This window comes from Mesorhizobium sp. LjRoot246, from assembly GCF_964254115.1.
GTDB lineage: Bacteria > Pseudomonadota > Alphaproteobacteria > Rhizobiales > Rhizobiaceae > Mesorhizobium.
This window is the reverse complement of the sequence record NZ_CAXUSN020000001.1, coordinates 679,924-735,852: the sequence shown is the minus strand read 5'-3', so window position 1 is coordinate 735,852 and position 55,929 is coordinate 679,924. Positions and strand designations below refer to the sequence as shown.

Genomic DNA, 55,929 nt, shown 5'->3' with positions numbered 1-55,929 from the left:
CTACGCTCATGACGCCCGCTGCGACCAGCACGGCGAACAGTGCCCAGCAGCAGCCGAAGCAATACAACCCGTGGCGCAGCCCCATCTTGAGCGCGCCAACACGCCCGTCGCGCCAGTGCTGCGCAACGAAAGCAAGTGGCGAACGGCAATGCCTGAGGCAAATGTGCTTGAAGGTCGTGAATTGGTAGAGCCCGGCGACGCCAAGCGTGGCACCGAGCGCGAGCGGCGCCCATTTCGAACGCCGAGGCGGATCGAGGTTCGTTGCAAAGTCGCTACCGAGCTGGACCAGGACATATACGACAAGGCCCGCCGCCGCCCAGATGAGCAGATAGCCCGCGACGAAGATCCATGTCGGGACGGCCACGTGTTGTTCGCGCCTCGTCTGCGCCGCCGCGAACATAAAGATCATGGGCGCAGCAGCAGGCAGCATCATAGCCGCCATCATCACAGTCCATGCAGTGAGAAAGGTGGCGACGCCGGCGGGTGACCAGCCGTCGGCCGCAATTCCGGCCATCGCCATGCCAGCCATGCCTTCCATACCCTCCAACCCGCCGCGCACGGCAATGCCCATGGGCATATCCATGCTGACGGTCTGATAGAGGGTGAGAGCCCACGCCGCTGCTGTCAGCACGACGAGCGATGCGAGAAGGCCGAGCGGCACGCCACGCAAATTCCGGAGCCGCCACGTTTTCCTGGGGAACGCGGCAGGCATCGGCACGCCCTAGTTCGGGCCGGTCCAGTCGAATGGAATGTGCTTGCTCGAACGGGCAGTGCCCGTCCAATCTAATCCGAAGCCCTTGGTGCTCACCTCGACAGAACGCCCCCAGGTGGCAACCTGGCCCGGGCCGACCTCCGAGCCCGGCGGATTGATTGTCTGCACCCGCTTGCCGGGCGGTGTTGTGGGACCGGAAAGCGCTTCCGCGCGGCCGACGACGAGGCCAGGTATCTCGACTCGCCATGTGGCCAGGTCGCCCGCCACCTCGAAAGTGATTGGCACGAACTCCATGCCACGCATCTCGCCGATATTGGCGGCAAAGCCCGCCGGCCAGCCGCCGGCGTGGCCCCCGAAGATCGCCTGCAGGGCTTCGCGCTGCGACTCGTTCGCCTTCTCGTCGAGGTACATGCCCATCACGGCCTTTGCCTCGCCGGCCCATAGATTGCCTTCGAACTCGCCGAGCGCCACCAGCGTCAGGCTGTCGAGCTTCACGTCGCCATACTGACCCTCGCGCACATGCCAGGCGAGTACGCCCTGGCAGTGATTGCCGGTCGGCCGCTGGGCGAACTCGCAAGGGCAAGGGATGTCGCAGCTGCAGATGTCGAACCAGTCGCCCGCGAGCCGCCATTGAGGCACTGCATTCATGGCTTTTCCTCCCCGAAATCTGGGGCCATTTATACGCCGAAGACTGGGCGCACTCCAGTAGTTCGTGCGTCGCTCGCTGATTTCCCCGCTGAATCCCATTGCCGTCATTCCGCATGCGCGCTGGCTTGGCCGCTCCTGGGGCAAGCACGGCCTCTATGACGGCAGAGTGCTGGCTGGACCGCAAAAAGCCGATGCGGAGCTCTCGACTTCCAGAGGCCCATCAAAGGCCTTCGTCTCATAACATATTGATATTAAGTGATAATTTTTGCGCGCCACCATCAAACCACAGCCATCCGAAAACTGCCTATTCCGCGGGCGTCCATGAGAGCCTCCAGCATGTTCAAGCTTCCGTCAGCCTGGAGGACAGGAATTCTATGAAGCGCTGGGTCTTGGCTGGAATAAAGCGAGTTTCGGTGACGGCATAAATGCTGACCGACGACCCTTGCCATTCGGGCAGGATGCGTCGGAGCCGGCCAGAGGCCAAGTCTTCGGCGACGATCCTCGGCCCTGTGCGCCAGTCGCTCGATCCGTAAAGCCTCATAACGCGCTTGTGTAGAGATGCCGTGCCTGGCTCCAATCGGATCAGAGGATCGTGTACTGTGATGAGAGGTCGGACCGAGGATCAACGGACATGGACGAAGAGGGCTTGGCCGAGATCTCAGCTCGATATGTTCGCTTCGCCGATACGGAAGCTCGCGGCCGCTCGCCGCTCTACGAGGCGTTGGCTCGTGCGGTCGCCGAGGACCGGGAGACGCTCGATTTCCTGTCGACCCTCCCGGACCTAAAGCGGCAACCGAACCTTCTGCTTGCCGCGGTGCGTCACCTGTTCGGCACGCCGACAGGGTGGACCGAATTTCGCCAGGCGCTCCTAGCGAATCTCCACGCTGTCCGTTCTCTCATGCTGGAGCGCTCGACCCAGACCAATGAGCCGGGAAGGTGCGCCACGCTGCTCCCCGTCCTGGCGCGTTTGCCGCAGCCGCTGGCCCTCGTCGAGGTCGGGACTTCCGCAGGGCTCTGCCTCATGCCCGACCTCTATGGCTATGACTACGGACGCAAGGCGATCCGCGCACCCGCGATGGCCTTGGAGCCACCTGTCTTCCGATGCTTGGCCAACGAGACGGCGCCATTGCCGGCGGCCTTGCCGCAAGTCGTTTGGCGAGCGGGATTGGACCTGAACCCGATCGATGCTTCGGACGATACGCAAGTCGCATGGCTTGAGACACTGGTCTGGCCGGAACAGACAGCGCGCCTCGCCAATCTGCGGGCGGCGCTAAAGATCGCTGCCACAGTCAGGCCTCGGGTGGTGAAGGGCGACCTGCGCGGGAGCGACCTCGTGCAGCTCTGCAGCGAGGCGCCAAAGGACGCTACGCTCGTCATCTTCCACACAGCCGTCCTCGACTATGTCTCCGACCCTGGTGACAGAGAAGCTTTCGCCGAGCAGGCGATGCATCTTTCTCCTTATTGGGTATCGAACGAGTTCCCACGCGTGTTCCCGTCCATCGCCGCCGGAACAAGCTGGCCTCCCGGCCGTTTTCTCCTATCTGTGAACGGCTCCCCTGTAGCCTGGACCGACCCGCATGGCGCCTCGCTCGAATGGATCGCGGACGAGGGCGGTTGACCGAGACCGGCTGCTCCAAGCGGCCGGCCGCGGCGAAAATCATGTGTGCAATCGTCGTGGAGTTGGCGAGCGCTGGACATTCTCGGATAGCCACGCCCGGTGGCGATGTCGGAGTGCGCCAGCGAAGACGCAGTTCTCAGTCTCATCCACGCTGGGCGCCAAATCTTCGCGTTTCTACGCCACACGCACCTCGGCGCTGTCGATAGGCGCTCTGTTCAGGCTGGTCCCAAGCCAGACAGCTCCCAACGTGTTGTCGCCGACATTCAGACCGTCTTCCTCGTCGCCAGTCGGCGGTCGAGCCAAACAAGAGCCTCTCCGGCGATGACGAAACCCGTCGCGATCAGGCTGGCGTCGGTCAGCGTGCGCGGCAGGCCGACTTCGGTGACGTCGATGAAGGGATAAGGGTAATGCCCCTCGATCGAGCCCCGCGCCAAGGCGTAAAGGAAATAGCCGAGCGGGTAGAGCGCCCAGAGCAAGGGGTCGCGCCACTTGAGAGCCCCTTTGCGGACAAAGGTGAGCCAGAAGATGGTGGTCAAGAGCGGCGTGATCTGATGGAGCAGGAAGCTGGCGAGCGCCGAGCCGGCGGTCAGCTCCCGCAACCCGCGCAGCAGAAGCGCATAGACGATCCCGACGAGGAGGATGCTAAGAAGCGTCCCACCGAGGAGCCAAGGCGACTTGAAGGATGGCGCCCCTAGGGCGACGCCAGTAAACACGGCCGCGACCAAGAGATTTGTCGTGATCGTGAAGTAGCCGAGCATCGTCCAGAGTGCTAGCGGCCATGACGCCGGCCCGCTGGCGAGGGCGTTGAAGTGGATAGCGATTCCCGCCCACCCAACCAAGGCAATCAGCCCGGCGAGCGCCCTTGCCCAGCCGCCTTCGCTTCGCTGTCCGATCTCGTCCATGGCCGCACCTAGTCGGGGCGTATGCGCCATCGCCTCGTTCTTCTGCGCCTTGCAGCAGTTGATTGTAGACTGGCCCCAGAATATTGAAAAGTCGCGTCAGGGCATGGCGGAGAGGCGAGCGGAGAGCTGGGTGGTTGACTACCTTCTTCTTGCCGGATCGGGCTTCGTTGCCTGGATCGTGTCGACGCTCGGCGGTGGAGGCGGAGCGATGCTGCTTGTGCCGCTCGTCGGGTTCATTGCCGGAGCGCAGGCGGTGGCCCCTGTCACAACGCTTGCTACGATCGTCGCAGGCGCCGGCCGGGCGTTCGTATTCTGGGAAAATATCGACTGGTCGGTGGCCAAGTGGGGTCTCCCGGGTGCTGTCCTCGGCGGGTTCCTCGGGGCGGCTCTGTTCTCGCGCGCGCCCGCGGAATGGCTCCAGATCGTCGTCGGCCTCTTCCTCGTTTCGACAGTCGTTCAATATCGCTTCGGCCGAAAGGAGAAGACGTTTGAGGTTGCGAAATGGTGGTTCTTTCCCGCCGAACTCGTCACAGGATTTCTCGACGGGCTGATCGGAGCCGTGGGACCCGTGATGAACTCGCTCTATCTGAATGCAGGTGTCACGAAGGAGCGCATGGTCGGCACCAAAACGGCGGTCTCGCTGCCGGCGCATCTCGTAAAGATCGGGACCTATACCACGCTGGGCGCCATGGGCGGACAGCTCTGGCTGTTCGGGCTCGCTGCGGGAGTTGGCGCGCTGACGTCCAACTGGCTGGCGAAACGGCTGCTGAAGGATATGCCGGAGCTGCGGTTTCGAGCCATTATCGTGGGCTTCATGGCGCTCAGCGGGATCACGATGATCTGGCAGCAGCGCGAGACGATTGCAGCCTTGTTCTGAAGGCCGTCGCGGTATGTTGCAGAGAAAATCTTCGCAGCGCCGTCGCTCAGGTGCATGGCGATGGCGTCACAGCACGCATACGATGACCCTGCTATCTGTCAGTATTATATCGACTATTACTTCCTACGGCTATGTCGATAGCCAGGCCGCGAAGCCTTCGTAGCGATACTTTTCTTCCGCGCTCGGTCGTGATAGCATTCAGCTCTCTACCCTTACTTACTTACGATCAAAAGATCTTCGTTCTGAGGGTGCGCCAGCCGCGGGGCGGGCGACCGCTTATGCTTTGGGGGGCAGCGGAATGGCCGGAGAGTTTCAGGTTGCGGGCAAGAATGCGGCGGCGCCGTTCGCGCTGAAGGTACATCGCGGCGACGGCATGGCGCTACTGGCGATGAACTGGCGCAACGGACAGCCCCCGCGAGACTTTGTCGGCTTCGCCATCGAGTACCGCGTGCCGGACGGGACGCGGTTCTTTGCAGTGCCTAACCGGATCGCCTTTCCGGGACCGGACGGTGCGGTCAATCCCAACAAACTGTCATCGCGGCTGTCGCCGATCCAGAAGTTTCGCTGGGTGCATTTCCCGTTCAATGCCGAGATCCCCGGCGACTACACCTACATGGTGACGCCGGTGTTCATGGACGAGGACGGGCAGTTGAGCTATGGCGAGCCGCAGACTGCGGATATCGAGCTCCGGCGCGAGACCTATCCGGGCGCGCTCAACGTGGCGTTCACGCGGGGCTTCGTATCGTCACAGGCCTTCGTCGACCGCTGGGAGCGGTTTGGGCCGATCTCGACTCTCTTACCAGAAGATGCCGATGACGGGCTGACGTTTACTCCGACCCACCCGAAGACGGAACAGGCGTTAAGTTGGATGGGGTTCGAGGATCGGCATGCTATCTACGAGACGCTGGATGAGGCGATCGGCGATGCGAGCGCCAAGGTCTGCGTGGTGGCCTATGACCTCAGCGAGAAGGGGTTCGTCGACCGGCTGCGGCAGCTGGGACCGCGACTCAAGATCATTATCGACGACGAAGGCAAGCACGGTGCGGCGCATTCGGGCGAGACGCAGTCGGCGGACATTCTCATCGCCTCGGCTGGCGCCGCCAACGTCAAGCGCCAGAGCATGGGCAAGCTGCAGCACAACAAGATGATCGTGGTCGATGGCAACCAGGTGAAGAAGGCGATCGGCGGCTCGACCAATTTCAGCTGGCGCGGCTTTTACGTGCAGTCGAACAACGCGATGATCTTCACCGGCGCCGCGCCGGTGCAGGTGTTTCGCGAGGCATTCGAGGATTTCTGGACCGAAACCGGATTCGCCACCAGCCGATCGGCAAGCTGGCGCGACCTGGGGATCGCCGGTGTGGACGTCAAGGCGACGTTTTCGCCGCATGCAGCAGCCAACGCGCAACTCGACAAGATCGCCGACGATATCGACGCGACGAAATCGAGCCTGCTGTTCTCGCTGGCGTTCCTGTGGCAGACGCCGGGGGCAATCCGCGATGCGGTGGCACGGGTGCGGGACAACGACGCGCGCTTCGTCTACGGCATCTCGGACAAGAAGGTCGGCGGGCTTGATGTGCAGAAGCCGGACGGTAATCCACCGGCGGTGTTTCCCACCGCGCTGCTGAAGGGCAAAACCCCGGCGCCGTTCAAGGCCGAGCCCGTGGGCGGTAGCGGCAACCGCATGCACCACAAATTCGTGGTGATCGACTTCGACAAGCCCAGCGCACGTGTCTATCTTGGCTCCTACAACTTCTCCAAGGCGGCCGACGTTACGAATGGCGAGAACCTGATCCTCGCCCGGGACCGACGGATTGCCGTGTCCTACATGGTGGAGGCGCTGCGGACGTTCGACCACTACCACTTCCGCATAGCACTGCAGGAAGCCAAGATCGCCGGCACCAAGCTGCAGTTGAAGCTGCCGCCGGCGGCCGGGCAGGATGCGTGGTGGCTCAGGGACTATACCGACGTGCGGCGGATCAAGGACCGCGAGATGTTCTCGTAAGCGAGAAACGGCAGTCCCTAGCGGCGATCCGCACCGCTTCGTCCTCGCGCCTCAGCTTCCCTGGTTTGGTCCTTCTTTATTTCATGCGTCGATGCCCTTCGATCACCCTTGCCCACAATGGCGATCGATACCCAGTTCGCATCGCCTGAAAGGTCGGCTCACTCAAATCCAAAAGGTTGCGCATCGCTTGGGTAGTGGGATTGCTGCCTGATCCAGACCGAGTAGATGTAGCGAGCGCGTCTGTCCGCACCCGCGCGACAGGCGGAAGTCAGTGGAGCTAGATTTGACTATGCCCCCTAACAACATCAAGCGTGCGCTGATCACCGGGGCGGGTGCGGCCGACGGCATCGGCTTTGCCATTGCCCGGCAGCTCGGCCGTGCCGGCCATACCGTCTTCCTCACGGGTGCCAGCGCGCGTGTGCTCGATCGCGCCGTTGAACTTCGTGGCGAAGGCATCGATGCCTCTGCCGCTATCGCCGATCTCACCATCGCCGCTGACGTCGAGCGGCTGCGGGCTGATGTCGGTGCGGTCGATATATTGGTCAACAATGCCGGCATGGGCTCACTGGCATCGCCATCGGCCGACAAGGCATTTCTCGCCATGACCGAGGCCGACTGGGATCAAGGGATCGACGTCAGCCTGAAGACCGCGTTTCTGGTCACCCGTGCGTTCCTGCCGGCGATGGTCGAAGCGGGCTATGGGCGCATCGTCAATGTGGCGTCGGTCACCGGGCCGTTGGTGTCTTTCGAGGGCACATCAGCCTATTCCGCCGCCAAGGCCGGCATGGTCGGCCTGACGCGTACTCTGGCGCTGGAAGTGGCGAAAAGCGGCATCACTGTCAACGCCGTGGCGCCCGGCTGGATCGAAACGGGCTCGTCGAGCGAGATGGAGCGGATGGCGGCCCTGCATACGCCGCCGGCACGGGCCGGGCGGCCGGACGAGGTGGCCGCCACAGTGGTGTTCCTGGCCTCGGAAGGCGCCAGCTATGTAAACGGCGCCCTGCTGGTGGTCGATGGCGGCAACAGCCTTCAAGAGCGCAAGGGCTAAGGGCTCCGAGGCGCATCGCCGGAACGATCGATGGTTCACAATCGGAACAGCGGGTCCGGCTCGCACTACATCGTGCGCCAGCGCGGCTTCTATCGTCACCGTCGACTGCTCGATCTCGCTTGACCTTCCAGCTACCGGAACCCTTAGGGTTGCGCGAGGTCCTCCAGCGGGGCTTTCATCTAGAGCAAGGAGCGGAGAAATGCATCGACGCGGATTTCTGGCGGCAGGCCTGGCGACGGTTCTGGCGAGCCCGCGCGCGCTGGCGCAGACGAAGATGGATGACATGTCGATGCCCGGCATGGGCGGCGGCCATGCCGGGCACGACATGGCCGCCATGGCGCAAGACGCGGTCATCCTGCCCGAAGGCCAGGCGTTGCGCGACCTGCCGGTGCTTGCCAACGAAGCCGACAGACCGGGGCTGTTCAAGGCGAGGCTGACGGCTGAACGGGCCATTGCGAGGTTCGCCGAGGGGCGCGACACGCCGATCCTCGCCTATAACGGCATGAGCCCGGGACCGCTGATCGAGGCCTTCGAAGGCGACCGCGTCGAGATCACGTTTGCCAACCGCATCGATAGCGAGGCGAGCACCATCCACTGGCACGGCATGCCGGTGCCCGCCGACCAGGACGGCAATCCCATGGATCCGGTTGCGGCGGGCACCGAGCGCGTTTACGCCTTCGAGTTGCCGGAAGGCTCCGCAGGCTCCTATTGGTATCACCCGCACCCGCACGGCAAGACGGCAGAGCAGGTCTATCGAGGTCTTGCCGGCGCCTTCGTCGTCAAGGCCAAGACCGATCCCATCCCGGCCGAATATGGCGACACGGTGCTGGTGTTCACCGACCTCAGACTTGCCGCAGATGGCTCGATACCGAGCAACAGCATGAGCGATCTGATGAACGGCCGTGTTGGCGACCACGTGCTGGTCAACGGCCAGAAGAATCCAAGGCTCTCGCTGGCAAAAGGGGCCAGGCGACGCCTGCGCCTCTACAATGCCACCAATGCGCGTTTCCTGAAGCTTGCCTTCGACGGCGCCACGATGACCATCATCGGGACGGATGGCGGGCTGCTCGCGGCGCCGGTGGCGGCGGACGAGATCCTGCTCAGCCCGGGCGAGCGCATCGAGCTGGTCGCATTCTTCGACAGGCCCGGCCCCATCACCCTGTATACGCTCGGCTACGACCGTGGCTGGATGGGTCCCGACCGCCCGGCCGATGCGGGGCTGACGCTGCTGACGGTCGATGTCTCGGAGAGCGAAGCCGAGGCGGAGCCGCAGCTGCCGGCGCGGCTGCGGCCGATCACACAACTCGCCGCCCCTGTCCTCAGCCGGCGGCTCGTCTTGACGGAAACCATGGCGATGAACCCCACCGGCATGGAGATGGGCTTCCTGATCAACGGCAAGGCCTTCGACATGGGACGCGTCGACTTCGTCGCCAGGGCGGGCGAGATCGAGCTGTGGGAGATCGTCAACCAGGCTGACATGGACCATCCCTTCCATGTCCACGGCACTCAATTCCAGGTCATCGAGCACGAGCGCGACGGCGCGGTGTCCAAGCCGCCCTATCTCGCATGGAAGGATACGGTGAACGTCGCTCGCGGCGAGACGGTGCGGCTCCTGCTGCGCCAGGATAGGCCAGGGCAGCGCATGTATCACTGCCACATCCTCGAGCATGAGCAGCTCGGCATGATGGGCGTGCTCGATGTCATGTCATGAAGGCCGGCATCGGGGTGGCGATGCTGGTGCTGGCCGGTTCGCTGAGCCTCTCATCACCGCAGGCCGTCGCCTCCGGTGATGAGATCGTGGCCGCACGCCAGGCCTCGATGAAGGCGATGGCGGCGGCGGCGAAAACCATCGCCGAGATGTTCGGCGGCAAGCGCGCCTACGATGCCACCGGCTTCAAGGCGGCGGCCGAGGTGCTCAGCGCCCGTACCGGCCCCGCCCTGATCGCCGAATTCCCGGCGGGCACGCTGGGCGCGCCATCGGGCGCCAAAGCGGAAATCGACCAGGCGCGGCCGGAATTCGAGGCGCTCGCCAGCCATATTGGCGGGCTTGCCGACACATTGGCAGCCAAGGCCGAAACCGCGCCTGCCCAGATCACGGGCGATATGCGCATGGGCGCGATGACGTCAATGGGCGGAGGCAGTCTGCTCGGCCACCGGCTAAAGGCAACGCAAGCGGATCCGGCCAAATTGCCGGCGGAGCATCTTCTGCATCTTATTCTCCAGGATTGCTCAAGCTGCCACTCCAAGTTTCGGCAAAAGGTGAAGTGAGAACCGGCGAACGCACCGCCATTTGGCAGCGTCGCCGGCCAATTCAGAGATCGGGGATCATCACCATTCCCCGAGCCATGGCCATGTCGATCAGGACCGCTTCCAGCTCCGCGTCCGGCAGTTTCGTGTCCGTGCGGACCCGCACGGTCTCGATGCAGTCCGCCGTCGAAAGAAACGCAGCACCGGTATTTTCGGAGAAAACCCGGCCGGCCGCGTTTCGAACCAGTCTGTCGTGTTCATCCACGTCGAACCGAGCCTTTCCTGTCAATTAGCCGGCGCTTGTTTCTTCTGAATATCCGCGGACCCGGCGACACTGCTGTCGCCCGCCGTCCGAGGTGGCAGCAGACTGGCTCCCGCCGAATAGGCCGGAAGAAATGCCTCGCCGACGAGGCGCACTGTCTTCTTTTTCGACATTTCTCTCGGCTGACCGTCGCCCGTGTCTGGCGCGGTGTCGCCGGGCAGCCCTGTCGCGGCTGGGGCGGAGGGTCTCGGCACGGGAATCGGGACGGTCACATCGGCCATGTTGTAGGGGGTGACCGTGCGGGCGCGCGCTTCGTTGACCCGATCATAATATCGTTGAAAATTGCAAGGTCTGAACGACGGAGCGCTCTGGTAGACATCGGCGGTTTTCAGGTCGGAGTATCTTGCGCCGGTATCGACCGCCACCAAATCCGCTGCTTCAAGACCTGCGCGGCTGGGCGCATAGACGCCCATGGCTTCGTCCTCACAGATGTAACGACAGATATCCAAGGTGGATTGGACATCCCTTTCAGCGCTGAATTGAGATTTTGGCGTCGGAAATCGGTAACCGTCGCTCAGCCGCACGCAGAACAAGATTGTACCGGGCAAGGATTTCCCGTCACGCTGTTGTGTGGGAGGGTTTCGCCCTTGCGCGCTTTTTCTTGCATTGATCTCCGGCGCTTGGGGCTTGCGGCAATCCCGATCCCGTATACGCTTCTGCGGTGAGTTCTCGGCCTTCTGAACCGCTTGAAGCTTGCGTTTTGCTTCGGCTATTCGACTGGTGACATCCGCGCAAGCGTTGAAGAAGCCGCCACCGTCGTCATGTACGCTGCATTTGCGCTGGCGTTGCACGTTGACGAGCGCGGCAAGCTGCCGGTTCAATGCCGCGATTTCCGGGCTTCGGCCCGACCCTGATGACTGTGCCTGGAAGGAGTTGCAGACGTCGGCGCGGGTCTCGACCTGCCCAGCGACCAGAACGGCGAGCGCGAAAAAGACCAAGCTAGCCGACAGGCAAGTGCGTCTGCCGGATACACGCTTCCAGCCAACGAAACGTACACTATCATTTTCACATGGTCTGACTGATTCGTGAGTTAGATCTTCATAATGGGAAATTTTATTACCAGATATGTCTGACATATTTCGCGATTTCGATTTTGAATTTCACTTGCCGTGATCTACTCAAATAGATCGATACGAAATTGTCCGCCGCCAAGCGATTCCGCCGTCGCTTGCTACACCACGCAGAGAGATCCCGTTAAGATGAAAACACGCCAGATTTCGCCAAGATCATGCCAAATTTGATTGCATCACAAGACGCCCTCAACCCGCTCGTCGTTGTGGTCGCCTACAACGGTTTGTGCACATTTGAGTTCGCGATCGCGATCGAGATGTTTGGCCTGGAGAGACCGGAAATGGGCAAGGATTGGTATCGTTTCGCCATTGCGGGCATCGAGTCCGGCGCCCTCAGGGGGACCGGCGGCGTCAGATTTTTGGCTGACGGCGATGCCAGCCTGATCGAGGAAGCCGGCACTGTTATCGTGCCGGGCTGGCGAGGCATCAATGAACCTGTTCCTGCTCATCTGAGCCAGGCCCTACGCAATGCCCGTGACAAGGGTGCGCGTATACTTTCGATTTGTTCCGGCGTGATGGTGTTGGCCGCGGCGGGGCTTCTCAACGGCCGGCGCGCAACCACTCACTGGCGTTATACGGACCTTTTGGCAGCCCGATATCCTGAAATAACGGTCTTGCCGGATGTGCTTTACGTGGATGATGGGAATGTCCTTACGTCCGCTGGGGGCGCAGCGGGGATAGACCTGTGCTTGCACCTTATCCGTCGTGATTTTGGTTCAAGGGCTGCCAACACGGTCGCAAGGCGCCTTGTGGTTCCACCGCATCGGGACGGCGGTCAGGCACAATATGTGGAACGAGCCGTTCCTGTTGTCTATGAAGGTGCGCGACTGGGTCCTCTGCTTGATCGGATGCGCGCGGACATCAGTTCTGATTTCTCGCTGGCGGCCCTGGCAAAGCTGGCCGGCATGAGCCAGCGTACTTTTTTGCGGCGGTTCGAAGCTGCGACCGGAACGACGCCCGCGAAATGGCTGCTGGCGGAGCGTTTGACGAAAGTTCAGGATTTTCTCGAAAGTACAATCTTGCCGGTGGAAGAAATAGCCCGACTGTCAGGCTTTGCGTCCGCCACGACGATGCGGCACCACTTCCACAAGAGATTCTCGGTCACCCCGACCGCCTACAGGAGAGTATTCGGCAACTTCAATCATAACGGGATGAACGGCCAGGCTGCCGGAGGCTCCCAGGGTCGCTCGTCCGCTCTTCGTACGATTGGAGGCGAGCCAGGCCAGAATTGATGGATGCGAACGCGCAGTCCCGGTCATAACGACGCTGCCGTCGCCGATCTGTGGCTCCTGTCTTGCGATCAATCGGGCACGGCAGGCCCTGGCCCATTCAAGACGCCTTGGCGAGGAAATTGCGATAGTCGGACTTGGCTTGCAGCAGGCGCAGCACATTGTCGCGCGATCCGCGTACATGGGCGCGCGCCAGCATGCCGGCTCTGGCGGCATCGCCGGCGCAGATGGCGTCGACGAGTTCGGCATGCTCGTCACGGGCGATCTTCCATTCGTCCAGCCACAAGAGCTCGGTCCAGACATAGTGCTGGCATTTGTCTAGGATGCCGCACAGCATGTTGTGCAGCATGACATTGCCGCTGATTTCGGCGATGACGCGATGCAGGTCGATGCCGACCTCGAGCTCCTGGAATTTTTCCCTGTTGGTGCGCTCCGGAATGGCAGCGAGCCGCTCGCATTCGGCCAGCATGGCGCGCAGGCGCGCCTTGTCCGCTTCCGTCGCCGCGACTGCCGCCAGCTCGGTCGCGTGGCCGTCGAGAAGCTCGCGGATATCGAAGGCCTCGCGGAACATGTTGATGTCGAACTCGGTGACGGCATAGCCCTGGCGCGGCCGGCCGGTGACCAGGCCGTCGCGCTCGAGGCGGTTGAAGGCCTCGCGCACCGGGGTGCGGCTGACATTGAGCTTCACGGCGATGTCGTTTTCGGTGACGCGCGATCCCGGCGGAATCTGGCCGGTCACGATCATCGCCTTCAGCGAAGAGTAGACCGAGTCGCGCAGCGTATTTTTGGTTTCCTTGGCCAAGATTCCCTTCCAGTTCTCCGGTCTGTCCGCCGGAACATTCATAGCTGTAGCCGCGGTCAGCGTATTTTGCCACGCCCCCGGCGAGGCTGTCCCCACCACCTTGTCCGGATCGAAGCACGTAAATTTCGATCGCACCAAACGGTGTTGACATCATCGATCCCCTATTATTCGTTCGGCAGTGGCGTCGTCAGCCCGAAGACCGGTGTCGTGCTGCAGAACCGCGGCTCGAGCTTTCGCCTCGATCCGGCACATCCGAACGCGATCGCGCCCGGCAAGCGGCCGATGCACACGATCATGCCGGGCATGGCGACGAAGAACGGCCGCGTGGTGATGCCGTTCGGTGTCATGGGCGGCGGCTACCAGCCGTTTGGCCATGTCCACCTGCTCACCAACATGATCGACTTCGGCATGGACCCGCAGCAGGCGCTGGATGCGCCACGGGTGTTCTACAATGACGACACCGTGGAGGCCGAGCGCAGCGTTCCCGCCGAGGCGATCGAGGGCCTGCGCCGGCGCGGCCACCGCATCGCCGAGCCGCATCACCCGCTTGGCGGCGGACAGGTGGTGCTGATCGACTGGGAGAAAGGGACGCTGACCGGCGCCTCCGATCCGCGCAAGGATGGTTTGGCGCTTGGCTACTGAGGCGATCCGTTGTCCAATGGTGTATTCATATCGAAGCAAGCCCGTCAGAGGGGCTCCCCGCCAATAGTCGCTCGAAATCCAGTCGGTGATCATGACCATTATTGCAAATCCCAAAGAGCTTTCGCACCGTCTCGCCGCCGGCGCCCATGATGCGCTTGCCATCTTGGCCCCCGACAGGGCGACACTGACCCATGGCGGATTGCGCGGCCTGATCGCCGCCACGGCTGCCGCTCTGCATGCGCGCGGCATCGGCCGCGGCGACAGGGTGGCGATCGTACTGCCGAACGGACCGGAGATGGCGACCGCCTTCGTCGCCGTGGCGGCCACTGCCTCGACAGCGCCGCTCAATCCGGCCTACCGGGCCGACGAACTCGATTTCTACCTGTCCGACATCGGCGCCAAGGCGATCCTCGTCGCGGAGGGGGAGACCGGCCCCGCGGTGACGGTGGCCGAACGCCTTGGCATCGGCGTGCTGCGGCTTGTCGTGCAGCCTGACACACCGGCCGGCAGTTTTACGATCGAGGGCGCGGCGATCGGACCGCAGGCCGCGCCCGACATGGCGCAGGACGGCGACATCGCGCTCTTGTTGCACACTTCCGGCACGACGTCGCGGCCAAAACTGGTGCCGCTCAGCCATGCCAACATCGCGGCCTCGGCCGCCCATATCGGCGCGACGCTCGGCCTGACCGCCGATGACCGCTGCCTCAACATCATGCCGCTGTTCCACATTCACGGCCTGATCGCGGCCGTGCTGTCGTCGCTGGCAGCCGGCGGCAGCATTTTCTGCACGCCGGGCTTCAACGCACTGCGCTTTTTCCAGTGGCTGAGCGAGGCGCAGCCAAGCTGGTACACGGCGGTGCCGACCATGCATCAGGCGATCCTGCCCAGGGCGGCGCGCAACACCGAGGCGCTGGCGGCAACGCGCCTGCGCTTCATCCGTTCGTCCTCGGCCTCGCTGCCGGCGCAGGTGATGGCCGAGCTGGAGGCGACCTTCGGCTGTCCGGTGATCGAATCCTACGGTATGACCGAGGCCGCGCACCAGATGGCCTCGAACCGGCTGCCGCCGGGCCAGCGCAAGCCGGGCAGCGTCGGTGCCTCGGCCGGTCCGGAAGTGGCTGTCATGGCGCCTGACGGGCAGCTGCTGGAACCCGGCGAGACCGGCGAGATCGTCATTCGCGGACCCAATGTGACCGCCGGCTACGAGAACAACCCGGACGCCAATGCCACTGCTTTCGCGCATGGCTGGTTCCACACCGGCGACCAGGGCGTGCTCGACGAGGACTTCTATCTCAGGGTCACCGGGCGGCTCAAGGAGATCATCAACCGCGGCGGCGAAAAGATCTCGCCGCTCGAGGTCGACGATGTGCTGATGGACCATCCGGCGGTGGCGCAGGTCGTCACCTTCGCCATGCGGCATGACAAGCTTGGCGAGGAGGTCGCGGCGGCGGTCGTGCTGCGCGAAGGTATCAGCGCCACCGAGGGCGACATTCGCACCTATGCCGCGACGCGGCTTGCCGACTTCAAGGTACCGCGCAAGGTACTAATCCTGGACGAGATTCCCAAAGGCGCGACCGGCAAATTGCAGCGCATCGGCCTTGCCGCCAAACTCGGGCTTTGACGATGAAGATCACCATCTTCGGCGCCGGGGCGATCGGCGGCTATCTCGCGGCCAAGCTCGCCATCGCCGGCCGCACCGGTCTCTCGATCGTCGCGCGCGGCGCCCATCTGGACGCGATCAAGGCAAATGGCCTGCGCCTGATCGAGGATGGCCAGGAGATTTCGGTCCCCGTCAAGGCCGCGGCCAAGGCTGACGAGCTTGGCGCCCAGGATTATGTCGTGCTGGCGCTGAAGGCCCATTCGCTCACGCCGGCGCTTGACCAGATCGCGCCGCTGCTTGGAGACCACACATCAGTCGTCACCATGCAGAATGGCGTGCCCTGGTGGTATTTCCACGGCGTCGGCGGACCGCTTGAAGGCACCAGGCTGAATGCCGTCGATCCGGGCGGCGCCATCTGGCAGCGGATCGGGCCGCAGCGCGTCATCGGCTCGGTCGTCTATCCCGCGGTCGAAGTCGACGCGCCGGGCCTCATCCGCCATGTCGAGGGCAAACGTTTCTCGCTCGGCGAACCCTCGGGCGAGCGCAGCGCACGGGTCACGCTTCTGGCCGAGGAGATGGTCAAGGCCGGCTTGCAGGTGCCGGTCCGCGACGACATCCGCAGCGAGATCTGGGTAAAACTGTGGGGCAATCTCTCCTTCAACCCGATCTCGGCGCTGACCGGCAGCACGCTTGCTGCGATCGTTGCCGACGATGGCACCCGCACGCTTGCCCGCACCATGATGCTGGAGGCGCAGGCGATCGGCGAAAGCCTCGGCGTGCGCTTTCCCATAGCGGTCGACCGGCGCATCAAGGGCGCCGGCGATGTCGGCGAGCACAAGACCTCGATGCTGCAGGACCTCGAGCGCGGCCGGCCGATGGAAATCGACGCGCTGGTGAGCGCTGTGCAGGAGCTTGGCCGGCTGGTGGACAGGCCGACGCCGACGATCGACGCCGTGCTGGCGTTGGTGCGGCGGCTGGCGGTGGAGCGCGGGTGTTATGGGTGAGGACGGCTTGGGGCCACTCTGCCTTGGCCTCAAATCCCAGCTTGACTGGAGTTAGCAGCATGCTGAACGCCATTCACCACGTCGCGCTCATCTGCACCGACTACGACCGGTCGCGACGGTTCTACGTCGAACTCCTCGGCCTCGATCTGATCCGGGAGGTCTATCGGGAGGAGCGGCAGTCATGGAAGGCGGATTTGCGGATCGGGTCGGTCCAACTGGAATTGTTCTCCTTCCCTGCACCAGCGATGCGGCCGTCCCATCCAGAGGCGACAGGCCTGAGACATCTGGCATTTGCGGTGGCGAATCTTGATCCCGTAATCATGCGCCTGGAAGCCGCAGGCGTTGCCGTTGAGCCAATCCGGATCGACCCATACACAGACCAACGGTTTACCTTTTTCAGGGACCCAGATGGATTGCCGCTGGAACTCTACGAAGCCCCATAAGGAACGGTTCGCTTTCGCGACGGGCGCTGTGTACTGACGGTCCCATCGGTATCGGCGGAGCCGCGAATCTGTGCTAAGCCGCCGCCAAACCAACCAAAGGACGACACCTGTGAGCGAACTGACCGTGGCCGAGGCGACCGAAAGCATCTATGCCTCCCTCCGGGCGGACAATGCCGACCTCGACGCACATATCGCGACGCTTAAGGCGGCACTGGCACGAGAAGGGATAAAACAGGCGGTGTTCGATCCGACCAAATTGGCGCAGAACAACCGCTCGGGCCGCAAGCTGATGCAGGCTTATTTTCGGCAGCGTGGCGTGACCGTGAAGTTTTCGGACCAGTAGAACCGCGCGCGGGCGATCTCAACGGCGCCGTTGGGAGTCCTCGGCCGGTCCGTCGCCATCTGGATGCCGGGACTGCAGGCTCTCAGGTAAGGAGCTGTGGTAAGGAGCTGTTTCAAAGTCAGTCCTGGATCGCGGAAGGGGATGTGACATGGTGGATTTTGATCGGATCGACAAGCTGATTGAAGCGGTGCCCCGCGCCCTGGCACTTCGCGCCGGGCTGGACCTTGGCATCTTCACCCGGCTCGGTGAAAGCGCGGTGACCGCTAAAAGCCTCGGGGCCGCGCTCAAAGTCGAGCCTGATCGTCTGTCGCGGCTCCTCTACGCGCTCGCCAGTATCGGTCTCCTTGAAGTCGAGGATGGTCAATTTCGCAACGGAGCCGAAGCGTCGGAGTTCCTCGACGCGTCCAAGCCGAGCTATCGCGGCGGCGACCATGCGCTCCTGCGCGAGCTCTGGGGAGCCGACTTGCTGACCGCGGACTCGCTGCGGCAGAACCGGCCGGCTGCGCTGCACGACTTTTCCGAAGCGGGACTTGAGTCCGCGGCGGCCTTCAGCCGCATGCTCGCACCTGGCGGGGTGATTTTCGGCCGAAATCTGGCCCAGGCAATGGACCTCTCGGCGGTCGGCTCGGTGATCGACATCGGCGGGGGCGCCGGGACCATTCTCGTCGGACTTCGCGAGCGGTGGCCGCGGATTGCGGCGACGCTGATGGAACTCCCAACGGTCGCAGCGGTCGCGCCAGCTATCCTGTCGGAATACGGAGCCGACGACGTGGTTGTCGAAGAGGGGGACATAACGGTCGCGCCCTCGATCGGTCGGCACGATCTGGCGATCCTGAAGGCTGTCGTCCAGGTGCTTCCGCCGGACCAGGCGCGCAATTCGATCCTGAACGCGGCGCGTTGCCTCAGACAAGGAGGCGAGATTGCAATTGCGGGATGGGGTGTCGTCGATGATGACCGCCTCGGCCCGCCTGAGGGTGTCTTTTTGAATCTCACCTTCTTGAACCTCTATCGCCACGGCGAATCGTACACTGAAGGTCAGTATCGCGCATGGATGACCGAGGCTGGATTCCGGGATATCTCCAGGTCGCGCCTGACGGACGGCTGCACGTTGTTTCGTGCCCGTCTCACGGGCTGAGACTGGCCGTCACATTTGATCCGTTAATAACAGCTATCTGCCGCCGCAAGTGCTTCGGCGCGGTGACCTTCGTCCAGTGCGCCAATCCGTCGGACCGACGCATAGAACCTAATATAATCGCCCGAACACAAGTCGAACAGGCGCAGAAACGCGGTCACCCGATCGCTATAAACGGAAGTCGCGGCGAGCTTTGCGTTGTTGATTGGGGAAGCGAACCAGGCATCGTATCCCCGGTATCGGCCCCAGCGCCTGTCGCGCATGTGTCGGTAGCGCATCCGCAACCGTTCAATCGCCGCCGTCTTCGCGGCCAGCTTTTGCTCCGAGGTGCCGGAGCTGGAATAGACTTGCGTCAACTCGTCCCGGGTCTGGGAGACAAGCGCAAGAAATTCAGCTTTGCGCCTCCGGGCGGCTTCGTAACGGCGCAATGCGGCGGCATCGCCAGCCGCGCGCAGCCATTTCTCTACGCCGGTTGTTTCGACGGCGACAGCGAACGCCTCGTTGAATGCGGAATCGTCGTGCACGTAGACACGCTGGTGGGCCAGTTCATGGAAAACCAGCCCTGCAAGATAGGTTTTATCCTGGCTGAACATCGTGCTTAGCAGCGGGTCACTTGACCAGCCAAGCGTGGAATAGGCAGTGATGCCCGTCACATAGACGTCCATGCCCTGCCCTTGAAGTTCGGCAGCGGTTTCAATTGCGGACTTCTTGGAGAAATATCCCCGGTAGGGAACGCAGCCGAAAACGGGAAAACACCATGTTCGCGGCGTCAGCGAGAATTCCGGCGCGGCGAAGACGGCCCATGTCACTGAGTCCCGACCGATATCGACATAGCTGCGATAGCTGTTGTTGTCGGGCAGCGCCAGTTCATCCGTTGCAAACTGTCGTATGGCGCTCGCCGATGCCATTCGGGCGCGCAATGCCTTCGGCGTCGAAGGATTCTCGATCAGTTTTCCGACATCCTGGCGCGCCGTCATGATCCGCAGATGACCCTTCACGGATTGCGCGTAGTAGGAAATACCCGTGCAACCGGTCACGCCGGACATCACGGTCACAACAGCAAGCAATCGAAAGAATGCGCGCATCAAATCCGCCCATAGCAGTGGTCACCCGTTCCGATAGGGCGATTGTCACGATTGCCCCAGGTCTCAAGCAGTCGCATTGATTTGATCGAGGTCTATAGCTTTCTAAAGAAACTGGGCAGAATATTCGGACCCACCAGCCGATCAGTCCTTCCTCGCCCGCTTGAAAAACCGCGCGTAAAATTCGCCGACAATGCCGCGCCGGAAGATCAGCACGCACACCATGAAGATCAGTCCGGTGGCGATGGTGACCGGGAAGCCGGACGTGGCAAGCGTGTTTTCCAGGCCGATGACCAGGCTGGCACCAATGATCGGCCCGACCATGGTGCCGATGCCGCCCAGCAGCGTCATCAGGATCACCTCGCCCGACATCTGCCAGGTGACGTCGGTGAGCGTGGCGAACTGGAAGACGATCGCCTTGAGCGAGCCCGCCAGCCCGGCCAGCGCCGCCGACATGACGAAGGCTCCCAGCTTGTAGTTGGCGACGGAATAGCCCAGCGAAATGGCGCGGTTCTCGTTTTCGCGGATCGAGCGCAGGATCATGCCGAAGGGCGAATTGACGATGCGCCAGATGGCGAAGACGCCGATCAGGAACACCGCCAGCACGAAATAATACATGTTCAGTGAGACGTTGAGGTCGACGACGCCAAGCAGCATGCCGCGCGGCACACCTTGAATGCCATCCTCGCCTTGCGTGAACGGCGTCTGCACGCAGAAGAAGAAGAACATCTGCGACAGCGCCAGCGTGATCATGGCGAAATAGATGCCTTGCCGGCGAATGGCGAAAAAGCCCATGACGAGGCCAAGCAGGGCTGCGCCCGCCATGCCGAGCAGGATGCCGGCTTCCGGCGGCCAGCCCCACACCTTGACGGCATGCACGGTGAAGTAGGCGGCGCCGCCGAAGAAGGTAGCGTGGCCGAACGACAAGAGCCCGGTATAGCCAAGCAGCAGATTGAACGCGCAGGCAAACAGCGCGAAGCACAGCATCTTCATCAGGAAGATCGGATAGACCAGGAAAGGCGCCACCAGCAGCGCCGCGATGCCGAACCCGACCAGCGTCCATTCGAGCCGTGCCGAGGTTTTGGCCGATGTCTCGCGAAGCGTCAGTTCGGCCGTGTCAGACGTCCCTTCCGACATGTCAGGCATCCCTTCCGAACAGGCCGGCGGGCCGGACCAGAAGCACGATGGCCATGATGACGAAGACCACGAGGTTGGAGGCCTCGGGGTAGAAGACCTTGGTCAGGCCTTCGGCAAGGCCAAGCATGTAGCCGGTGACGATCGCGCCAAGGATCGATCCCATGCCGCCGACCACAACGACGGCGAAGACGACGATGATGAGATCCGATCCCATCAGCGGGCTCACCTGATAGATTGGTGCTGCCAGAATTCCGGCAAGCCCGGCAAGGGCGGAGCCCAGACCGTAGGTGAGGGTCAGCAGCAACGGCACGTTGACGCCGAAAGCCTGGACGAGACGGGGGTTCTCGGTCGCCGCGCGCAGATAGGACCCCAGCCTGGTCTTCTCGATCAGCGCCCAGGTCCCGAAGCAGACGATCAGCGAGGCGACCACCACCCAGCCGCGATAGTTGGGCAGGAACATGAAGCCGAGATTGGTGCCGCCGGCAAGCAGCGGCGGCACGGCGTAGGGGTTTCCCGAGACGCCGTAGTAATAGCGGAAGATGCCTTCGAGCACGAGCGCGAGACCGAAGGTGAAGAGCAGCCCGTAGAGCGGATCGAGATCGTACAGCCTCGACAGCGCCAGGCGCTCGACCACGATGCCGAAGACACCGACGATCAGCGGCGCAAGGATCAGCGCCGGCCAATAGCCGATGCCAAGATGGGTTAGAAGCAGATAACCGACGAAGGCGCCGAGCATATACTGGGCGCCATGGGCGAAATTGATGACGCGCAGCAGGCCGAATATGACGGCCAAGCCAAGGCTCAGCATGGCGTAGAACGAGCCGTTGATCAGGCCGACCAGCAACTGGCCGAGGAAGGCCTGAGCAGGAATTCCGAAGATCATCGTCATGGCGCCATCATACACCCAGGACTTCGTGCAGCTGCGTCATGCGGTCCGGCAGCTCGCCGACCGGAAACCCTGCCACCACCTTGCCGTGCTCCATCAGGTAGAAACGATCGGCGACACGGCTGGCGAAGCGAAAATTCTGCTCGACCAGCAGGATCGTCATGCCGCGCTTTTTCAACGTCGCGAGCAACGCGCCGATGCGCTGCACGATGACGGGAGCGAGACCCTCCGTCGGCTCGTCGAGGAGCAGCATTTTCACGCCGGTTCGCAGCATGCGCGCGATCGCCAGCATCTGCTGCTCGCCGCCCGACAGCCTGGTGCCGGGGCTGTTGCGGCGCTCCTTCAGATTGGGGAAGAGATCGAATATCTCCTCGACGCTCATGCCGCCCTGCGCGACGACCGGCGGCAGCACCAGATTTTCGTCGACGGTCAGTGTCGCGAAGATGCCGCGTTCCTCCGGCACGAAGCCGATGCCTTGATGCGCGGTCCGGTGCAGCGGCAGCCGCATCAGGTCCGCGCCGTCGAAAGCGATCCGGCCGGTCCGCTTGCGGATCAGCCCCATGATGGAGCGCAGCGTCGTTGTCTTGCCGACGCCGTTGCGGCCGAGCAGCGTGACCGTCTCGCCGGCAAACACCTCCAGATCGACGCCGTGCAGCGCATGGCCCTCGCCATACCACGCGTTGAGACCGCTGACGGCAAGCAGAGGTGCGGCACTAGTCATCGGCGGTGCCCATATAGGCGATCTTCACGCGCTCGTCGCGGCTGACGGTGGCGTAGTCGCCGGCTGCAAGCACCTCGCCGCGCTGCATGACCGTTATCCAGTCGCAAAGGTCGGCCACGACAGTCAGATTGTGCTCGACCATCAGCACGGCGCGATCCCTGGCCACCGAACGGATGAGGTCGGAAACAGTGGCCACATCCTCATGCCCCATACCGGCCATCGGCTCGTCCAGCAACAGCACCTTCGGATCGAGCGCCAGGGTCGTGGCGATCTCGAGCACGCGTTTGCGGCCATAGGAAAGATCGCCGGCAAGCCTGTTCCTGGCGTCGTCGAGGCCGACCGAGCGCAGCAGTTCCTCGGCGCGCGGCGTCAGCCGGTCGAGTGCCGCCAACGAGCGCCAGAACTGGACGCTGAGCCCGCCCGGCCGCTGCAGCGCGACGCGGACATTGTCGAGCACGCTGAGATGCGGAAAAATCGCCGATATCTGGAACGAGCGCACCAGGCCCATCCGCGCGACCCTGGCCGGCGGCGTTCGGGTGATGTCGTGGCCGAGCAGTTCGATCCTGCCGCTGGTCGGCGCCAGGAACTTGGTGAGTAGGTTGAAAACGGTCGTCTTGCCGGCGCCGTTGGGTCCTATCAAGGCATGGATGTTGCCATGGCGGACATCGAGATCGACATTTTTCACGGCTATGAAGCCGGCAAAGTCACGCCGCAACCCGCGGGCGGAAAGCACAACCCGCGGCTCGTTCGCTTCCAGGTCAGTCGGCGCCATCGGCCGCGCCGATCACTGGCCGGCCGTCGGACAGCCGCTTTCCTTCTCACTGAGGAATGCCTCGTTGCCGGGAATGGTGGCAAGGTATTTGTAGTAGTCCCACTCCTTGGTGCTCTCGGCCGGCGACTTGACCTGATAGAGGTACATGTCGTGGACCATGTTGCCGTCCGCCTGCACCTTGCCGTTGGTTATGGCGGCGTCGTCCACCGGCATCGAATGCAATTGCTTGGCGACGGCTTCGGTCTCGTCGGTGCCGGCCTTGTCGATCGCCTTCAAATACTGCGTCACTGCCGAATAGGTCGCGGCCTGGATCATGTTGGGCATGCGGTTGGTGCGCTTGAAAAAGCGCTGGCCGAATTCGCGGCTCTTGTCATCGCGATCCCAGTAATAGCCCTCGGTCAGCACGACGCCCTGCGCCGCCTGTAGACCCAGCCCATGCACCTCGGCCAACGTGAAAAGGAGTGCGGCAAGACGCTGACCGCCCTGCACGATGCCGAATTCGGCCGCCTGCTTGATGGAGTTGGAAGTATCGAGGCCGGCATTGGCCAGGCCGATGACCTTGGCGCCCGACGATTGCGCCTGCAGCAGGAAGGATGAATAGTCGGTCGACCCGAGGGGATAACGCACTTCGCCCAACACCTTGCCGCCATGGCTCCCGACGAATTTGGTGGTCTGATCCTTCAGCGAATAGCCGAATGCATAGTCGACGGTGACGAAGAACCAGCTGTCGCCGCCCTGCTGCACGAGAGAGCCGCCGGTTCCCACTGCCTGCGAGTGGGTATCATAGGCCCAGTGGAAGCCATAGGGCGAGCACTGTTTGCCGGTCAGCTCCGTGGTCGCCGCGCCGGTAACGATATCGATTTTCTTCTTTTCCTTGGAGATCCCCTGGACGGCAAGCGCCACCGAAGAGGTCGTCAGTTCCATGATGGCATCGACCTGTTCGGTGTCGTACCACTGCCGCGCAATGTTGGAGGCGATATCCGGCTTGTTCTGGTGATCGGCGCTGATGATTTCTATCGGCGCTCCCTGTACCTTGCCGCCGAAATCCTCGATCGCCATCTTAGCCGCCTCGACCGACCACTTGCCGCCAAAATCGGCATAGACGCCCGATTGGTCATTGAGGATGCCGATCTTGACCTTGCCGTCGGAAATTTCGGCGGCCGAGGCGGGGATTGCGGATGCGGCGAGAAGTGCTGCAGAAACGAAATGGCTTACCTTCATGGTTGACTTCCTCCCATAGCGATGATTCCGGCCGCCCCCTACGATCGATCATCGGCAATGGCGTTGAACATGAGGAAGATGGGGACATACGGCAAGAGGCCGTCCCGGATTTCATGTTCGAAGCGATGCGTTTTGGCGGCGGAACGCCAGCCTCGAGCCCGCGATGGAAACACAAACACGTGAACCGTACGATCTGCGGCAGTACCGCTTCAGCCCTCGGCGGCGACGAGATGGCCGTCGCCGACATCCGTCAGCGCCAGTTTCAGCGGCGCCTCGCCGATCCTGCGGGTGGCGCTTGGGATTTCCTGGTCGAGGCGCGCGAAGCGGCTTCTTCGCTGCGCGGGATCGGGCACCGGCACGGCTTCGATCAGCCGCCTCGTATAGGGGTGGCGCGGGTTGGAAAAGACCTGGTCGCGCGTGCCCATTTCGACGATCTGGCCGAGATACATGACGGCGACGCGGTCGGAGATGTTTTCGACCACAGCCATGTCGTGCGAGATGAAAAGATAGGCGACGCCGAATTCGCGCTGCAATTCCTTCAACAGATCGAGCACGCGCGCCTGCACCGAGACGTCGAGCGCCGAGACGCTTTCGTCGGCGACGATCAGCTTCGGCCGCAGCGCAAGTGCCCGCGCGATGCAGACGCGCTGGCGCTGGCCGCCGGAGAATTCGTGTGGATAGAGTTCCATCTGGTCGGACGACAGGCCGACGCGCTCGAACAGCGCGGCCACGCGCTGGCTGCGCTCTTCCTTCGAGGCGATGCCATGGATCAGCAGCGGCTCGGCGACGAGGTCGCCAACCCGCATGCGCGGGTCGAGCGAGGCGTAGGGGTCCTGGAAAATCATCTGCACGTCGCGGCGCACCGCTTTGCGCTCGTCGCGGCCGAGGCCCGACAAATTGCGGCCGCCAATGACGATGTCGCCGCTGTAGTGCACCAACCCGGCCAGCGCCTTCGCGGTGGTCGACTTGCCGCAGCCGGACTCGCCGACCAGCGCCAGCGTCTCGTTGGGCGCGATCGAAAAGCTGACACCCTCGACGGCGTGAACGCGTCGATTGACCCGACCGAAGAAACCGCCATGCAGGTCGAAGCGGACGTGCAAATCCTTGACTTCGGCGACATTGGCCGGCGTCGCCGCCTCGGCATCCCTGGATTTCTGGCGGCCGACGCCGCTGCCGATGCGCGGCACGGCGGCCAACAGCTCGCGCGTGTAGTCGGCTTGCGGACGGGCGAAAATCTCCGACGTTTTCCCCTCTTCGACCATGCGGCCGTGTCGCATGATGATGACGCGGTCGGCCATTTCGGAGACCACGCCCATGTCGTGGGTGATGAGGATGACGCTGGTGCCGTGCTGGCGCTGCAGGTCGCGCAGCAGCTCAAGCACCTCGCCTTGCACGGTGACGTCGAGCGCCGTCGTCGGCTCGTCGGCGATCAGCACGTCCGGCTCGAGCGCCAGCGCCATGGCGATCATAACCCGCTGGCGCATGCCGCCGGAGAGTTCGTGCGGAAACTGCTTTAGCCGGCTTTCGGCTTCCGAAATGCGCACCGCCTTCAGCGCCTTGATGGCACGCTGGCGAGCCTCGTCCTGCGACAGGGAGGTATGCGCCTCGATGGATTCGGTGAGCTGCCGGCCGATCGACAGCACCGGGTTGAGCGAGGTCATCGGCTCCTGGAAGATCATGGCAATGCGGTCGCCGCGAATATGCCGCATCCGGCGCTCGTCGAGATCAGTCAGATCGGTGTCGCCGAGACGGATCTTACCCGACGATATGCGCGCCGTCGGCTGCGGCAGCAATTGCATAATCGCCAGTGCGGTCATCGATTTGCCGGAACCGGATTCGCCGGCAATGCAAAGCGTCTCGCCACGCGCCAGCGTCAGCGACAGGTCGGAGACGACCTCGCGCTCGCCATCCTCGCCGCGCACGCTGACGCAGAGGTTGGCGATGTCGAGGATGGGTTTGTTGGAGAGGGTCATTGGGGGCGAAACCCTGCGAAGTATTTATTCCATGGCGCCCCCCTCTGGCCTGCCGGCCATCTCCCCCTCAAGGGGGGAGATTGGATTTCACTCTGGCTTTCGCCACTCTCCAACGGTTGAAAAAACGCGCGACGACGAAACAGCCAATCTCCCCCCTTGAGGGGGAGATGTCCGGCAGGACAGAGGGGGGTGCGGCGCCGACCCAAAATCATTCAAACACGCAGCGCGGGAAGTAGAACGACACCACCCAGTTCGGCATGTCGACGATCTCGCTGATGCGCAGATCGCCGCAGACCGAGGCCAGCATATAGGCCTCGACTGGGTCGAGGTTGTAGCGCCCGGAAAGCAAGTCGACCATCTGCGCGACGGCCTCCCTGGCGCCGGTCATCAGGTCCGGACCGATGCCGGTCGTCACCTCATAGCCCTTGGCGTCGAGATGGCGCGTCACCGGGCCTGGCGTGGTGAAGCGTGGCGTCTTCAGCCTGGCGTCCTTGACCAAATCGAGTTTGAGCACGACATCCATCGGGCTTTCGATCGCCGTGCCGCAGACTTCGCCGTCACCTTGCGCGGCATGGGTGTCGCCAACCGAAAACAGCGCGCCCGCCACCTCCACCGGAAGATAGAGCGTGGTGCCGGCGGCGAGATCGCGGATGTCGAGATTGCCGCCAACTCGTCTTGGCGGCACCACCGAGTGATGGCCCTTTTCGGCCAGCGCGTTGCCAATGGTGCCGGCGAAGGGTTTCAGCGGCACGCGGGCGTTCTTGCCGAACAGCGCCGGCTCCAGCGAGGTGGCGTCGTATTTCCAGATGTTCAGCGCCGGCTCCTTGAAGTCGTCAGCGAGCAAGCCAAACCCTGGAATGTTCGCCGTCCAGCCGAAGCCGGACGGTTTGAACAGCTCGATGGTCACCTTCAGCGCATCGCCGGGCTCGGCACCCTCGACGAAGATCGGCCCGGTGACAGGATTGACCTTGGCGAAGTCGAGCTTGGCGACGTCGGCGACCGTGCTGTCGGCCTGCAGCTGGCCGCCGCCGGCATCGAGGCACTGGAACTCGATGGTCGAGCCGGGCGCCACTCGCTCGGCCGGGGCAAACGAATTGTCCCAGCCGAAATGATGATGGCGCCCGTGGATGGTGTAGTCGCAGTTATTGCACATCTTTTACGTACACATTGTCGTAGTTGATCGGGATATGGACCGGGTCGACATAGAGGTTGTCGGCGCCGCCCATGCGTGCGGATTTCATGGTGAAGCGCTGCTCGTTGAAGACCGGCGCCCAGGGCGCATCTTCCATCACCTTGTCATAGATGGCGCTCCACATCTTGGCGCGTTCGCCAGCCTTGGCCGGATCGACCACCGAGTCGGCCTCGGCCGCCTTGGCGTCGAGATCCTTGTTGCAGTACCACGACCAGTTCCAGCCGCCGGGCACCGCACCGGCGCAGCCGAGGATCGGGCCATAGAAGTTCGACGGATCCGGGAAGTCGGCGATCCAGGCCATGCCACCGGACCAGATCATCGGCGCGCCGGCCTTGTCGCCGCCGGCGGCAATCACATTGGCCTGCGCCAGCGACTGGATGCTGGCCTTGATGCCTATGGCCGCCAGGTCCTGCTGGATCGCCTGGGCAATGCGCGGGTTGGGATCGGTGTTCATGGCGAACAATTGCGTGTCGAAACCATCGGAATGGCCGGCTTCGGCAAGCAGCGCCTTGGCCTTGGCTACGTCGTAAGCGTAGCCCTTGTATTCCTTGTCGTAGCCCGGCATCGACGGCGGCAGCGGCTGGTTGGCCGGCACGGCGCGGCCGTTGATGATCTGGATGATGCGGGCCTTGTTGATCGCCATGTTGACGGCCTGGCGTACCTTCACATTGTCGAACGGCGCCATGGTGGTGTTCATGGTGACATAGCCGGTGTGCAGCTGGCCGCCTTCGACGACGCGCGCCTTCTGTTCGGGATCGGCCATCACCTCCTGGAACTTGGCCGGCGGAATGCCGTCGCCGGGCACGTCGATCTCGCCCTTCTGCAGGCGCAGCAGCGCCACGATCGGCTCCTGGCCGATCTCGAAGGTGACCTTGTCCAGATGCGGCAGGCCCTTGTGCCAATAGTCCGGGTTGCGCTCGAAGACGATGCGCTGGCCGAGTGTCCACTCAGTGAGCTTGAAGGCGCCGGTGCCGACCGGATGCTTACCGAAATCGGCGCCGTATTTCTCGACCTCTTCCTTCGGCACGACATGCGAAAAGTTGATGGCCATGACATGCAGGAAGGTGGCGTCGGGCCGGGTGAGTTCGAACTTGACGGTGTAGGGGTCGACAACGGTGACGCCGGAGAGGCTTTCGGCCTTGCCCGCGGCGACATCGTCATAACCCTTGATCGAGCCGAAGAAACCGGCGCCGGGGCTCTGGGTCTTGGGATTGGTGACGCGGTCGAGCGAATATTTCACGTCGTCGGCGGTCATCTCGCGGCCATTGTGGAATTTCACGCCATGCCGCAGCTTGAAGGTGAAGGTCTTGCCGTCGGGCGAGATCTCGTAGCTTTCGGCGAGGTCGGGCTTCAGATTGGTGGTGCCCGGCTCGTAGTCCATCAGACCGTCGAACAGGCTCTTGATCATCGACCAGTTCTGCCAATCATAGCCGATCGCCGGATCGAGCGTGGCGACGTCGTCCTTGTAGGTGATGGCGATGGCGCCGCCCTGCTTGGCGTTCGGATCGACGGCGTCCTCGGCGCGAACACTTGTCATGCCGAGCATCAGCGCCAGCGCCGATGCCGCTACCGTGGATGCGAGAAACTTTTTCATTTTTATGTTCCCTTTCTCTGTTCGTTTTTCATTGTCATCTGAGCTTGATGCGCGGGTCGATGAAGGGCGCGATGATGTCGGCCAAGAGATTGCCGAGCACGATGGCGAAGGCCGACACCAGCGTGACCCCCATGATGATCGGGATGTCGACGCGCTGAATGGCCTGCCACGCGAGTTGGCCGATGCCGGGCCAGCCGAACACGCTTTCGACGACGACGATGCCGCCCATGAAGATGCCGATGTCGATGCCGATCATGGCGATGACCGGCAGGATGGCGTTGGGCAGTGCATGGCGGAAGAGGATCGCGCGTCGCGCCAGACCCTTGGCGCGGGCGGTGCGGACATAGTCCTGGCGCAGCACGTCGATCATCGACGAGCGCATCATGCGGGCGTACCAGCCGGCGCCGAGGATGCCCATGGTCAGCGACGGCAGCACCAGATGGCGCCAGGTGCCGTAGCCGCCGATCGGAAACCAGCTCAGCCGCACGGCAAAGACGTAGAGCAGCAGCAGACCGACGACGAATTGCGGCGCCGACACGCCGACGAAGGAGGCGACCATCAGCGTCTGGTCGGTGGCGGTGCCGCGCTTGACGGCGGCGATCAGGCCCATGCTCAGGCCGAGCAGCAGCTCGCACAGGATGGCGCCGACCATCAGCAGCAGGCTCGCCGGCAGCCGCGAGACGATCAGCTCGGTGACCTCGGAGCGCTGGATGTAGGAGCGGCCGAGATCGCCGCTGATGAGCTTCATCAGATAGCGCCAATACTGGACGATGAAGGGCTGGTCGAGGCCGAGCTGCTGGCGGATGTTCTCGACCGTCTGCGGCGTCGCGCTGCGGCCGGCGATCTGGCGCACCGGATCGGCCGGCAGGAGATAGAGCAGCGCGAAGGTGATCAGCGAGACGCCGAGCAGGATGAGCAGCGACTGGATCAGGCGGCGGCCGAGATAGGCGATCATGCCCGCCCCCTTTGCGTCGGATCGAGGATATCGCGCAGCGCGTCGCCGATCAGGTTGAAGGCCAGCGCCAGCGCCAGGATCGCGGCGCCAGGGAAGAACACCAGCCAAGGTGCCGCCTGGAAATAGGTCTGGTTCTCGAAGATGATGTTGCCCCAGGACGCCGTCGGCGGCTGGACGCCGATGCCGAGGAAGGAGAGCGTCGCCTCCAGCAGCACGGTGGTGGAGATGCCGAGCGTGCCCCAGACGATGATGGTCGGCAGGAGATGCGGCAGGATGTGGCGAAACAGGACGCGCGGCGCGCTGGCGCCGATGGTGCGTTCGGCATCGATGAACTCGCGTTCGGCGAGCGAAGAGGTTTCGGTGTAGATGACGCGCGCGGTTTGCACCCAGTTGACGAGCGCGATGACCATGGCGACGATCCACAGGCTGGGCTCGAACACCGCCGCCAGGCAGATGGCGAGCAGCAGCGCGGGAAAGGCCATCATCAAATCGGTGAAGCGCATCAGTGCGCTGCCGATCCAGCCGCGGAAATAACCGGCAACAACACCGACTAGCGTGCCAATCAACAGCGCCACGCCATTGGCGACGATGCCGATGATCAGCGAGGTGCGGGCGCCGTAGAGGATGCGGGTCAGGAGGTCGCGGCCGAGCAGATCGGTGCCGAGCCAGAATTTTGCATCAGGCGGCAAGGGCGAGCCCTCGATGGTCAGGCCGTCGAACATCTGCTCGTTGGGATCATAGCCGGTCAGCCATGGCGCCAGGACGGCGCCGGCAACGACAATGGCGACGATCACCAGCCCGAGCAGCGCCAGACGGCGCCTGACCAGCCGGCGCCAGACGCCAGCGCGCGGCTTGATCGGCATGCGCCCGGTGGCCGGGAGATCAGGCGCGATGGGACTGGTCATCGCCGCCTTCTTCTTCCGTTGCTTCTTCACTTGTCATCGCCACGATACGGCGCGCGGCATCCTCGACGCTGATCTGCCAGCTCATCGCCAGCGAGCGAAGCTGCGCATAGGCGCGGCCGTCATCGGTTCCTTTCGACAGCGCGGTCACCGCGCGCACGATGGTCTGGCGCTCGGCGACGCGCTGACGAAGCGAGGCAATTTCGCCGGCCAGGTGCTTGCGCGCCTCAAAACTCTGCCGCGCGATCAAAAGCGCGCTGTAGACGCCGGCATTGCCGACCGGCTTCAGGAGCTGGGCGTCGGCCTTGTGCGACAACGCCCATTCGATGCGGCCGGGCGCTTCGGAGCCGATCAGCGCCACCAGCGGCATCGGCGCCTCGCCCGGCTTCCACGGGAACTGCTCGTCGAAGCCGAGATCCGCGTCGAAGAAGACGAAATCGGCCGCCAGCGCCTCGGGCGGCAGTTCCGGCCAGCAGTCCCGTGTGATCAGGCCGATAGCCGACAATTGCCTGGTGATCGCCTGCACCGTCGGATGCGGGCGGTGCAGGATGAAGGCCCTGGCGCCGCCGAGATTGGGGATGCGTGGGATTCTTGTCACGACACCACCCTCAGGCGCGGGCGGCCGAATGTTTTTGCCGGGTCGTAGCGCGACAGATAAGGATCCGGCGCGACCTCGTCTTCGCGGCTGACGACCTCGAAGAAGCCGTCCGCGATGCGCCCGATGATCACCGGCAGCGTCGCGTGCTGGGAGTGGGCGTCGATGGCGATCGGCCCGAGCCGGGTGGAGAAGCGGCGTTCGGCGAAGGTTTTTGAGAATTCCGCCTGGCCGGCGTCAGGATTGCCGGAGAGCACGTCGGCCATCACTTGCACGGAGGCATAGGCGGAGGCCTCGAAGGACGAGGCGAAGGCGGCCGGGCGCGGCGCGAAATACGGCCCAACCGATAGGTGCCCTTTCCCGGATTCGCCGATCGCCGGCAGCTCGCCTTCGGTAAGGTTGCAGGAGATGACGGGACAGACTTCCGGGCGGAAGGCAGGATACTCGTCGCCCAAGTCGCGATAGGCGGCCAGGAAGGCGTAGGACGAGGTGCCGATCAGATTGTTGAGGATGAAGTTCGGCCGCGTCGCGCGGATCTCCGCGATCAGGCGCGACACGTCGGTCTCGCCGATGCGCAGATAGCGCTCGCCCAGCACCTTGCCGCCGGCATCCGCGATCAGGTCGCGCGCGACCCGGTTCATCTCCCAGCCCCAGATATAGTTCGAGCCGAGCAGGAAGCCGTTGGCGCCGAAACGCGGCACGACATGGGCCATCAGCGGCACCAGATGCTGGTTGGGGCAAGCGTGCATGTAGACGACGTGCTCGTTGGCCTCGAAGCCCTCATAGGGGCAGGCGTACCAGAGCATGCCGCCCGCCTTCTCAAGCACCGGGATCGTTTCCTTGCGGCTCCAGGAGGTGACGCAGCCGACGACATGGCGCGCGCTGCTGGTCCTGAAAATGTCCTCGCAAAGCGTTGCGTAGCGATCGGCATTGCTTTGCGGATCGCGCTCGACCGGCACCAGCTCGATGCCATACCGGCGATCGGCGTTGATATCGGCGATGGCGCGCATCGCGCCCATGCGGCACGCATCGGAGACGAGCTGATAGCTCCCCGAGCGGGAATACAGGATACCGACCTCGATGCGCCGTTTCAAAACAGATCCCCAAAAATGACAATGCCCCGCAGCCAGCGCCGGAAGGGCGAGGCATACGAGGCATTCTTGCCGCCCGGCGATCAGAGCCGGTATTTTGCGCTAGCGTATTCTGTCCGGCGGCTCAGTCAAGCCCTCAACGATATCCGCCAGGGCTGCGAACTCGGGTTAACGGGTTCATCGGAGCCTTCACCGACGCGTTGACTGACGGAGCATCAAAGAAAAACCCGCCTGTGCTGCGGGTCACTGGCGCAAATCAGCACCGTAAGCAGAAATGTAGCATAGCTGCCCTCAGGGGTCAAGAAAAAATTCCTATTATGAAAAGCTGCCGACACCGCCGAACTGGCTGTCGTCAAGCCTTTTGCTAACCTGAGTTCGGAGCCCTGCGATATCCGCGGGCAGCACCAATGCCATCGCTGCTTCGTTGCCACCAGCTATCTGGCTACCGGCCTCTGACTGCGTTGGCGAGCGTAGGCCACACAGGCGTCCACCGTGCTGACGCAAAGCGCGTCGCGACTGTTCGGCAAATTGTTGTCGCCGGCATAGGCAACTTCGGCGACGCGGCCGTCGACCATGCGAATCTGCGTGTCGCAATAACCGCCGGGAGCGACATTGACGGAGCCGCCGACCGCCGGGATCGCGCCTACCGCCAGGGTTGGGACGACAACGCTGAGATTGCCGCGCTGAACGATGCGCTTGTAGGTCCAGATCTGGCCCGATCGGCCAGCGTCCGCGGTGGCGGTCGGAAACCCCGCGCACATTCGGATGTCGGCTTCGCTGAGGCCGACCATCTCCTTGCGAGCCGCCGCCACGGTGGGGTCAACCTTGGCGATGCGCGACGTATCGTCGGGAATGACGCAGGAAGACTGGATGCCAACGATGAGAACAGGAAGCGCAAGCTTTCGAATGCAGGAAAATGTCATGCCGACTGTCAGATTGGTCCGATTGTCAGATTTGCTTGGCGCCCGCCGCTCCCTTCTACCTAGGCAGACAGGCGATCGGATCAACCCGTTCAGCTTCACGAAAAAGTGGCTGTGCGCCTGAGCGACGACTAGGCGCTAACGCGCTCAACACACGATCAACGCTCCTGCAACTGCTTCCGCCGCCAGGCGGCGGGCGCTTCGCCGACTCGCGCTCGAAAGAACCGTGAAAAATACGCCGGATCGTCGAAGCCGATTTCGTAGGCGATGTCCTCGACCGTGCGTACGGTGAACAGCAGCAGGCGTTTGGCCTCCAGCATCCGCCGTTCGCTGACGACCCGCTTGACGCCGGCACCCAGCACGGCGCGGGCGGCCTTGTCGAGCAGATGCGGCGTGGTGGCCAGCGCCTCGACGTAGCGATCGACCGGCCAGTTGTCGCGGAAATGCCTATCGGCGAGCCGACGCAGGCCCAGCGCCAGCGAAGCATCGGAAGATGCGGCGGAGGCGGTCGCACCGGGACTGAGGCGCGCGATGTGGGAAAGCGCGACGGCGATCAGCGCCGGCAGCACCCTGTCGTTGCCGGCCTGGGCTTCGGCGTATTCGGCGGCGATCATCTCCAGAACCGCCGCCAGCCTTGCCCACGCGGCGTGCTGCGGCCGGCGGTCGGCGAAGACCGGCCTGTCCAGCGGCAGCAGGCTGTGACCGGCGATTGCGGCAAGCGCGCCATCGGCGACCGAGACGACGATGGCGTCGGTGCCGGGTCCTATCGAAAAGCCATGCACGACGTTGCTCGGCACGAAGCTGACAGCCGGCGCCGAAAAGTCCCAGGACCGGTCTTCTATGCGGTAGGTGCCGGAGCCGCTGGTCCAGTAGGTAATCTGGCCCATCTGCGGGTGCTTGTGCGCCGCGACCTGGCCAAGATGGATATTGCTGCGGGCAAGCACCGTCTCGACATGCAGGAAGCCGACATCGAGCGGCCGCACAGGCTCGCCATAGACGAAGAAGTCGGGGATGGAATTCTGGCTCATGACGCCGGAAAAAGTCCAATCGGTTTTGCCGTTCCGTCCATAACCGATCCCTGGTCCAGGCGCTACAGTCGTTACCGCAAGTGGAGGAATATCATGCGATCAGAAGACTTCCGCGCCGACAAGGGGCGTCCGTTCACCGGGGCCGAGTATCTGGAGAGCCTGCGCGACGGGCGCGAGGTCTATATCAATGGCGAACGCGTTGCCGACGTCACCACGCATCCGGCGATGCGCAATTCGGCGCGGTCGCTGGCACGGCTCTACGACGCCTTGCATGACGCCAAACGACGCGATGTACTGACCTCGCCGACGGACACCGGCTCGGGCGGCTACACCCACAAATACTTTCGCGTTGCCAAATCCTCGGCTGAGCTTGTCGCCCAGCAGACTGCGATCGCCGAGTGGTCGCGCATGTCCTATGGCTGGATGGGGCGCACGCCCGACTACAAGGCGGCGCTGATGAACACGCTGGGCGCCAATGCCGACTGGTACGGGCCGTTCAAGGACAATGCGCTGTCATGGCACAAGCGTGCGCAGGAAGCGGCGCTGTTCATGAACCACGCCATCGTCAACCCGCCGATCGACCGCCACAAGCCGGCCGAACAGGTGAAGGATGTCTTCGTCCACATCACCCGGGAGACGGACGCCGGCATCTATGTCTCCGGCGCCAAGGTGGTGGCGACGTCCTCGGCGCTAACTCATTACAATTTCCTGGCGCAGGGCTCGGCGACGGTCACCGAGGATCCGTCGCTGTCGGTGATGTTCATCGTGCCGATGAATGCGCCTGGGATAAAGATGTTCTGCCGCGTCTCCTACGAGCAGACGGCCAACACGGTGGCGACACCCTTCGACTATCCGCTGTCCTCGCGCTTCGATGAGAACGACGCGATCCTGGTGCTCGACAATGTCTTCATCCCCTGGGAGGACGTGCTGGTGCTGCGCGATGCGCAGAAAATCCTGTCCTTCCATCCGGCGTCCGGCTTCATGCACGGCTATTGCTTCCAGGGCTGCACGCGCTTTGCCGTCAAGCTCGACTTCCTCGCCGGCCTGCTGGCCAAGGCGCTGCGCGCCACCGGCGGCGATGCCTTCCGCGGCAACCAGGCGGCACTTGGCGAGGTCATTGCGCTCAGGCACATGTTCTGGAGTTTTTCCAACGCCATGGCCTACAACCCGATCCCGTGGGCGAATGGCGCGGTGCTGCCCAATCTGGAAGCCGCACTCGCCTACCGGACCTTCATGTCGGAAGCCTATCCGCGCGTCATCGACACCGTTCGCCGGGTGATCGCCTCGGGGCTGATCTACCTGCCGTCGTCGGTGCGCGACTTCAACAATCCCGAGATCGACAGATATCTGGCGCAATATGTGCGCGGTTCCAACGACATGGGGCACATCGAGCGCATCAAGATCATGAAGCTGCTGTGGGACGCGACCGGCACCGAGTTCGGCGGCCGCCACGCGCTCTACGAGCTCAACTATGCCGGCGCGCCGGAAGAGGTGCGGCTGCAGGTGCTGAAGGGCGCCGAGCGCGGCGGACGGCTGAAGGCGATGGAAGAGCTGGTCGACACCTGTATGGCCGACTATGACGAGAATGGCTGGACGGGAGACACCTGGCTCGATCCGCTTGCTTCAATGGCCGAGTGAAATCAGATGGCCACGCAGATTTCGAAAGCCGATTTCCGCGACGCCATGGCGAGGGTCTGCGCACCGGTCAACATCGTCACCACCGATGGGCCGGCCGGGCGCGGCGGCTTCACCGCCACCGCCATGTGCAGCGTCTCCGATGAGCCGCCGACGCTGCTGGTGTGCATGAACGGGCGCTCGACGCAGGCCGCCATGTTCCTGTCGAACCGGCGCTTCTGCGTCAACGTGCTGACACATGACCACATGCATCTGGCGGGAAAGTTCGCCGGCGCGACCAGGGACATGGCGGCGCGCTACTCCTCGGCGCGCTGGCAGACGCTGACCTCCGGCACGCCTGCGCTGTCGGATGCGATCGTCAATTTCGATTGCGAGATCGAGGATGTTCATGTTGTCGGCACGCACAACGTCATGATCGGCCGCGTCATCGATGTCCGGCATGGCAGTGGCGGTTCGGCCCTACTCTATGTCGATCGCAGCTATACGCAGCCAACGCGGCTCGGCAGCTTTGGCGGGTGAAGGCAATTGATGGCGTTGACAGGGGATGGAGGCGAAGCCTTCCCAACGTCGTCATCCACGGGCGAAGCAGGAGCGAAGCTCCGTCGCGGAGACCCGAGGATCCATGCCGCGACCTCAGTCGTAGGGCGCAGCGGAGCAGAATTCTCCACCGTGGCGGGCGCTCAGGAGTCCCGGCATGGATACTATGGTCTGAGCCGCGTCGCTTCGCTCCTTGCTCCGCCATAGGATGACGAAGCGATGGGGTCTCGCCAATATCCAAGGCTATGTATCTGCCTGCCGAAAAGGCTCAGCTCTCGCCGTCGATCAAGCTTTCCAGGAGGTCGAGCAACTGCTCAAGCTTCTCGTGGCCGAAACGCTGTTCGATGTCGTCGTAAATCACGCGGCGCTCGGGCGACAGGGCGTCGATCAAAGCGGAGCCGGCGGGCGCAATGGTCAGCACGACGCGACGGCCGTCGTCTTCGGCCTTGTTGCGGGTGATGAATTTGCGTCCCTCGAGCGCCTTGATGATGCGCGTCAGGCTCGGCGGCAAAACCGATGCGCGATCGGCAAGTTCGGTCGCCTCGACCGGGCCGGCTTCGCTGAGCACACGCAGCACGCGCCATTGCTGTTCGGTCACGTCATGCGCCGCAAGCATCGGGCGAAACCGCGCCATCACCGCTTCGCGGGCATGGAGCAGCGCCATCGGCAGGGAACGACGAGTGTTTTCAGGCAGCAAGAAAAGGAAACTCCCACGCTGGCTTGCGATCGAAACCAGGCCTTCCCCCGGGCCGAATCCGCCCGCCGAGGCCCGTTCCTGCGTATCGTTGCGCCAAGCCCGATGCAAGGCTTGACTTCAGGGACGCCGCATGTAATTAACGCGTTAATTATAACAAGGCAATAGACCAGGGAACGAGACGCCGTGCCTCACTTCTCCATCGAGTATTCGGCCAATCTCGATGCCAAGGTCGATATGGGCGAATTGTGCGCGCTGGTGTTGCGCACCGTGTTGGACACCGGGCTGTTCGAGACCGGCGCCGTGCGGGTACGGGCCTTTCGCGCAGAGGCCTACGCGATGGCCGACAGCTTGCCGGAAAACGCCTTCATCGACATGTCGTTTCGCATCGGCACCGGCCGCAGCGCCGACGACAAGAAGCGGACCGGCGAGGCCGTCTTCGCGGCGGTGAGCGCATACCTGGCCACCTTGTTCGAGACCCCGCATTTCGCCCTGTCGCTCGAGATCCGGGAAATCGACCCGGTGTTGAGTTGGAAGAAAAACGCAATCCACCCGCGACTGCGCGGCAAGTGACGGAACCCGATATGTCCGACCTGCAAGGCAATCTGAACAAGGCCGAGGCCTATCTGGCCCGCTTCAAGCGCGATTGCGTGTTGAACCAGATCGACGGCGAGGCAGTGCCGGCGCTCGACGGCGCGACGTTCGAAACGCTGTCGCCGGTCGACCTGAAGCCGCTGGCGCGCGTGGCGCGCGGCGGTGGCGCCGACATCGACCGCGCGGCCAAAGCGGCCAAGGCGGCATTCCCTGCCTGGGCAGCCATGCCGGGCGAGGCGCGCAAGAGGCTGCTGCACAAAATCGCCGACGCGATCGAAGCGCGCGCCGAGGAGATCGCCTTCGTCGAATGCATGGACACCGGCCAGGCGCTGAAGTTCATGGCCAAGGCGGCGTTGCGCGGTGCCGAGAATTTCCGCTTCTTCGCCGACCGCGCGCCCGAAGCGCGCGACGGCGCGACGCTACGGACAACGGGCCAGGTCAACCTGACCACACGGGTGCCGATCGGCCCGGTCGGCATCATCACGCCGTGGAACACGCCGTTCATGCTGTCGACCTGGAAGATCGCGCCGGCGCTGGCGGCCGGCTGCACCGTGGTTCATAAGCCGGCTGAATTCTCGCCGCTGACTGCCCGCCTGCTGGTCGAGATCGCCGAGGAGGCCGGCCTGCCGAAGGGTGTGTGGAACCTGGTCAACGGTCTGGGCGAAGATGCCGGCAAGGCGCTGACCGAGCATCCCGACATCAAGGCGATAGGCTTTGTCGGCGAAAGCCGCACCGGCTCGATGATCATGCGGCAGGGCGCCGACACGCTGAAGCGCGTGCATTTCGAGCTTGGCGGCAAGAACCCGGTGATCGTCTTTGCCGACGCGGATCTCGAGCGCGCCGCCGACGCCGCCGTATTCATGATCTATTCGCTGAATGGCGAACGCTGCACCTCGTCGTCGCGGCTTCTGGTCGAAGCTTCGGTCTACGACAAATTCACCGATCTGGTGGCGGAGAAGGCAAAACGCATCAAGATCGGCCATCCGCTCGATCCGAAAACGGTGGTCGGCCCGCTGATCCATCCGGAGCACGAGGAAAAGGTGCTTTCCTATATCGAGGTCGGCAAATCGGAGGGTGCGGTGGTCGCCGCCGGCGGCGGCAAGTTCGCCGGTCCGGGTGGCGGCTGCTATGTCAGCCCGACGCTGTTTGTCGGCGCCACCAACAGGATGCGTATTGCCCAGGAAGAGATTTTCGGGCCGGTGCTGACCGCCATTTCCTTCAAGGACGAGGCGGAAGCGCTGGCGCTCGCCAACGACACACAATACGGCCTGACCGGCTATCTCTGGACCTCGGACGTCACCCGCGCCTTTCGCTTCACCGATGCGCTGGAGGCCGGCATGATCTGGGTCAACTCTGAGAACGTGCGGCATTTGCCGACCCCCTTCGGTGGCGTCAAGAATTCCGGCATTGGCCGCGACGGCGGCGACCATTCCTTCAATTTCTACATGGAGACGAAGAACGTAGCCTTCGCGACGACCGCGCACGCGATCCAGAAACTCGGCGGCTGACCGGAGGAAATCAGATGCCCCTGCCCAAGCCCAATCTCTATCCGGCCTTCAATATCGTGCGCCTCAGCCATGTCGAGCTGGCCGTCACCGACCTCGCCAAGTCCCGCGCCTTCTATGTCGACACGCTCGGCCTGCAGGTCACCGACGAGACATCGGACACCATCTATCTCAGGGCGCTGGAGGAGCGCGGGCATCATTGCATCGTGCTGAAGAAGGCGGCCACAGCCGAAGCACGCGACCTCGGCTTCAAGGTCTTTTCTGACGAGGATCTCGACAAGGCGGAGCACTTCTTTGGGGGAAAAGGCCTGCCAGTGGAATGGGTCGAGCGGCCCTACCAGTCGCGCACCTTCCGCACGCGCGATCCGCACGGCATACCGCTCGAATTCTACGCGCAGATGGAGCGGCTGCCGCCGATCCACCAGAAATACGCGCTCTACAAGGGCGTCAAGCCGCTGCGCATCGACCACTTCAACTGCTTCTCGCCCAATGTCGACGAGTCGGTCGCCTTCTACAACGAGCTCGGCTTCCGGGTGACCGAATACACCGAGGATGCTGCAACCGGAAAGCTGTGGGCTGCATGGACGCACCGCAAGGGCGGCGTCCATGACATCGCCTTCACCAACGGCATCGGGCCGCGCCTGCACCACGTCGCCTTCTGGGTGCCGACGCCGCTCAACATCATCGACCTGCTCGATCTGATGGCAACGACCGGCTATCTGCCGAACATCGAACGCGGCCCCGGCCGGCACGGCATCTCCAACGCCTTCTTCCTCTATGTCCGTGATCCGGACAACCATCGTATCGAGATCTACTGCTCGGATTACCAGACGGTCGATCCGGACCTCGAGCCGATCAAATGGGACCTCAAGGACCCGCAACGCCAGACGCTGTGGGGCGCGCCGGCGCCGAAAAGCTGGTTCGAGGAGGGCAGCAGCTTTGCCGGGGTTGTAGTGCGTCAGCCGGATCTGGCGGCTTCGCCGATCATAGCGCCTTAGACGGGAATTCGGAGATGTCAGCGTTCCGTGTCGCCCCCCTCTGTCCTACCGGACATCTCCCCCTCAAGGGGGGAGATTGGCTAGGCCCATGGTCGGCGCCTCTCTTGCAGCGTTGGAAATTGGCGAAGGCGGAGATGACATCCAATCTCCCCCCAAGAGGGGGAGATGTCCGGCAGGACAGAGGGGGGCGCCGTAGAGCTCCCACCTCGCCCATATTCACCATCGCCGGAGCCCCTGCATGAACCCCGCACGGCTCGCCACCTTCACCGTCGGCGGCAAGGCGCGCTATGGCGCGATCACGAGCAAGGGTGTCGTCGACCTGTCGGGTCGTTACAGCCAGTGGCCGACGCTGCGCGAAGTGATCGAGGCCGGCGCCTTGCGGCGGCTCGCGGAAGAGGCCGAGGCGTTTGCCCCGGACTTCCCGCTCGACGCCATCGTCTACGAAATCCCGATCCCGTTACCGGAAAAGATCATCTGCGTCGGCGTCAACTATCAGGACCGCAACGAGGAGTACAAGGACGGCCAGGCAGCGCCCTCTAACCCGTCGCTGTTCATTCGTTTTCCGCGTTCGTTTGTCGGCCACGGCGCGCCGCTGGTGCGGCCGCCAGAATCCCCGCAGCTCGATTATGAGGGCGAAATCGTCATCGTCATCGGCAAGACCGGCCGGCGCATCCCGGAGGCCGAGGCGCTCAGCCATATCGCGGCACTGTCGCTGTGCAATGAAGGCACCGTCCGCGACTGGGTGCGCCATGCCAAGTTCAACGTCACCCAAGGCAAGAATTTCGATCGCAGCGGCTCGATCGGCCCTTGGCTGGTGCCGTTCACCGACGAGGCGCAGATCGCCGACATCGCGCTGACCACCCGCGTCAACGGCGAGCTGCGCCAGCAGGACCGCACCAGCCGCATGATCTTCTCGTTCCGCAGGATTATCGCCTATGTCTCGACCTTCACCACACTGGTGCCGGGCGACATCATCGTCACCGGCACGCCGACGGGTGCCGGCGCGCGCTTTGAGCCGCCGATCTGGCTGAAGCCGGGCGATGTGATCGTGGTGGAGGCCGATGGCATTGGCATGCTTCAAAACGGCGTCGTCGACGAGGCAGGACAATGACCCCGGAGCAAGTGGAAGATGCGGCGGCACGGCTGTTCGAGGCCGAGCGGTCGCGTCGCCAGATCCGCCTGCTCAGCCTCGATTTTCCCGATGCGACGATGGAAGATGCCTATCGCGTGCAGGCGGCGCTGGTGACGCGCAAGATCGATGCCGGGCTGAAGCCGAAGGGCTGGAAGATCGGCCTGACCTCCAAGGCGATGCAATATGCGCTCGCCATCGATACGCCGGATTCGGGCGTGCTGTTCGACGACATGTTCTTCGACGACGGCGCGACGGTTCCGGTCGGCCGCTTCATCCAGCCGCGCGTCGAGGCAGAGATCGCGTTTGTCATGAAGGCGCCGCTGAAAGGCCCCGGCGTGACCATCTCCGACGTGCTCAACGCCACCGACTACATCACGCCGGCGTTGGAAATCCTCGACACCCGCATCGAGCGCGTCAATGCCGAGACGAACAAGGTGCGCACCTTCTTCGACACGATTTCCGACAATGCCGCCAATGCCGGCATCGTCATCGGCGGCCGGCCGCAGCGGCCTGATGAAGCCGACATGCGCTGGATTGGCGCCATCGTCTCGCGCAATGCCGAGGTCGAGGAGACAGGGCTTGGCGCCGGTGTGCTCAACCATCCGGCGATGGGCATCGCCTGGCTGGCGGACAGGCTCGCCCGCTACGGCATGTCGATCGCTGCCGGCGAGGTGGTGCTGTCAGGCTCGTTCGTGCGCCCGGTCGAGGCGCGGCCCGGCCACACGATCGTCGCCGATTTCGGCAGTTCGGGAACCGTCAGCATCCATTTCGCGAAGGGCTAACGAGCCCGTTCGTATCAAGGCGTTACTCGCCTCGCAGATAGGCAATCACCACATCGGCTGCGATGGCCGACATGCGCTGGCCGACCTCCCTGGTGATGTCGCCTTCGACGCGGCTCTGCACCCAGCCGAGGAAGGCGAAGGCGCGCAAGGCCGAAAACAGCGGCAGCGCGGCGATATCCTGAGCGGTCAGTTCGCGCTCTCGCCGATAACCGTCGAGCAGGGCGGCCTCGATCAGCGGGTAGATCGCCTCCTCGCGGTTCTGATACAGCGCGACGGCAAGGTCGTACATGTGCCAGCCATAGCCGCAATCGTCGAAGTCGATGATGCGGATCGCACCGTCATGGACAAGCACGTTCTCGCGTACCAGATCGGCATGGATGATGCCGAAATTGCGGGCGCTGCGTTCATGCTCCGACAGCGCCTTGACGGCCTTTTCCCGCGCCTGGAAGACCAGTTCGCGACGGGCGCCGTCGAGGAAGGGCGAGGTCTCGAAACGGCCCCAGTTCGGGCTCGCACCGAAGAAACCGTCAAAATCCCAGGCATGACGGGCAAAGCCTGCGGGCGGCGTCCAGGCTGCTGTGACATTGTGCATGTGGGCGATGGTTCGGCCGATAGCGGTAAAGACCTGTCTTGCCTGCTCGGGCGTGTAGTCCAGCGGCACGCCGCGCGCGCCGACGGCGCGGCCTTCCAGCCAGCTCAGGCAATCGGCTTGCCGGGGCTGTACCGAGGCGGCCGTGCTGACGTGCACGAACAGCTCTCCGGCCTGCGTCGCGACCGCAGACGGCGTGGCGATGCCTGCGGATTTCAGAAAGCCCATCCATTGCAGTTCCGAGCGCAGCGCGGCATCCGTGTGATAGCCGAGCCGGTGAATACGCATGGCAGCCGGCTGGCCATCGGGCAAGATGACGCGAAACACCGCGTTCTCGCGGTATTTCAGCAGCTCCGGCTCACCGTCATGAATGCCCCAATGTTGGAGTGCGCGCCTGGCAAGTGCCGTGACATAAGCTGCCGTCTCTGGCTCGGGTTGCGCGGAAACAGCGCTCACGCCTTCACTCCGCCGACTTCACCAAGCACGTCGTCGAGGACGCCGATCAGGAAGTCGGCATTGTCGCGCGAGAACGGCATGGGCGGACGAATTTTCAGCACATTGCCGTGGATGCCGGTCTTGCCCATCAGCACGCCGCGATGACGCATCCGGTTGGCGACATGCTCGGCAATGTCGGGTGCCGGCTCGCGCGTCTTGCGGTCGTGAACCAGCTCAGCGCCGAAGAACAGGCCGGCGCCCCTGACCTCGCCGATGCATTCATGGCGATCGGCCAGCGGGCGCAGCAGGCCGAGCGCATAGGCGCCGACGTCGCGCGCGTTGGCGACGAGATTTTCCTGCTCGATGACATCGAGAACGGCATTCGCCACCGCGCAGGAAACCGGGTTGCCGCCAAAAGTGTTGAAATAGCGGAAGGCGTTGCGGAAGGTCGCCAGGGTGTCCCTTGATGTGACCACGGCGGCGATCGGATGGCCGTTGCCCATCGGCTTGCCCATGGTGACGATGTCGGGAACGAAACCAGCGCGCTGGTGGCCCCAGAAATGGCTGCCGGTGCGGCCGAAACCGGGCTGCACCTCATCGGCGATGACCAGGCCGCCCGCTTCACGCACGACACGCATGGCATCGTCGAAAAATCCATTGGGAAGCGTTGGGAAGCCTTCATTGGCGAGCAGCGGGCAAAGGATGATGCCGGACAGGCCGATGCCGTCCTTTGCCAGCGAGGCGATGGCTTCCCGCACCGCGTCGCCAAAAGCCTTGCCGTTGGCCATCGTATCCGGATGGCGATAGCTGTCGGGCGCCGGCACCAGCCGGACATTGTGGGCGCGGCCGCCGACCGGCGGCATGCGGGTGCTAAGCTGCGAAACCGCCGTGGTGTTGCCATGATAGGTGGCGTCCGTAGCAATGATGCCCATGCGGCCGGTGGCGGCCTGCGCCATGCGCAGCGCGATGTCGTTGGCCTCGCTGCCGGTGCAGGTCAGGATCGCGGTCGACAGGCTGGCATCGAAGGTCGCCGTCAGCCGCTCGACATAGTCGAGAATGGCGGTGTGCAGATAGCGCGTGTGGGTGTTGAGCAAGCTTGCCTGCCGGCACAAGGCCTCGACCACATGCGGGTGGCAGTGGCCGACATGGGCGACGTTGTTGTAGGCGTCGAGATATTTGCGGCCGTCGGCATCGTAGAGCCAGACGCCTTCGCCGCGCACCAGATGCACGGGTTCGTCGTAGAACAATTGCGATTTCGCGCCGAGCAGGCGCGAACGCCGGCTAACCAGCGCTTCCTCGGTTATTTTTTCCTGCGATTGAGCCATGTGTATACCAAACTCCGTTGTAACAGCCGACCCGTCAGACCTTCGACAGGCCTGCATCCAATGCTTCCCCGATCTTCGTCACATCGGCGGCGCTGATGATGAGCGGCGGCGACAAGATGACGGTGTTGCCGGAGACGCGCAGCATGACGCCGGCTTCGTAGGCCGCCTCCGAAACCACGGCCAGGGTCTTCTTGTCGGCCGGCTTCTTGGTGGTGCGGTCCGAGACCAGCTCCAGCGCCGCCATCAAACCCTTGTACCTGACATCGCCGACGATCGCATGCCTGGCCTTCAGCCCTTCCAGCACGGCTGCCAGTTCGACGCCCCGTGCACCCGCGTTCTCGTTGAGGCGCAGCCGCTTGGTCTCGGCAAGGGCCGCCAGACCCGCCGCGCAGCCGACCGGGTGGCCGGAATAGGTATAGCCATGGCCGATCGCACCAAAACTGGTCTTGTCGGCCTCGAAGACATCGGCGACCTTGCCACCGATCAGCGTCGCGCCAAGCGGGAAGTAGCCGGAGGTGATCGCCTTGGCGATGGTCATGAAATCCGGCTTCACGCCCGAGAGCCGCGAACCCGACCATGCGCCGGTGCGGCCGAAGCCCGTCACCACTTCGTCGGCGATCAAAAGAATCTCGTGGCGATCGCAGATCTCGCGCACCAGCGGCATGAAGCTCTCATGCGGAACGATGACGCCGCCGGCGCCCAGCACCGGCTCCATGATGAAAGCGGCGATGGTGTCGCCGCCCTGGAAAGCGATCTCGTCCTCCAGCGCCTTGGCGCACAGTCTCGCCAGCCGCTCCGGGTCGGTCTCGTCGAACGGGTTGCGGAAGGTCCAGGGCGCGGGAATGTGGAAGACGCCCGGCAGCAGCGGCTCGTAGTTGCGGCGGAAATTGGCGTTGCCGTTGACCGAGGCGCCGCCGAAATGCGTGCCGTGATAACCCTTCTTCAGAGCGAGGAATTTTGTCCGGTCGGCCTGGCCGCGGATCTTCCAATATTGCCGCGCCAGCCGAAGTGCTGTTTCGACTGAATCCGAGCCGCCCGAGGTGAAAAAGGTCCGCACCATGCCTTCTGGCTCGAACCATTCACAGAGTTCGTAAGCGAGCTCGATCGACGGCCCGGTCGAGGTGCCGCGAAAGCCGGAATAATAGGGCAGCGCGCCGAGCTGGTCGGCGATCGCCTTCTTGATCGGGGCGCAGCTGTAGCCGAGATTGACGTTCCACAGGCCGCCGACGGCATCGAGCACGGTGTTGCCGGCGATGTCGGTGACCATCACGCCCACGCCCTTCATGATCACCTTTGGCGGATTGGCCCGCATCTCGGCCGGATGCGCCATCGGATGCCAGATCGGCTTGGCGTTGGTCTCGGTGAGGAAATTAATGTCGCGCATGAAAGGGCTCCGCGAAAATCTCAGGCAGCTAAAACGAGGTCGAAATGGCCGAGTGCTTCGGCATAGGATTGGGCCGGGCGAGCGACGTCGAAATGAACCGTGCGCATGCCGGCAGCACAGCCGCCATCGACATTGCGCTGCTGGTCGTCGACGAAGACGCAAGCGCCGGCCGGCAGGCCGAGCGCCTCGGTGACCAAGGCATAGGCACGCGGATCGGGCTTGAGGATGCCGGTGTAAGTGGCGTCGACGATCACGTGGAACACGTCGAGCAGTGGCAGCCGCCGGCGGAAATCGGCGCCGTAGAAAAGGTCGAGCTCGTTAGACAGGATGGCCAGTCGAAAACCGGCCGCATGCACCGTGCGAATGGCACTGACGGCCTCGGGCCGCACCACCTTTTCAGGCTCCGCGCCACGTGCGCGCTGGACGAAAGTCTCCATCGCCTGCCAGTCTTCGCCGACGAGATTGCCGACTTCGTTGGTGCGGGTGCGCCAGTAGTCGCGCTCGCTGATCTCGTCGGCCTGCATGGCGCGCCACAGCGGATCGCCGTCCGGATCGAACGGACCGCGCCATTGCAGCGTTCCCGGCGCAAGGCCCAGCGCCTGTTCGGTCAAGGCGTGGGTCTCGAACAGCGTGCGGGTGACGACGCCGCCGAAATCGAGGACAAGCGCCTGGGCGGGAGGAGCGCTCACGCGGCCACTCCCTTGACTGGTACACCGCGCGGGACAATGCCTTCCTCGACCCAGCGGTCGAAGATTTCGAGCGCCTTATGGACGAAGTCGTCGCTGTTGATGTGGGCGTCGATCTCGTGGAACTCGACACCGGCGGGAATGGCCTTGCGCATTTCATCGGCGAAGGCGGCGAGGGCCTCGGGTTCATAAAGCGGCTCACCCCGCGTATCCCACTCCTGGATGCCGCCTGCAGGCAGGATGAAGGCGGAGCGGCCTTTCGCGGCGCCGAGCTTGGCGGCGATCGTCCTGGCGACCTGGCGGCGATCATCGGCATCGACAGTGACCGAGCCGATCAGCCTGTTGTGGGCGTGAAACGGCCGCTTCGAGAATTTAGCCGGCAAATCCTGCCAGGTCGGCAGGTCGACCATGTCGACCGCGCCGGGTGCTGCGATCTGCGGAATGCCGCGGGCGCCGGCATTCTCCAGACGGTCGGCGCCGGAACTGACGACGGAGCCCGCGAGATGATTGGTGATTTCCTGCAGGCTGAAGTCGAACACCGCGCAGAAATGCCCCTGTCCGGCGATCGATTCGAAGGCGCGGCCGCCCATCCCGGTGGTGTGGAAGACGGCAACGTCATAGCCGCGCCGTTCCAGCGCCGGCTTCAGCGTCTTCATGTAGCGCAGGCAGCTGCCGCCGAGCGAGGTCATGCCGATGGTCGGCCCCGTTGCCTGCGCCGACGCGCGAGACGCCTGCACGATTTTCGCCGCACCGACAACCGCGCCGCAGGCCTGCGACAGGACCAGCTTGCAGATGTTGTTGAGGCCGTACAGCCCACCCGCCCAGAGGATCATCATCAGGTCGGGGGCGACGCGCTCGGGCGGGATGAGGTGCGAATAGGCGATGGTGGAGACGACGAATTTCGGCACGCCGAGCGGCAGGCAAAGCGCCACGTCGAGCGCCAGATCGGTTCCCATGGAGCCGCCTATGGCGATGAAGGCGTCGATCTCGCCACGCTGGTGAAGCAGACGCACCAGCTGCACGGCGCCGCCGGCCATCAGCGTCATGGCGGTGTTTTCGTCACCGCTCGAGACGATCTCGGCGATCGTCACATCGACCGCTCGCGCCACGGCATGCTTGTCGTGATCCGGGCTGTAGGGCGGGTCGCCGAGCACGCTGACATCCATCATCACGGCGCTACCGCCGGATGCCTCGATGCACTCTCTCATGAACAACAGCTCTTCGGCCTTGGTGTCGCCAGTGCCGATGACCAGGATGCGGGGCGCAGTGTCTGCGGACATCAGGCCTGCCTCCTCAGGGTTTGCAGGTTCTCGCCGTTGAGGCGCATCGAAATCTCCCGTGCCGCTTCCATCACCGCAAGTCCCCGTTCCGCGATCGCGGCTGCCGTCGTTCTGGCCTTCGGCGCCGCCACCGCGATGGTGCCGAGCGCAAAGCCGTCCGCCGCGCGGATCGCTGCCGCGACGCTGATCACACCTTCCTCATAACCCTGGTCGCAGATCGAATAGCCGCGCTCGCGCGCCTCGCCCATGGACCTGGAGATGGCGGCCGGCTCGATCAGTGTATGCGCAGTGAAGGCGTCGAGCGAACCCGCAAGGCAGGCCTCGACGGTCTCGTCGCGGGCGAAGGCCAGATAGGCAATGCCCGAGGCGGTCGAATGCAGGGGCAGCAGCTGGCCGATATCGACATTGACCCGGTTTGCCCGCGCCGGATGTTCGACATGGACGGTGACCAGCCTGTCGACCCCGAATTCCGACAAATGCACAGTCTCGGCCGTCGAACTGGCCAGGTCCCGCACCAGCGGAACCGCCGTCTGCAGGAACGGAAAGCGCGCTTCGCGGATGCGCGCCAGCCGCGACAAGCCCGCGCCGAGGCGATAGTGCCGCGTGCCGGCATCCTGCTCGACGAAGCCATGGACAGTCAGTGCAACCAGAAGTCGCCGCGTCGTCGCCTTGTCGAAGCCCGAGCGGCGCGCCAGATCGGACAGGCCGAGCTCGGGCTCGTCGACGCTGAACAGCTCCAGAAGCGTGATCGCTTTTCCGACCGTACCCAAATTTGCCTCCCGGTTCGAGTCAATCATTTAACGTGTGAATTAACTTGACAGGCATCGGCTTTGTTTGCAAGTCTATATTCAAAATAACGGTTCAAATAATGAACCAACCACCAGAGTGCATGGGACAGGCCATTCGGCCGGTAAATAGGAGGGATCAATGACAGCAGTTTCGGAACAGGCGCCGGCCAACAGGCTGCGCAAGAACAGTCTTGGCGTCGGCGCCATCACCTTCATGGTGATTTCGGCCGCCGCACCCCTCACCGCGGTCGCCGGCGGCACGCCGCTCGGCATGCTGATGGGCAATGGCGCCGGCTTTGCCGGCACCTATCTGATCGTGACGGTGCTGCTGCTTCTGTTCGCGGTCGGCTATGTCGCCATGTCACGCCATGTCGGCAATGCCGGCGCCTTCTATGCCTATGCCGCGCGCGGCCTCGGCAGCATGGCCGGCGGCGCCACGGCGCTGATCGCCATCCTGTCCTACAACGCCATGCAGATCGGTGTCATGGGCCTGCTGGGTGCCGCAACCGCCGGCCTGTTCGCCGGCTGGGGCATCAACCTGCCCTGGTGGGTGTGGAGTTTTGTCGCCATCGCGCTGGTCGCCGTGCTCGGCTATCGACAGGTCGATTTGTCGGCCAAGATCCTGACGGTGCTGGTGCTGTGCGAATATTTGGTGGTGCTGGTGCTCGACATCGCCATCCTCAGGACCGGCGGCGACAGCGGCCTGTCGGCGGCGCCGTTCAGCTGGAGCCAGATCGTCAGCGGCTCGCCGGCCATCGCCATCCTGTTCTGTTTTGCCGCCTTCATCGGCTTCGAGGCGACGACGATCTATGCCGAGGAAGCCCGCGACCCAAAGGTCACTATTCCGCGCGCGACCTATTTCTCGGTCGTGCTGATCGGCGTCTTCTACATGCTCACGGCGTGGCTGATGGCCGTCGGCGCCGGTGTCGACAAGCTGCTGCCGACGCTGCAGGGCTTGCCGGATCCGACGACCTTCCTGTTCGGCCTGTCCGACCGCTACGCCGGAACGATGCTGTCTCAGGCGATGAGCGTCTTGTTCGTGTCGAGCCTGTTTGCCGGCGTGCTGGCGTTCCACAATGCGGTTGCGCGCTATATCTATGTCTCGGGCCGCGAAAAACTGTTGCCGCAGATAATCGGCGTGACGCATTCGGTGCACCAGAGCCCGCATGTTGCATCTGTCATCCAGAGCGTGCTGGCAGCCGTCGTCGTCGGGCTGTTCGCGGTACTCGGCCTCGATCCGGTGCTGGCGCTGTTCTCCTGGCTGACCAATGTCGCGACGCTCGGCGTCATCGTCATGATGGCGGTGGCATCGCTGGCCGTGGTGATGTTCTTCCGGGCCAACCCGGCGGCCCACGAGAACGCGCTGAAGACCACCATCCTGCCCGGTCTCACCTTCGTCGCCTTCGTCATCATCATCTACCTGATCGTCATCAATTTCGGCAGCCTGTCCGGGGCCGGCGGCTTCCTCGGCGTGTTCCTGCCGGGGCTGGTGCTGATCGCCGCGATCGTCGGCCTGCTGCTGGCCAGCGCGCTGAAGAGCCGCGATCCCTTAGCCTTCGAAAATCTCGGTCAGCCGTTGAAAGATTGAGACGCAAGGGGCGGCGTGCCACGTCGCCCCTTTCCACGACAAAGGGAGTGCGGCCTTGAGCTTTGCCGAAAACATTACCGTCGAGGCGTTGGAAGCCGATCCCTACCCGATCTATGCCGAACTCAGGCGCAGCGCGCCGGTCGCTTTCGTGCCTGCGGTCAATCTGTGGTTCGTCACCCGCTGGAAGGATGTCGAGAGCGTCGCCAAGTCTCCCGACATCTTCTCCGCCGTCGTCGGCTCGTCGCCCGTCGAGCGGTCTTTCGGCAAGCCGACCATCCTGACCACCGACGGCGATGTTCACAAGGATCTGCGCCAGGGCGTCGACCCGAAATACCGGCCGCGCACCGTCGCCGCCTATGCCGGCGACCTCGTGCGATCGATCGCCGAGCCCTATCTCGACCGGATCGCCAACCAAGGCTCCGCCGAGCTGATGGCCGATTATTTCGAGCCGGCATCGACGCTCAGCCTGGCGCGCTCGCTCGGCCTTGTCGACATCGACATGCCGACGCGTCGCCGCTGGTTCTACGGTCTCGCCCAGGGCGCCATCAATTTCGAGAACGACCCGAAGCGGCAAGAGATCGCCGATGCGATCAGCGCCGAGGTAGGCGACGCGATCCTGCCGACGCTGGAAAGGCTTGCGCGCCAGCCGGATGACTCGGCGCTGTCGCATATGCTGCATGACGGCATGCCGGAAGGCGCGACGCGGCCGATCGCCTTCCTGATGCCGAGCATCAAGGTCATCCTGCTTGGCGGCATGCAGGAGCCCGGACATGGCGCCGGCTCGATCCTCGCCGGTCTGCTGGCGCACCCCAAGCAATTGCAACAGGTGCTCGCCGATCCCGAGACCTTCGTACCCAGGGCTGTCGATGAAGGCTTGCGCTGGGTGGCGCCGATCGGCACGCAAACACGGCAGACGACGCGGGCGGTCGAGCTTGGCGGCGTGACGATCCCGGCCGGTGCCGCGGTCGCCGCGCTTGTCTCCTCGGCAAGCCGCGACGAGAGCCGCTTTGCCGACCCGGACCGGTTCGACATCAACCGCGATGAGGGCAACCATGCCGCCTTCGGCTTCGGCCATCATTTCTGTTCGGGCCGGTTTTTCGCGCGCGAGCAGATGTGCCTTGCGGTAAGGCTGCTGCTGCAACGGTTTCCCGATCTCAGCCTTGTGCTGGGCAAGGAACCGGTGTTTCGCGGCTGGGAGTTCCGCGCGCCAACCACACTGCATATTTCCCTGGGAGGCCGCCACCAATGATCAGCCAGAATGCCATCGACACCCTGCGCAGGACGGAGATCGGCGCGCGGGGCCTATTCATCGATGGCGTGCAGACCGAGGGGACAAGCGGCGCAACGCTGCCAGTGACGTCGCCGATCGACGGACGGCCTTTCGCCAGCATCGGCGACGGCACTGCCGCCGATATCGACCGCGCGGTCATGTCGGCGCGCAAGGCGTTCGAGAAGGGTTCGTGGTCGCGCTCAGCACCGGCCTTTCGCAAGAAGGTGCTGATAAGGTTCGCCGACCTTATCGAAAAGCATGCCGACGAACTGGCCGTGCTCGGCGTGCGCGACAATGGCACCGAGATCGGCATGGCCTACAAGGCCGAACCGCTCTCGGCCGCAGGTACCCTCCGCTACTATGCCGAGGCGATAGACAAGGTCTATGGCGAGATCGCGCCGACGGCCGACAATGTGCTCGGTCTGATCCACAAGGAGCCACTCGGCGTCGTCGGCGTCATCGTGCCGTGGAATTTTCCACTGATGATCGGCGCCTGGAAAATCGCGCCGGCGCTGGCCGCCGGCAATTGCGTGGTGGTCAAGCCGCCGGAGATCGCCTCGCTGACGCTGCTGCGGCTGGCCGAGCTGGCAAGCGAGGCCGGCTTGCCCGCCGGCGTGCTCAACGTCGTCACCGGCCGTGGCGCGGTCACCGGCGAAGCGCTCGGCCTGCATATGGACGTCGACGGCATCGCCTTTACCGGCTCGGGGCCGGTCGGCCGGCGGCTGCTTGAATACTCCGCGCGCTCCAATCTGAAGCGCGTCTTCCTCGAACTCGGCGGCAAGTCACCCAACATCGTCTTTGCCGACGCCCCGGACCTGAAACAGGCGGCAATCGTCTCGGCCAACGGCATTTTTCGTAATTCCGGCCAGGTCTGCGTCGCCGGCTCGCGCCTGCTCGTCCAGGCGTCGGTCTATGACCGCTTCATGGACGCGCTGCTCGCGGCAACCACGCGGCTTAAGGTCGGCGACCCGCTCAATCTGGCCAGCGACATCGGCGCGGTATCGAGCGCCGAACAGCTCGACAAGAATCTCGGCTTCGTCGCCAGGGCCGCCGAGGAAGGCGCAAGGCTGGTCACCGGTGGCGAACGGATTCTGGTGGAGACCGGCGGCAGCTACATGGCGCCGACGATCTTCGAGAACGTCACGCAGGAGATGCAGCTGGCCCGCGAAGAAGTGTTCGGGCCGGTGCTCGGCGTCATGCGCTTCGACACTGAGGAAGAAGCGGTGCGGCTTGCCAATTCGACCGTCTACGGGCTTGCCTCGGCGGTGTGGACGGCGAACCTTTCCACCGCGCATCGCATGGTGCGTGCCGTCAATGCCGGCGTCGTCCACGTCAATACCTATGGCGGCGCCGACATCACCGTGCCGCTCGGCGGCGTCAAGCAGTCCGGCTTCGGCCGCGACAAGTCGCTGCACGCGCTGGAGAAATACCTCGATCTTAAGACCGCCTGGATCGCGCTTTGAGAGCGACAGTCGCGCTGGATTCTTTCTGACTCTGATCGCCCTGCCGAGGCGCACAAGATCGGACCCCGACCCACGGTGGCCGGTCAAGCGGCGGCTTTTGCTCACGCTCTTCAAATTTTTGAGAGAATATTCCCGGCTTAGCCGAGAACGGCGAAACGCGTTCTTTGATATAATCGATAGAATTTCTGAGGATGTGACCAAGGCTAGGCAATCCGCCTGGCTGCCATGACTTCACAACCGCAGAGATCAATCATGTCCGACGTCAAGAACACTTTGCCATCTTCCCCCGAGTCAACTCTCAACCGGCGCAGCGGCCTTGCTCTGCTGTTCGCATCGGCGGTCGCTATCGGCAGCCTGATGGCGCCTAGCGCGTCGTTCGCCGAAGACAAGAAGGCGATCAAGGTCGGCATCATCAGCGGCGAGGACGAGGATGTCTGGCGCGTCGTCGTCGCGCAAGCCGCCGAAAAGGGCCTCGCCATCGAGACCGTGGTGTTCAACGACTACACCCAGCCCAACGAGGCGCTCGAGCGCGGCGAAATCGACGCCAACGCCTTCCAGCACCAGCCCTATCTCGACAACCAGATCAAGACCCAGGGCTATCACATCGCGCGTGTCGGCTATACCGGCGTCTGGCCGATCGGCCTCTACTCCAAGAAATACACCAAGGTTGCCGACCTGCCCGAAGGCGCGGTCATCGGCGTGCCGAACGACCCGTCCAATGAAGGCCGGGCGCTGCGCGTGCTGCAGAACGAGGGCGTGATCAAGTTGAAGGACGGCACCGGCATTCTGGCCACCACCGCCGACATCGCCGAGAACGCCAAGAAGGTGGTGATCAAGGAGCTCGACGCCGGCATCGTCGGCCGCTCGGTCGAGGATCTCGACGCGGCCGTGGTCAACACCGACTGGGCGCTGAAAAGCGGCCTGACGCCGGAAAACCGCATCGCGCAGGAGCCCATCGCCGACAATCCATACCGAAACTTCATCGCGGTGAAGGTCGGCAGCGAGAACGAGGCCTGGGTGAAGACGCTGGTCGCGTCCTATCAGAACGAGGCGGTGAAGGCCGAGTTCGACAAGGTCTACAAGGGCACCGGCCTCAGCGCCTATTGATCCGATCCTCGGCCGGAAGCCCGGTTCGAGAGCAACAGCGGTCCGCGCCCAGGCGCGGACCGCGCTTGCATTTTCGGGAACAGGAACATTCATGAACCAGCATATCATGGCATCCGGGGACACCGCCGATCCGACACAGGCCCGACCCGGCGCGTCTCAGGACGTTGTGCGCCTTGTCGACCTGAAGCGCCGCTTCGGCGTGACGGCGGCGCTCGACGGCGTCTCGCTGACCGTGCGCAAGGGCGAGATCCTCGGCATCATCGGGCGCAGCGGCGCCGGCAAGTCGACGCTGATCCGCAGCCTGAACGGCCTGGAACGGCCCGATTCCGGCGAGGTGTTCATCGAAGGCCGCGAGATCAGCCGGCTCGGCGAGCGCGACCTGCAGCCATTGCGGCGGCGCATCGGCATGATCTTCCAGCATTTCAACCTGCTGTCGGCCAAGACCGTCGAGGACAATGTGGCGCTGCCGCTGAAGATCGAGGGCCGCCCGAAGGCGGAGCGGCTGGCACGTGCAGCCGAACTGCTCGATCTCGTCGGCCTGTCGGAGAAAGCCAAAGCCTATCCGGCGTCGCTGTCGGGCGGCCAGAAACAGCGCGTCGGCATCGCCCGGGCGCTTGCAGCGCGGCCGGCGCTGCTTTTGTCGGACGAAGCCACCTCGGCGCTCGACCCGGAGACGACGCGGTCGATCCTTGCACTGCTCAAGGACATCAACCGGCAGCTTGGCCTGACCATCCTTTTGATCACCCATGAGATGGAGGTGATCCGCTCGATCGCCGACCGGGTGGCGGTGATCGATGCCGGACGCATCGTCGAGCAAGGGCCGGTCTGGTCGGTGTTCGCCGATCCGCGCTCGGAGATCACACGCAGCCTGCTCGGCGCCATCAGGCCGCAGCTGCCGGCCGAGCTGGCAGCCCGGCTGCTGCCGGCGGCCGGTGCGGAAACGATCCTGCGCGTCGACGTGGCCGGCGAGGCGGCAAGCGGCCCGCTGTTGTCCGACCTTATCACGGCGGTTCCGGGTGCCTTCCGCCTCGTCCATGGCGGCATCGACCATATCCAGCAGCAGCCAGTTGGCACGCTGTTCCTGTCTGTTCCAGGCAGCGATGCAAATCATCTCGCTGAAATCATCACATTCCTGAAGGCCCGCCAGGCGCGGGTGGAGGTGCTTGGCCATGTCGCCAATCCTGTTTGAACTTCTGCTGCGTTCGATCTGGGAGACGGTGCTGATGACGGCCGCTTCCGGCTTCATCTCGCTGGTCTTCGGCCTGCCGCTCGGCCTGGCGCTGATCGCCACCGAACGCGGTGGCATTGCTGAAAGCCCGTGGGTGAACCGCGCGCTCGGCGCCGTCATCAACGGCTTCCGCTCGGTGCCCTTCATCATCCTTCTGGTGGCGCTGATCCCGGTGACGCGGCTCATCGTCGGCACCTCGATC

General features: G+C 63.7%; 53 protein-coding genes and 2 pseudogenes (2 of these 55 cut by a window edge). 26 read left to right on the top strand and 29 right to left on the bottom strand.

Annotated features, from left to right (window positions below):
• From ACSQ3L_RS03330 to ACSQ3L_RS03320, 3 genes and pseudogenes are all read right to left on the bottom strand, one after another.
• Positions 1-712: the 5' portion of a DUF2182 domain-containing protein gene (locus ACSQ3L_RS03330; RefSeq protein WP_436158640.1), read on the bottom strand. Its footprint begins 149 nt before the window's first position; 712 of the gene's 861 nt are visible here — the first part of the coding sequence; the start codon lies at positions 710-712; the stop codon falls past the left edge of the window.
• A 9-nt stretch (positions 713-721) separates the two neighbouring features.
• Entirely contained in the window at positions 722-1,360 is a 639-nt protein-coding gene (locus tag ACSQ3L_RS03325) for a DUF1326 domain-containing protein (protein WP_436158639.1), read from the bottom strand.
• A 340-nt stretch (positions 1,361-1,700) separates the two neighbouring features.
• A pseudogene (locus ACSQ3L_RS03320) lies at positions 1,701-1,862 on the bottom strand (LysR family transcriptional regulator); the annotation flags it as partial.
• A gap of 129 nt (positions 1,863-1,991) precedes the next feature.
• On the opposite strand from ACSQ3L_RS03320, the gene ACSQ3L_RS03315 reads away from it, so the two are divergent.
• Positions 1,992-2,978: a DUF2332 domain-containing protein gene (locus ACSQ3L_RS03315; RefSeq protein WP_436158638.1), complete on the top strand. Its 987-nt coding sequence runs from the start codon at positions 1,992-1,994 to the stop codon at positions 2,976-2,978.
• Positions 2,979-3,241: 263 nt separating this feature from the next.
• Here the strand turns inward: ACSQ3L_RS03315 and ACSQ3L_RS03310 are convergent, their stop codons facing one another.
• Positions 3,242-3,880, bottom strand: a complete 639-nt coding sequence (locus ACSQ3L_RS03310; RefSeq protein ID WP_436158637.1) for a Pr6Pr family membrane protein — start codon at positions 3,878-3,880, stop codon at positions 3,242-3,244.
• Between ACSQ3L_RS03310 and ACSQ3L_RS03305 the strand changes: the two genes are divergently transcribed.
• The 5 genes from ACSQ3L_RS03305 (at position 3,879) to ACSQ3L_RS03285 (ending at position 10,075) form a co-directional block, all read left to right on the top strand.
• The gene (locus tag ACSQ3L_RS03305) at positions 3,879-4,757 is read left to right on the top strand and encodes a sulfite exporter TauE/SafE family protein (RefSeq protein WP_436158636.1); all 879 of its coding nucleotides are present in this window, start codon (positions 3,879-3,881) and stop codon (positions 4,755-4,757) included. The genes ACSQ3L_RS03310 and ACSQ3L_RS03305 overlap by 2 nt on opposite strands.
• 298 nt (positions 4,758-5,055) lie before the next feature.
• Positions 5,056-6,759 (top strand): phospholipase D-like domain-containing protein, encoded by a 1,704-nt coding sequence (locus ACSQ3L_RS03300; RefSeq protein WP_436158635.1) that lies wholly within the window; start codon positions 5,056-5,058, stop codon positions 6,757-6,759.
• A 289-nt stretch (positions 6,760-7,048) separates the two neighbouring features.
• Positions 7,049-7,807: an SDR family NAD(P)-dependent oxidoreductase gene (locus tag ACSQ3L_RS03295; RefSeq protein ID WP_436163375.1), complete on the top strand. Its 759-nt coding sequence runs from the start codon at positions 7,049-7,051 to the stop codon at positions 7,805-7,807.
• A 199-nt stretch (positions 7,808-8,006) separates the two neighbouring features.
• Positions 8,007-9,518 (top strand): multicopper oxidase family protein, encoded by a 1,512-nt coding sequence (locus ACSQ3L_RS03290; protein ID WP_436158634.1) that lies wholly within the window; start codon positions 8,007-8,009, stop codon positions 9,516-9,518.
• Positions 9,515-10,075 carry a cytochrome c gene (locus tag ACSQ3L_RS03285; protein WP_436158633.1) on the top strand — a complete coding sequence of 187 codons (561 nt, stop codon included), beginning with the start codon at positions 9,515-9,517 and terminating at the stop codon, positions 10,073-10,075. The genes ACSQ3L_RS03290 and ACSQ3L_RS03285 overlap by 4 nt, the downstream gene beginning before the upstream one ends.
• A 43-nt stretch (positions 10,076-10,118) precedes the next feature.
• Here the strand turns inward: ACSQ3L_RS03285 and ACSQ3L_RS03280 are convergent, their stop codons facing one another.
• Positions 10,119-10,319, bottom strand: coding sequence for a hypothetical protein (locus ACSQ3L_RS03280; protein WP_436158632.1), 201 nt, complete (start codon positions 10,317-10,319; stop codon positions 10,119-10,121).
• Between the two features lie 20 nt (positions 10,320-10,339).
• Complete coding sequence (locus ACSQ3L_RS03275) at positions 10,340-11,314, bottom strand: DUF2865 domain-containing protein (protein ID WP_436158631.1); 975 nt, start codon at positions 11,312-11,314, stop codon at positions 10,340-10,342.
• A 290-nt stretch (positions 11,315-11,604) separates the two neighbouring features.
• On the opposite strand from ACSQ3L_RS03275, the gene ftrA reads away from it, so the two are divergent.
• Positions 11,605-12,678 carry a transcriptional regulator FtrA gene (gene ftrA / locus ACSQ3L_RS03270; protein WP_436158630.1) on the top strand — a complete coding sequence of 358 codons (1,074 nt, stop codon included), beginning with the start codon at positions 11,605-11,607 and terminating at the stop codon, positions 12,676-12,678.
• A 97-nt stretch (positions 12,679-12,775) separates the two neighbouring features.
• Here the strand turns inward: ftrA and ACSQ3L_RS03265 are convergent, their stop codons facing one another.
• A complete protein-coding gene (locus ACSQ3L_RS03265) occupies positions 12,776-13,477 on the bottom strand; it encodes a GntR family transcriptional regulator (protein ID WP_436158629.1) in 702 nt (233 codons plus the stop codon).
• A 162-nt stretch (positions 13,478-13,639) separates the two neighbouring features.
• On the opposite strand from ACSQ3L_RS03265, the pseudogene ACSQ3L_RS03260 reads away from it, so the two are divergent.
• The 6 genes and pseudogenes from ACSQ3L_RS03260 to ACSQ3L_RS03235 all read left to right on the top strand — a co-directional run.
• Positions 13,640-14,119: pseudogene (locus tag ACSQ3L_RS03260) on the top strand (gamma-glutamyltransferase); the annotation flags it as partial.
• Positions 14,120-14,210: 91 nt separating this feature from the next.
• Positions 14,211-15,737, top strand: a complete 1,527-nt coding sequence (locus ACSQ3L_RS03255; protein WP_436158628.1) for an acyl--CoA ligase — start codon at positions 14,211-14,213, stop codon at positions 15,735-15,737.
• 2 nt (positions 15,738-15,739) lie between these two features.
• On the top strand, positions 15,740-16,720 hold the full coding sequence (locus tag ACSQ3L_RS03250) for a 2-dehydropantoate 2-reductase (RefSeq protein WP_436158627.1): 981 nt from the start codon (positions 15,740-15,742) through the stop codon (positions 16,718-16,720).
• 59 nt (positions 16,721-16,779) lie between these two features.
• The gene (gloA2, locus tag ACSQ3L_RS03245; protein ID WP_126067125.1) at positions 16,780-17,163 is read left to right on the top strand and encodes an SMU1112c/YaeR family gloxylase I-like metalloprotein; all 384 of its coding nucleotides are present in this window, start codon (positions 16,780-16,782) and stop codon (positions 17,161-17,163) included.
• Positions 17,164-17,272: 109 nt separating this feature from the next.
• The gene (locus tag ACSQ3L_RS03240; protein ID WP_436158626.1) at positions 17,273-17,506 is read left to right on the top strand and encodes a hypothetical protein; all 234 of its coding nucleotides are present in this window, start codon (positions 17,273-17,275) and stop codon (positions 17,504-17,506) included.
• A 148-nt stretch (positions 17,507-17,654) separates the two neighbouring features.
• On the top strand, positions 17,655-18,641 hold the full coding sequence (locus tag ACSQ3L_RS03235; RefSeq protein WP_436158625.1) for a methyltransferase: 987 nt from the start codon (positions 17,655-17,657) through the stop codon (positions 18,639-18,641).
• Between the two features lie 23 nt (positions 18,642-18,664).
• Here ACSQ3L_RS03235 and ACSQ3L_RS03230 read toward each other — a convergent pair whose 3' ends face one another.
• The 15 genes from ACSQ3L_RS03230 to ACSQ3L_RS03160 form a co-directional block, all read right to left on the bottom strand.
• On the bottom strand, positions 18,665-19,723 hold the full coding sequence (locus ACSQ3L_RS03230) for an aminopeptidase (RefSeq protein ID WP_436158624.1): 1,059 nt from the start codon (positions 19,721-19,723) through the stop codon (positions 18,665-18,667).
• A 141-nt stretch (positions 19,724-19,864) separates the two neighbouring features.
• Positions 19,865-20,857, bottom strand: coding sequence for a branched-chain amino acid ABC transporter permease (locus ACSQ3L_RS03225; RefSeq protein ID WP_436158623.1), 993 nt, complete (start codon positions 20,855-20,857; stop codon positions 19,865-19,867).
• A 1-nt stretch (position 20,858) separates the two neighbouring features.
• Complete coding sequence (locus ACSQ3L_RS03220; protein ID WP_436158622.1) at positions 20,859-21,746, bottom strand: branched-chain amino acid ABC transporter permease; 888 nt, start codon at positions 21,744-21,746, stop codon at positions 20,859-20,861.
• Positions 21,747-21,753: 7 nt separating this feature from the next.
• Positions 21,754-22,464: an ABC transporter ATP-binding protein gene (locus ACSQ3L_RS03215; RefSeq protein WP_436158621.1), complete on the bottom strand. Its 711-nt coding sequence runs from the start codon at positions 22,462-22,464 to the stop codon at positions 21,754-21,756.
• Complete coding sequence (locus ACSQ3L_RS03210) at positions 22,457-23,236, bottom strand: ABC transporter ATP-binding protein (protein WP_436158620.1); 780 nt, start codon at positions 23,234-23,236, stop codon at positions 22,457-22,459. The genes ACSQ3L_RS03215 and ACSQ3L_RS03210 overlap by 8 nt, the downstream gene beginning before the upstream one ends.
• A gap of 12 nt (positions 23,237-23,248) precedes the next feature.
• A complete protein-coding gene (locus ACSQ3L_RS03205) occupies positions 23,249-24,457 on the bottom strand; it encodes an ABC transporter substrate-binding protein (RefSeq protein WP_436158619.1) in 1,209 nt (402 codons plus the stop codon).
• Positions 24,458-24,666: 209 nt separating this feature from the next.
• Positions 24,667-26,430 (bottom strand): ABC transporter ATP-binding protein, encoded by a 1,764-nt coding sequence (locus ACSQ3L_RS03200; RefSeq protein WP_436158618.1) that lies wholly within the window; start codon positions 26,428-26,430, stop codon positions 24,667-24,669.
• Positions 26,431-26,638: 208 nt separating this feature from the next.
• On the bottom strand, positions 26,639-27,583 hold the full coding sequence (locus ACSQ3L_RS03195) for an acetamidase/formamidase family protein (RefSeq protein WP_436158617.1): 945 nt from the start codon (positions 27,581-27,583) through the stop codon (positions 26,639-26,641).
• Positions 27,573-29,216: an ABC transporter substrate-binding protein gene (locus tag ACSQ3L_RS03190; protein WP_436158616.1), complete on the bottom strand. Its 1,644-nt coding sequence runs from the start codon at positions 29,214-29,216 to the stop codon at positions 27,573-27,575. The genes ACSQ3L_RS03195 and ACSQ3L_RS03190 overlap by 11 nt, the downstream gene beginning before the upstream one ends.
• 34 nt (positions 29,217-29,250) lie before the next feature.
• Positions 29,251-30,171 (bottom strand): ABC transporter permease, encoded by a 921-nt coding sequence (locus ACSQ3L_RS03185; protein ID WP_436158615.1) that lies wholly within the window; start codon positions 30,169-30,171, stop codon positions 29,251-29,253.
• The gene (locus ACSQ3L_RS03180; RefSeq protein WP_436158614.1) at positions 30,168-31,076 is read right to left on the bottom strand and encodes an ABC transporter permease; all 909 of its coding nucleotides are present in this window, start codon (positions 31,074-31,076) and stop codon (positions 30,168-30,170) included. Before ACSQ3L_RS03180 ends, ACSQ3L_RS03185 begins: the two co-directional genes overlap by 4 nt.
• A complete protein-coding gene (locus ACSQ3L_RS03175; protein ID WP_436158613.1) occupies positions 31,054-31,671 on the bottom strand; it encodes an ANTAR domain-containing response regulator in 618 nt (205 codons plus the stop codon). Before ACSQ3L_RS03175 ends, ACSQ3L_RS03180 begins: the two co-directional genes overlap by 23 nt.
• A complete protein-coding gene (locus tag ACSQ3L_RS03170; RefSeq protein ID WP_436158612.1) occupies positions 31,668-32,762 on the bottom strand; it encodes a transporter substrate-binding protein in 1,095 nt (364 codons plus the stop codon). Before ACSQ3L_RS03170 ends, ACSQ3L_RS03175 begins: the two co-directional genes overlap by 4 nt.
• 431 nt (positions 32,763-33,193) lie before the next feature.
• Positions 33,194-33,682 (bottom strand): hypothetical protein, encoded by a 489-nt coding sequence (locus ACSQ3L_RS03165; RefSeq protein WP_436158611.1) that lies wholly within the window; start codon positions 33,680-33,682, stop codon positions 33,194-33,196.
• Positions 33,683-33,837: 155 nt separating this feature from the next.
• On the bottom strand, positions 33,838-34,707 hold the full coding sequence (locus ACSQ3L_RS03160; protein ID WP_436158610.1) for a helix-turn-helix domain-containing protein: 870 nt from the start codon (positions 34,705-34,707) through the stop codon (positions 33,838-33,840).
• Between the two features lie 93 nt (positions 34,708-34,800).
• Here ACSQ3L_RS03160 and ACSQ3L_RS03155 point away from each other — a divergent pair, with 93 nt between their 5' ends.
• Positions 34,801-36,345 (top strand): 4-hydroxyphenylacetate 3-hydroxylase N-terminal domain-containing protein, encoded by a 1,545-nt coding sequence (locus ACSQ3L_RS03155; RefSeq protein WP_436158609.1) that lies wholly within the window; start codon positions 34,801-34,803, stop codon positions 36,343-36,345.
• A 6-nt stretch (positions 36,346-36,351) separates the two neighbouring features.
• A complete protein-coding gene (locus ACSQ3L_RS03150) occupies positions 36,352-36,861 on the top strand; it encodes a flavin reductase (protein ID WP_436158608.1) in 510 nt (169 codons plus the stop codon).
• A gap of 286 nt (positions 36,862-37,147) precedes the next feature.
• Here the strand turns inward: ACSQ3L_RS03150 and hpaR are convergent, their stop codons facing one another.
• Positions 37,148-37,543 carry a homoprotocatechuate degradation operon regulator HpaR gene (gene hpaR, locus ACSQ3L_RS03145; protein WP_436163374.1) on the bottom strand — a complete coding sequence of 132 codons (396 nt, stop codon included), beginning with the start codon at positions 37,541-37,543 and terminating at the stop codon, positions 37,148-37,150.
• 216 nt (positions 37,544-37,759) lie between these two features.
• Here hpaR and ACSQ3L_RS03140 point away from each other — a divergent pair, with 216 nt between their 5' ends.
• The 5 genes from ACSQ3L_RS03140 (at position 37,760) to hpaH (ending at position 42,584) form a co-directional block, all read left to right on the top strand.
• A complete protein-coding gene (locus ACSQ3L_RS03140; protein WP_436158607.1) occupies positions 37,760-38,146 on the top strand; it encodes a 5-carboxymethyl-2-hydroxymuconate Delta-isomerase in 387 nt (128 codons plus the stop codon).
• Positions 38,147-38,157: 11 nt separating this feature from the next.
• Entirely contained in the window at positions 38,158-39,675 is a 1,518-nt protein-coding gene (hpaE, locus tag ACSQ3L_RS03135; protein ID WP_436158606.1) for a 5-carboxymethyl-2-hydroxymuconate semialdehyde dehydrogenase, read from the top strand.
• 14 nt (positions 39,676-39,689) lie between these two features.
• The gene (gene hpaD, locus ACSQ3L_RS03130) at positions 39,690-40,670 is read left to right on the top strand and encodes a 3,4-dihydroxyphenylacetate 2,3-dioxygenase (protein WP_436158605.1); all 981 of its coding nucleotides are present in this window, start codon (positions 39,690-39,692) and stop codon (positions 40,668-40,670) included.
• Between the two features lie 238 nt (positions 40,671-40,908).
• Positions 40,909-41,781 carry a fumarylacetoacetate hydrolase family protein gene (locus ACSQ3L_RS03125; protein WP_436158604.1) on the top strand — a complete coding sequence of 291 codons (873 nt, stop codon included), beginning with the start codon at positions 40,909-40,911 and terminating at the stop codon, positions 41,779-41,781.
• Positions 41,778-42,584 (top strand): 2-oxo-hept-4-ene-1,7-dioate hydratase, encoded by an 807-nt coding sequence (gene hpaH / locus ACSQ3L_RS03120; protein WP_436158603.1) that lies wholly within the window; start codon positions 41,778-41,780, stop codon positions 42,582-42,584. The genes ACSQ3L_RS03125 and hpaH overlap by 4 nt, the downstream gene beginning before the upstream one ends.
• 22 nt (positions 42,585-42,606) lie before the next feature.
• On the opposite strand, the gene ACSQ3L_RS03115 is transcribed toward hpaH, so the two are convergent.
• From ACSQ3L_RS03115 to ACSQ3L_RS03090, 6 genes are read right to left on the bottom strand one after another with little or no spacing between them, the layout of a single operon-like run.
• On the bottom strand, positions 42,607-43,629 hold the full coding sequence (locus ACSQ3L_RS03115; RefSeq protein WP_436158602.1) for a phosphotransferase enzyme family protein: 1,023 nt from the start codon (positions 43,627-43,629) through the stop codon (positions 42,607-42,609).
• Entirely contained in the window at positions 43,626-44,933 is a 1,308-nt protein-coding gene (locus ACSQ3L_RS03110) for an aminotransferase class III-fold pyridoxal phosphate-dependent enzyme (protein ID WP_436158601.1), read from the bottom strand. The genes ACSQ3L_RS03115 and ACSQ3L_RS03110 overlap by 4 nt, the downstream gene beginning before the upstream one ends.
• Positions 44,934-44,967: 34 nt before the next feature.
• A complete protein-coding gene (locus ACSQ3L_RS03105) occupies positions 44,968-46,317 on the bottom strand; it encodes an aminotransferase class III-fold pyridoxal phosphate-dependent enzyme (protein ID WP_436158600.1) in 1,350 nt (449 codons plus the stop codon).
• Positions 46,318-46,337: 20 nt separating this feature from the next.
• Positions 46,338-47,006 carry an HAD family hydrolase gene (locus tag ACSQ3L_RS03100; protein ID WP_436158599.1) on the bottom strand — a complete coding sequence of 223 codons (669 nt, stop codon included), beginning with the start codon at positions 47,004-47,006 and terminating at the stop codon, positions 46,338-46,340.
• Positions 47,003-48,283: a Tm-1-like ATP-binding domain-containing protein gene (locus ACSQ3L_RS03095; RefSeq protein WP_436158598.1), complete on the bottom strand. Its 1,281-nt coding sequence runs from the start codon at positions 48,281-48,283 to the stop codon at positions 47,003-47,005. Before ACSQ3L_RS03095 ends, ACSQ3L_RS03100 begins: the two co-directional genes overlap by 4 nt.
• Complete coding sequence (locus ACSQ3L_RS03090) at positions 48,283-49,053, bottom strand: IclR family transcriptional regulator (protein ID WP_436158597.1); 771 nt, start codon at positions 49,051-49,053, stop codon at positions 48,283-48,285. The genes ACSQ3L_RS03095 and ACSQ3L_RS03090 overlap by 1 nt, the downstream gene beginning before the upstream one ends.
• 157 nt (positions 49,054-49,210) lie before the next feature.
• Between ACSQ3L_RS03090 and ACSQ3L_RS03085 the strand changes: the two genes are divergently transcribed.
• The 6 genes from ACSQ3L_RS03085 to ACSQ3L_RS03060 all read left to right on the top strand — a co-directional run.
• Positions 49,211-50,659: an APC family permease gene (locus ACSQ3L_RS03085; RefSeq protein WP_436158596.1), complete on the top strand. Its 1,449-nt coding sequence runs from the start codon at positions 49,211-49,213 to the stop codon at positions 50,657-50,659.
• A gap of 55 nt (positions 50,660-50,714) precedes the next feature.
• Positions 50,715-51,908, top strand: a complete 1,194-nt coding sequence (locus ACSQ3L_RS03080) for a cytochrome P450 (protein WP_436158595.1) — start codon at positions 50,715-50,717, stop codon at positions 51,906-51,908.
• The gene (locus ACSQ3L_RS03075) at positions 51,905-53,392 is read left to right on the top strand and encodes an aldehyde dehydrogenase (protein ID WP_436158594.1); all 1,488 of its coding nucleotides are present in this window, start codon (positions 51,905-51,907) and stop codon (positions 53,390-53,392) included. The genes ACSQ3L_RS03080 and ACSQ3L_RS03075 overlap by 4 nt, the downstream gene beginning before the upstream one ends.
• Positions 53,393-53,644: 252 nt before the next feature.
• The gene (locus ACSQ3L_RS03070) at positions 53,645-54,499 is read left to right on the top strand and encodes a MetQ/NlpA family lipoprotein (protein ID WP_436158593.1); all 855 of its coding nucleotides are present in this window, start codon (positions 53,645-53,647) and stop codon (positions 54,497-54,499) included.
• Between the two features lie 91 nt (positions 54,500-54,590).
• Positions 54,591-55,688 carry a methionine ABC transporter ATP-binding protein gene (locus ACSQ3L_RS03065; RefSeq protein WP_436158592.1) on the top strand — a complete coding sequence of 366 codons (1,098 nt, stop codon included), beginning with the start codon at positions 54,591-54,593 and terminating at the stop codon, positions 55,686-55,688.
• On the top strand, positions 55,669-55,929 hold the 5' portion of the coding sequence (locus ACSQ3L_RS03060; protein ID WP_436158591.1) for a methionine ABC transporter permease. 396 nt of this gene lie beyond the right edge of the window; the window shows 261 of its 657 coding nt (coding positions 1-261); its start codon is at positions 55,669-55,671; its stop codon lies beyond the right edge, outside the window. Before ACSQ3L_RS03065 ends, ACSQ3L_RS03060 begins: the two co-directional genes overlap by 20 nt.

Coding starts and splice junctions, on each gene's coding strand:
- ACSQ3L_RS03325 (WP_436158639.1), bottom strand. CDS start 1,360: ATGAATGCAGTGCCTCAATGGCGGCTCGCGGGCGACTGGTTCGACATC.
- ACSQ3L_RS03315 (WP_436158638.1), top strand. CDS start 1,992: ATGGACGAAGAGGGCTTGGCCGAGATCTCAGCTCGATATGTTCGCTTC.
- ACSQ3L_RS03305 (WP_436158636.1), top strand. CDS start 3,879: ATGGCCGCACCTAGTCGGGGCGTATGCGCCATCGCCTCGTTCTTCTGC.
- ACSQ3L_RS03310 (WP_436158637.1), bottom strand. CDS start 3,880: ATGGACGAGATCGGACAGCGAAGCGAAGGCGGCTGGGCAAGGGCGCTC.
- ACSQ3L_RS03300 (WP_436158635.1), top strand. CDS start 5,056: ATGGCCGGAGAGTTTCAGGTTGCGGGCAAGAATGCGGCGGCGCCGTTC.
- ACSQ3L_RS03295 (WP_436163375.1), top strand. CDS start 7,049: ATGCCCCCTAACAACATCAAGCGTGCGCTGATCACCGGGGCGGGTGCG.
- ACSQ3L_RS03290 (WP_436158634.1), top strand. CDS start 8,007: ATGCATCGACGCGGATTTCTGGCGGCAGGCCTGGCGACGGTTCTGGCG.
- ACSQ3L_RS03285 (WP_436158633.1), top strand. CDS start 9,515: ATGAAGGCCGGCATCGGGGTGGCGATGCTGGTGCTGGCCGGTTCGCTG.
- ftrA (WP_436158630.1), top strand. CDS start 11,605: ATGCCAAATTTGATTGCATCACAAGACGCCCTCAACCCGCTCGTCGTT.
- ACSQ3L_RS03255 (WP_436158628.1), top strand. CDS start 14,211: ATGACCATTATTGCAAATCCCAAAGAGCTTTCGCACCGTCTCGCCGCC.
- ACSQ3L_RS03250 (WP_436158627.1), top strand. CDS start 15,740: ATGAAGATCACCATCTTCGGCGCCGGGGCGATCGGCGGCTATCTCGCG.
- gloA2 (WP_126067125.1), top strand. CDS start 16,780: ATGCTGAACGCCATTCACCACGTCGCGCTCATCTGCACCGACTACGAC.
- ACSQ3L_RS03235 (WP_436158625.1), top strand. CDS start 17,655: ATGGTGGATTTTGATCGGATCGACAAGCTGATTGAAGCGGTGCCCCGC.
- ACSQ3L_RS03230 (WP_436158624.1), bottom strand. CDS start 19,723: ATGCGCGCATTCTTTCGATTGCTTGCTGTTGTGACCGTGATGTCCGGC.
- ACSQ3L_RS03225 (WP_436158623.1), bottom strand. CDS start 20,857: ATGTCGGAAGGGACGTCTGACACGGCCGAACTGACGCTTCGCGAGACA.
- ACSQ3L_RS03220 (WP_436158622.1), bottom strand. CDS start 21,746: ATGACGATGATCTTCGGAATTCCTGCTCAGGCCTTCCTCGGCCAGTTG.
- ACSQ3L_RS03215 (WP_436158621.1), bottom strand. CDS start 22,464: ATGACTAGTGCCGCACCTCTGCTTGCCGTCAGCGGTCTCAACGCGTGG.
- ACSQ3L_RS03210 (WP_436158620.1), bottom strand. CDS start 23,236: ATGGCGCCGACTGACCTGGAAGCGAACGAGCCGCGGGTTGTGCTTTCC.
- ACSQ3L_RS03205 (WP_436158619.1), bottom strand. CDS start 24,457: ATGAAGGTAAGCCATTTCGTTTCTGCAGCACTTCTCGCCGCATCCGCA.
- ACSQ3L_RS03200 (WP_436158618.1), bottom strand. CDS start 26,430: ATGACCCTCTCCAACAAACCCATCCTCGACATCGCCAACCTCTGCGTC.
- ACSQ3L_RS03195 (WP_436158617.1), bottom strand. CDS start 27,583: ATGTGCAATAACTGCGACTACACCATCCACGGGCGCCATCATCATTTC.
- ACSQ3L_RS03190 (WP_436158616.1), bottom strand. CDS start 29,216: ATGAAAAAGTTTCTCGCATCCACGGTAGCGGCATCGGCGCTGGCGCTG.
- ACSQ3L_RS03185 (WP_436158615.1), bottom strand. CDS start 30,171: ATGATCGCCTATCTCGGCCGCCGCCTGATCCAGTCGCTGCTCATCCTG.
- ACSQ3L_RS03180 (WP_436158614.1), bottom strand. CDS start 31,076: ATGACCAGTCCCATCGCGCCTGATCTCCCGGCCACCGGGCGCATGCCG.
- ACSQ3L_RS03165 (WP_436158611.1), bottom strand. CDS start 33,682: ATGACATTTTCCTGCATTCGAAAGCTTGCGCTTCCTGTTCTCATCGTT.
- ACSQ3L_RS03160 (WP_436158610.1), bottom strand. CDS start 34,707: ATGAGCCAGAATTCCATCCCCGACTTCTTCGTCTATGGCGAGCCTGTG.
- ACSQ3L_RS03155 (WP_436158609.1), top strand. CDS start 34,801: ATGCGATCAGAAGACTTCCGCGCCGACAAGGGGCGTCCGTTCACCGGG.
- ACSQ3L_RS03150 (WP_436158608.1), top strand. CDS start 36,352: ATGGCCACGCAGATTTCGAAAGCCGATTTCCGCGACGCCATGGCGAGG.
- hpaR (WP_436163374.1), bottom strand. CDS start 37,543: ATGGCGCTGCTCCATGCCCGCGAAGCGGTGATGGCGCGGTTTCGCCCG.
- hpaE (WP_436158606.1), top strand. CDS start 38,158: ATGTCCGACCTGCAAGGCAATCTGAACAAGGCCGAGGCCTATCTGGCC.
- hpaD (WP_436158605.1), top strand. CDS start 39,690: ATGCCCCTGCCCAAGCCCAATCTCTATCCGGCCTTCAATATCGTGCGC.
- ACSQ3L_RS03125 (WP_436158604.1), top strand. CDS start 40,909: ATGAACCCCGCACGGCTCGCCACCTTCACCGTCGGCGGCAAGGCGCGC.
- hpaH (WP_436158603.1), top strand. CDS start 41,778: ATGACCCCGGAGCAAGTGGAAGATGCGGCGGCACGGCTGTTCGAGGCC.
- ACSQ3L_RS03110 (WP_436158601.1), bottom strand. CDS start 44,933: ATGGCTCAATCGCAGGAAAAAATAACCGAGGAAGCGCTGGTTAGCCGG.
- ACSQ3L_RS03105 (WP_436158600.1), bottom strand. CDS start 46,317: ATGCGCGACATTAATTTCCTCACCGAGACCAACGCCAAGCCGATCTGG.
- ACSQ3L_RS03095 (WP_436158598.1), bottom strand. CDS start 48,283: ATGTCCGCAGACACTGCGCCCCGCATCCTGGTCATCGGCACTGGCGAC.
- ACSQ3L_RS03085 (WP_436158596.1), top strand. CDS start 49,211: ATGACAGCAGTTTCGGAACAGGCGCCGGCCAACAGGCTGCGCAAGAAC.
- ACSQ3L_RS03075 (WP_436158594.1), top strand. CDS start 51,905: ATGATCAGCCAGAATGCCATCGACACCCTGCGCAGGACGGAGATCGGC.
- ACSQ3L_RS03070 (WP_436158593.1), top strand. CDS start 53,645: ATGTCCGACGTCAAGAACACTTTGCCATCTTCCCCCGAGTCAACTCTC.
- ACSQ3L_RS03065 (WP_436158592.1), top strand. CDS start 54,591: ATGAACCAGCATATCATGGCATCCGGGGACACCGCCGATCCGACACAG.